The 55,798-nt window shown below is 71.2% G+C and carries 54 protein-coding genes and 1 pseudogene (1 of these 55 cut by a window edge); 20 read left to right on the forward strand and 35 right to left on the reverse strand.

Features of this window, described 5'->3' with window-relative positions; genetic code table 11:
* The 15 genes and pseudogenes from ACFSVL_RS14680 to ACFSVL_RS14750 form a co-directional block, all read right to left on the reverse strand.
* Window positions 1-210: transposase (locus ACFSVL_RS14680; RefSeq protein WP_378304681.1), on the reverse strand; the 210-nt coding region annotated here is incomplete at its 3' end.
* Between the two features lie 33 nt (window positions 211-243).
* Window positions 244-381, reverse strand: a pseudogene (locus ACFSVL_RS14685) (helix-turn-helix domain-containing protein); the annotation flags it as partial.
* A gap of 367 nt (window positions 382-748) precedes the next feature.
* Window positions 749-1,537 carry an enoyl-CoA hydratase/isomerase family protein gene (locus ACFSVL_RS14690; RefSeq protein ID WP_378304376.1) on the reverse strand — a complete coding sequence of 263 codons (789 nt, stop codon included), beginning with the start codon at window positions 1,535-1,537 and terminating at the stop codon, window positions 749-751.
* Window positions 1,534-2,706: a CaiB/BaiF CoA transferase family protein gene (locus tag ACFSVL_RS14695; protein ID WP_378304378.1), complete on the reverse strand. Its 1,173-nt coding sequence runs from the start codon at window positions 2,704-2,706 to the stop codon at window positions 1,534-1,536. Before ACFSVL_RS14695 ends, ACFSVL_RS14690 begins: the two co-directional genes overlap by 4 nt.
* Window positions 2,703-4,217, reverse strand: coding sequence for a class I adenylate-forming enzyme family protein (locus tag ACFSVL_RS14700; protein ID WP_378304380.1), 1,515 nt, complete (start codon window positions 4,215-4,217; stop codon window positions 2,703-2,705). The genes ACFSVL_RS14695 and ACFSVL_RS14700 overlap by 4 nt, the downstream gene beginning before the upstream one ends.
* The gene (locus ACFSVL_RS14705) at window positions 4,207-5,286 is read right to left on the reverse strand and encodes an extracellular solute-binding protein (protein ID WP_378304382.1); all 1,080 of its coding nucleotides are present in this window, start codon (window positions 5,284-5,286) and stop codon (window positions 4,207-4,209) included. The genes ACFSVL_RS14700 and ACFSVL_RS14705 overlap by 11 nt, the downstream gene beginning before the upstream one ends.
* Window positions 5,287-5,301: 15 nt before the next feature.
* Window positions 5,302-6,624 carry an MFS transporter gene (locus ACFSVL_RS14710; RefSeq protein WP_378304384.1) on the reverse strand — a complete coding sequence of 441 codons (1,323 nt, stop codon included), beginning with the start codon at window positions 6,622-6,624 and terminating at the stop codon, window positions 5,302-5,304.
* A gap of 117 nt (window positions 6,625-6,741) precedes the next feature.
* Window positions 6,742-7,776: a LacI family DNA-binding transcriptional regulator gene (locus tag ACFSVL_RS14715; RefSeq protein ID WP_378304386.1), complete on the reverse strand. Its 1,035-nt coding sequence runs from the start codon at window positions 7,774-7,776 to the stop codon at window positions 6,742-6,744.
* 82 nt (window positions 7,777-7,858) lie between these two features.
* Window positions 7,859-8,545, reverse strand: a complete 687-nt coding sequence (locus ACFSVL_RS14720; RefSeq protein ID WP_378304388.1) for a TetR/AcrR family transcriptional regulator — start codon at window positions 8,543-8,545, stop codon at window positions 7,859-7,861.
* A gap of 65 nt (window positions 8,546-8,610) precedes the next feature.
* Complete coding sequence (locus ACFSVL_RS14725) at window positions 8,611-9,474, reverse strand: VOC family protein (protein ID WP_378304390.1); 864 nt, start codon at window positions 9,472-9,474, stop codon at window positions 8,611-8,613.
* 3 nt (window positions 9,475-9,477) lie between these two features.
* A complete protein-coding gene (locus tag ACFSVL_RS14730) occupies window positions 9,478-9,891 on the reverse strand; it encodes an SgcJ/EcaC family oxidoreductase (RefSeq protein WP_378304392.1) in 414 nt (137 codons plus the stop codon).
* Window positions 9,888-10,457: an NADPH-dependent FMN reductase gene (locus ACFSVL_RS14735; protein WP_378304394.1), complete on the reverse strand. Its 570-nt coding sequence runs from the start codon at window positions 10,455-10,457 to the stop codon at window positions 9,888-9,890. Before ACFSVL_RS14735 ends, ACFSVL_RS14730 begins: the two co-directional genes overlap by 4 nt.
* 11 nt (window positions 10,458-10,468) lie before the next feature.
* Window positions 10,469-11,674, reverse strand: a complete 1,206-nt coding sequence (locus tag ACFSVL_RS14740; protein WP_378304396.1) for an amidohydrolase family protein — start codon at window positions 11,672-11,674, stop codon at window positions 10,469-10,471.
* A complete protein-coding gene (locus tag ACFSVL_RS14745; protein WP_378304398.1) occupies window positions 11,671-13,179 on the reverse strand; it encodes an MDR family MFS transporter in 1,509 nt (502 codons plus the stop codon). The genes ACFSVL_RS14740 and ACFSVL_RS14745 overlap by 4 nt, the downstream gene beginning before the upstream one ends.
* Window positions 13,180-13,453: 274 nt before the next feature.
* Window positions 13,454-13,996 (reverse strand): CGNR zinc finger domain-containing protein, encoded by a 543-nt coding sequence (locus tag ACFSVL_RS14750; protein ID WP_378304400.1) that lies wholly within the window; start codon window positions 13,994-13,996, stop codon window positions 13,454-13,456.
* A 72-nt stretch (window positions 13,997-14,068) separates the two neighbouring features.
* Here ACFSVL_RS14750 and ACFSVL_RS14755 point away from each other — a divergent pair, with 72 nt between their 5' ends.
* Window positions 14,069-14,749, forward strand: coding sequence for a haloacid dehalogenase type II (locus tag ACFSVL_RS14755; RefSeq protein WP_378304402.1), 681 nt, complete (start codon window positions 14,069-14,071; stop codon window positions 14,747-14,749).
* Window positions 14,750-14,778: 29 nt separating this feature from the next.
* Here ACFSVL_RS14755 and ACFSVL_RS14760 read toward each other — a convergent pair whose 3' ends face one another.
* Window positions 14,779-15,651, reverse strand: coding sequence for an alpha/beta fold hydrolase (locus tag ACFSVL_RS14760; protein ID WP_378304404.1), 873 nt, complete (start codon window positions 15,649-15,651; stop codon window positions 14,779-14,781).
* Window positions 15,638-16,285 carry a TetR/AcrR family transcriptional regulator gene (locus tag ACFSVL_RS14765; RefSeq protein WP_378304406.1) on the reverse strand — a complete coding sequence of 216 codons (648 nt, stop codon included), beginning with the start codon at window positions 16,283-16,285 and terminating at the stop codon, window positions 15,638-15,640. Before ACFSVL_RS14765 ends, ACFSVL_RS14760 begins: the two co-directional genes overlap by 14 nt.
* 98 nt (window positions 16,286-16,383) lie before the next feature.
* Here ACFSVL_RS14765 and ACFSVL_RS14770 point away from each other — a divergent pair, with 98 nt between their 5' ends.
* Together ACFSVL_RS14770 and ACFSVL_RS14775 are read left to right on the forward strand one after the other, a co-directional pair.
* Window positions 16,384-16,983: a hypothetical protein gene (locus ACFSVL_RS14770; RefSeq protein ID WP_378304408.1), complete on the forward strand. Its 600-nt coding sequence runs from the start codon at window positions 16,384-16,386 to the stop codon at window positions 16,981-16,983.
* A gap of 169 nt (window positions 16,984-17,152) precedes the next feature.
* Window positions 17,153-17,554 carry a hypothetical protein gene (locus tag ACFSVL_RS14775; protein ID WP_378304409.1) on the forward strand — a complete coding sequence of 134 codons (402 nt, stop codon included), beginning with the start codon at window positions 17,153-17,155 and terminating at the stop codon, window positions 17,552-17,554.
* A gap of 24 nt (window positions 17,555-17,578) precedes the next feature.
* Here the strand turns inward: ACFSVL_RS14775 and ACFSVL_RS14780 are convergent, their stop codons facing one another.
* Window positions 17,579-18,337, reverse strand: a complete 759-nt coding sequence (locus ACFSVL_RS14780) for an IclR family transcriptional regulator (protein ID WP_378304411.1) — start codon at window positions 18,335-18,337, stop codon at window positions 17,579-17,581.
* Window positions 18,338-18,404: 67 nt separating this feature from the next.
* Here ACFSVL_RS14780 and ACFSVL_RS14785 point away from each other — a divergent pair, with 67 nt between their 5' ends.
* From ACFSVL_RS14785 to ACFSVL_RS14800, 4 genes are read left to right on the forward strand one after another with little or no spacing between them, the layout of a single operon-like run.
* Complete coding sequence (locus ACFSVL_RS14785; RefSeq protein WP_378304413.1) at window positions 18,405-19,547, forward strand: cupin domain-containing protein; 1,143 nt, start codon at window positions 18,405-18,407, stop codon at window positions 19,545-19,547.
* On the forward strand, window positions 19,544-20,374 hold the full coding sequence (locus ACFSVL_RS14790) for a fumarylacetoacetate hydrolase family protein (RefSeq protein ID WP_378304415.1): 831 nt from the start codon (window positions 19,544-19,546) through the stop codon (window positions 20,372-20,374). Before ACFSVL_RS14785 ends, ACFSVL_RS14790 begins: the two co-directional genes overlap by 4 nt.
* The gene (locus ACFSVL_RS14795) at window positions 20,374-20,976 is read left to right on the forward strand and encodes a maleylpyruvate isomerase family mycothiol-dependent enzyme (protein WP_378304417.1); all 603 of its coding nucleotides are present in this window, start codon (window positions 20,374-20,376) and stop codon (window positions 20,974-20,976) included. The genes ACFSVL_RS14790 and ACFSVL_RS14795 overlap by 1 nt, the downstream gene beginning before the upstream one ends.
* A gap of 10 nt (window positions 20,977-20,986) precedes the next feature.
* Complete coding sequence (locus tag ACFSVL_RS14800; protein WP_378304418.1) at window positions 20,987-22,216, forward strand: FAD-dependent monooxygenase; 1,230 nt, start codon at window positions 20,987-20,989, stop codon at window positions 22,214-22,216.
* Between the two features lie 163 nt (window positions 22,217-22,379).
* On the opposite strand, the gene ACFSVL_RS14805 is transcribed toward ACFSVL_RS14800, so the two are convergent.
* On the reverse strand, window positions 22,380-23,165 hold the full coding sequence (locus ACFSVL_RS14805; protein ID WP_378304420.1) for an IclR family transcriptional regulator: 786 nt from the start codon (window positions 23,163-23,165) through the stop codon (window positions 22,380-22,382).
* A 183-nt stretch (window positions 23,166-23,348) separates the two neighbouring features.
* Between ACFSVL_RS14805 and ACFSVL_RS14810 the strand changes: the two genes are divergently transcribed.
* The 8 genes from ACFSVL_RS14810 to ACFSVL_RS14845 all read left to right on the forward strand — a co-directional run bounded on the left by ACFSVL_RS14810 (window position 23,349) and on the right by ACFSVL_RS14845 (window position 33,265).
* Window positions 23,349-24,830, forward strand: coding sequence for an aldehyde dehydrogenase family protein (locus ACFSVL_RS14810; protein WP_378304422.1), 1,482 nt, complete (start codon window positions 23,349-23,351; stop codon window positions 24,828-24,830).
* A 23-nt stretch (window positions 24,831-24,853) separates the two neighbouring features.
* Complete coding sequence (locus ACFSVL_RS14815; protein WP_378304424.1) at window positions 24,854-26,965, forward strand: hydantoinase/oxoprolinase family protein; 2,112 nt, start codon at window positions 24,854-24,856, stop codon at window positions 26,963-26,965.
* Complete coding sequence (locus ACFSVL_RS14820) at window positions 26,965-28,938, forward strand: hydantoinase B/oxoprolinase family protein (RefSeq protein ID WP_378304426.1); 1,974 nt, start codon at window positions 26,965-26,967, stop codon at window positions 28,936-28,938. The genes ACFSVL_RS14815 and ACFSVL_RS14820 overlap by 1 nt, the downstream gene beginning before the upstream one ends.
* Window positions 28,935-29,219, forward strand: a complete 285-nt coding sequence (locus ACFSVL_RS14825; RefSeq protein ID WP_378304428.1) for a hypothetical protein — start codon at window positions 28,935-28,937, stop codon at window positions 29,217-29,219. Before ACFSVL_RS14820 ends, ACFSVL_RS14825 begins: the two co-directional genes overlap by 4 nt.
* Window positions 29,216-29,977: an SDR family NAD(P)-dependent oxidoreductase gene (locus ACFSVL_RS14830; RefSeq protein ID WP_378304429.1), complete on the forward strand. Its 762-nt coding sequence runs from the start codon at window positions 29,216-29,218 to the stop codon at window positions 29,975-29,977. The genes ACFSVL_RS14825 and ACFSVL_RS14830 overlap by 4 nt, the downstream gene beginning before the upstream one ends.
* Window positions 29,974-30,657 carry a class II aldolase/adducin family protein gene (locus ACFSVL_RS14835; RefSeq protein ID WP_378304431.1) on the forward strand — a complete coding sequence of 228 codons (684 nt, stop codon included), beginning with the start codon at window positions 29,974-29,976 and terminating at the stop codon, window positions 30,655-30,657. Before ACFSVL_RS14830 ends, ACFSVL_RS14835 begins: the two co-directional genes overlap by 4 nt.
* 554 nt (window positions 30,658-31,211) lie before the next feature.
* Complete coding sequence (locus ACFSVL_RS14840) at window positions 31,212-31,892, forward strand: response regulator transcription factor (RefSeq protein WP_378304433.1); 681 nt, start codon at window positions 31,212-31,214, stop codon at window positions 31,890-31,892.
* Window positions 31,889-33,265, forward strand: a complete 1,377-nt coding sequence (locus ACFSVL_RS14845; RefSeq protein WP_378304435.1) for a sensor histidine kinase — start codon at window positions 31,889-31,891, stop codon at window positions 33,263-33,265. Before ACFSVL_RS14840 ends, ACFSVL_RS14845 begins: the two co-directional genes overlap by 4 nt.
* Before the next feature lies 1 nt (window position 33,266).
* On the opposite strand, the gene ACFSVL_RS14850 is transcribed toward ACFSVL_RS14845, so the two are convergent.
* The 4 genes from ACFSVL_RS14850 to ACFSVL_RS14865 all read right to left on the reverse strand — a co-directional run bounded on the left by ACFSVL_RS14850 (window position 33,267) and on the right by ACFSVL_RS14865 (window position 39,005).
* Window positions 33,267-34,949 (reverse strand): hypothetical protein, encoded by a 1,683-nt coding sequence (locus ACFSVL_RS14850; protein WP_378304437.1) that lies wholly within the window; start codon window positions 34,947-34,949, stop codon window positions 33,267-33,269.
* 29 nt (window positions 34,950-34,978) lie between these two features.
* The gene (locus ACFSVL_RS14855; RefSeq protein ID WP_378304439.1) at window positions 34,979-36,736 is read right to left on the reverse strand and encodes a chloride channel protein; all 1,758 of its coding nucleotides are present in this window, start codon (window positions 36,734-36,736) and stop codon (window positions 34,979-34,981) included.
* Between the two features lie 516 nt (window positions 36,737-37,252).
* A complete protein-coding gene (locus ACFSVL_RS14860; RefSeq protein WP_378304441.1) occupies window positions 37,253-38,542 on the reverse strand; it encodes an ArsB/NhaD family transporter in 1,290 nt (429 codons plus the stop codon).
* A gap of 16 nt (window positions 38,543-38,558) precedes the next feature.
* The gene (locus ACFSVL_RS14865; protein WP_378304443.1) at window positions 38,559-39,005 is read right to left on the reverse strand and encodes a CBS domain-containing protein; all 447 of its coding nucleotides are present in this window, start codon (window positions 39,003-39,005) and stop codon (window positions 38,559-38,561) included.
* A gap of 313 nt (window positions 39,006-39,318) precedes the next feature.
* Here ACFSVL_RS14865 and ACFSVL_RS14870 point away from each other — a divergent pair, with 313 nt between their 5' ends.
* Window positions 39,319-40,149, forward strand: coding sequence for an NAD(P)H nitroreductase (locus tag ACFSVL_RS14870; RefSeq protein WP_378304683.1), 831 nt, complete (start codon window positions 39,319-39,321; stop codon window positions 40,147-40,149).
* Between the two features lie 9 nt (window positions 40,150-40,158).
* Here ACFSVL_RS14870 and ACFSVL_RS14875 read toward each other — a convergent pair whose 3' ends face one another.
* The gene (locus ACFSVL_RS14875) at window positions 40,159-40,758 is read right to left on the reverse strand and encodes an Rv1733c family protein (protein WP_378304445.1); all 600 of its coding nucleotides are present in this window, start codon (window positions 40,756-40,758) and stop codon (window positions 40,159-40,161) included.
* A gap of 163 nt (window positions 40,759-40,921) precedes the next feature.
* Between ACFSVL_RS14875 and ACFSVL_RS14880 the strand changes: the two genes are divergently transcribed.
* A complete protein-coding gene (locus tag ACFSVL_RS14880; protein ID WP_378304447.1) occupies window positions 40,922-41,323 on the forward strand; it encodes a CBS domain-containing protein in 402 nt (133 codons plus the stop codon).
* 9 nt (window positions 41,324-41,332) lie between these two features.
* On the opposite strand, the gene ACFSVL_RS14885 is transcribed toward ACFSVL_RS14880, so the two are convergent.
* Complete coding sequence (locus tag ACFSVL_RS14885) at window positions 41,333-42,319, reverse strand: Acg family FMN-binding oxidoreductase (protein ID WP_378304449.1); 987 nt, start codon at window positions 42,317-42,319, stop codon at window positions 41,333-41,335.
* 115 nt (window positions 42,320-42,434) lie between these two features.
* On the reverse strand, window positions 42,435-43,424 hold the full coding sequence (locus tag ACFSVL_RS14890; RefSeq protein WP_378304451.1) for an Acg family FMN-binding oxidoreductase: 990 nt from the start codon (window positions 43,422-43,424) through the stop codon (window positions 42,435-42,437).
* Between the two features lie 193 nt (window positions 43,425-43,617).
* On the opposite strand from ACFSVL_RS14890, the gene ACFSVL_RS14895 reads away from it, so the two are divergent.
* On the forward strand, window positions 43,618-44,085 hold the full coding sequence (locus ACFSVL_RS14895) for a universal stress protein (RefSeq protein WP_378304453.1): 468 nt from the start codon (window positions 43,618-43,620) through the stop codon (window positions 44,083-44,085).
* An 81-nt stretch (window positions 44,086-44,166) separates the two neighbouring features.
* On the opposite strand, the gene ACFSVL_RS14900 is transcribed toward ACFSVL_RS14895, so the two are convergent.
* The 9 genes from ACFSVL_RS14900 to ACFSVL_RS14940 form a co-directional block, all read right to left on the reverse strand.
* Complete coding sequence (locus tag ACFSVL_RS14900; protein WP_378304455.1) at window positions 44,167-46,527, reverse strand: phosphoketolase family protein; 2,361 nt, start codon at window positions 46,525-46,527, stop codon at window positions 44,167-44,169.
* On the reverse strand, window positions 46,524-47,420 hold the full coding sequence (locus tag ACFSVL_RS14905; RefSeq protein WP_378304457.1) for a universal stress protein: 897 nt from the start codon (window positions 47,418-47,420) through the stop codon (window positions 46,524-46,526). The genes ACFSVL_RS14900 and ACFSVL_RS14905 overlap by 4 nt, the downstream gene beginning before the upstream one ends.
* Complete coding sequence (locus tag ACFSVL_RS14910; protein WP_378304459.1) at window positions 47,417-48,031, reverse strand: CBS domain-containing protein; 615 nt, start codon at window positions 48,029-48,031, stop codon at window positions 47,417-47,419. The genes ACFSVL_RS14905 and ACFSVL_RS14910 overlap by 4 nt, the downstream gene beginning before the upstream one ends.
* A 102-nt stretch (window positions 48,032-48,133) precedes the next feature.
* Window positions 48,134-49,018, reverse strand: coding sequence for a universal stress protein (locus ACFSVL_RS14915; RefSeq protein WP_378304461.1), 885 nt, complete (start codon window positions 49,016-49,018; stop codon window positions 48,134-48,136).
* On the reverse strand, window positions 49,015-50,028 hold the full coding sequence (locus ACFSVL_RS14920; RefSeq protein ID WP_378304463.1) for an Acg family FMN-binding oxidoreductase: 1,014 nt from the start codon (window positions 50,026-50,028) through the stop codon (window positions 49,015-49,017). Before ACFSVL_RS14920 ends, ACFSVL_RS14915 begins: the two co-directional genes overlap by 4 nt.
* A gap of 339 nt (window positions 50,029-50,367) precedes the next feature.
* Window positions 50,368-51,819, reverse strand: coding sequence for an amidase (locus ACFSVL_RS14925; RefSeq protein ID WP_378304465.1), 1,452 nt, complete (start codon window positions 51,817-51,819; stop codon window positions 50,368-50,370).
* Between the two features lie 85 nt (window positions 51,820-51,904).
* Window positions 51,905-52,531, reverse strand: coding sequence for a hypothetical protein (locus ACFSVL_RS14930; RefSeq protein WP_378304467.1), 627 nt, complete (start codon window positions 52,529-52,531; stop codon window positions 51,905-51,907).
* On the reverse strand, window positions 52,528-52,920 hold the full coding sequence (locus tag ACFSVL_RS14935) for a hypothetical protein (RefSeq protein ID WP_378304469.1): 393 nt from the start codon (window positions 52,918-52,920) through the stop codon (window positions 52,528-52,530). The genes ACFSVL_RS14930 and ACFSVL_RS14935 overlap by 4 nt, the downstream gene beginning before the upstream one ends.
* Entirely contained in the window at window positions 52,886-54,010 is a 1,125-nt protein-coding gene (locus tag ACFSVL_RS14940) for an acetate/propionate family kinase (RefSeq protein ID WP_378304471.1), read from the reverse strand. Before ACFSVL_RS14940 ends, ACFSVL_RS14935 begins: the two co-directional genes overlap by 35 nt.
* A 452-nt stretch (window positions 54,011-54,462) precedes the next feature.
* On the opposite strand from ACFSVL_RS14940, the gene ACFSVL_RS14945 reads away from it, so the two are divergent.
* Both ACFSVL_RS14945 and ACFSVL_RS14950 read left to right on the forward strand, forming a co-directional pair.
* Complete coding sequence (locus ACFSVL_RS14945) at window positions 54,463-55,065, forward strand: MarR family winged helix-turn-helix transcriptional regulator (RefSeq protein WP_378304473.1); 603 nt, start codon at window positions 54,463-54,465, stop codon at window positions 55,063-55,065.
* 208 nt (window positions 55,066-55,273) lie between these two features.
* Window positions 55,274-55,798 carry the 5' portion of a protoglobin domain-containing protein gene (locus tag ACFSVL_RS14950; RefSeq protein ID WP_378304475.1) on the forward strand. 63 nt of this gene lie beyond the right edge of the window, so 525 of the gene's 588 nt are visible here — the first part of the coding sequence; it begins with the start codon at window positions 55,274-55,276; its stop codon lies off the right edge, out of view.

Raw genomic sequence — 55,798 nt, forward strand, 5'->3', positions numbered from 1 at the left:
CGCTGCGGCCGGGGGGCGGCCTTTCCGTTTGGGCCGCAACGCTTCCTCGCCGTCGCGCCGGTACGCCCGCACCCAGTTCTCCACGAGCTTGGGCGAGGACAGCCCGTGCTCGCGCGCCAGCTCGACCGCGGTCGCCTCGCCCTCCGCATACCGGCGCACGACCTCCAGCTTGAACTCGAACGTGAACGACCGCCTGCCTGGCTTGTTCATCAGCGCTCCCGCGCTCCGCAGCCTCCAACGATCACGCAAGCGTCGCACCGCGCCCGCCGACACCCCCAACCGGGATGCCACAGCCTTTGCGCCATACCCGTCCTCGAACAACGCGACAGCGGACGCCCGCTGCCACTCAGACAACGAACTTCGTGGATGCAAACGAACCACTCCCCGGACAACTGGAACTGGATTCCCAGTCCAACTTCCGGGGCGCAGTTCAGAGGGAATCAGAGTCCCTCAGGGTGCCCCTCACGGACGACACGCCCAGTGCCCGCTGCCCGCTGCCCGCAACGGCCCCGGCGCAAACCGCCCCGGTCCGCCAGTGGCTTCGGCCTGGGCGGACACGCCTCAGCCACGCCCATAACGCCGCCTGAAGTCCCTGGCACGGGAATCAGAGTCCGTGAAGGTTCCCCTCACGGACAGCCAACTCGGCTCCTGCCACCCGCCGAGAGCCGCAGCGGCCCTGGCCAGCCTTTTTCGACATGGACGGTCAGCAGGTGCGCGACCGGCGGCGATGCCTGCCAGGACTTCAGAATCAGCCGAATTCGGGTGGGCGCTTCTGGATGAACGCGTCGATGCCCTCCTTCGCGTCCGGGGTGTCGAACAGCCTCCCCAGCGCTTCCTGGTCCTCGCCGAGAGCCGTCGCCAGGTCCTGCTCCGCCCCGTCGTCGATGCGCTGCTTCGCCGCGCGGGCGGCCTCGGCGGGCTGGCGGGCGAGCGTCGTCGCCAGGTCCAGCGCGGCGGCGGGCAGGTCGTCGGGGGCCAAGACCTTGGCGACGACTCCGCGCGCCAGCGCCTCCTCCGGGTACACCGTGCGGCCGGTCAGGACCAGCTCCTTCGTCCACCTTGGGCTGACCTGGCGGGCCAGGCGTTGCGGGCCGCCTCCGCCGGGGATGAGGCCGAGTTTGATCTCCGGCAGGCCGAATCGGGCGGTCTCCGCACAGAGGATCACGTCGCAGCACAAGGCGATCTCGAAGCCGCCGCCGAACGCGTAGCCGTTCACGGCCGCGACGGTCGGTTGCGGCAGGGCGCTCAGCGCGTCGAAGACCACCCGCGAGCGGCGCTGGTAGGCCTCGAACTCCGCCCGCGAGGAAGTGCCGTACTCGGCGATGTCGGCTCCGGCCACGAAGCCCCGGCCGGTGCCGGTGAGGATGACGGCGCGCACGTCCGCGGCGTCCCGTAGAGCGGTGATTTCCTTTCCCAGAGCGGCGATCAGCGAGCCGGAGAAGGCGCCTAGCTTGTCCTCTCGGTCGATCCGGAGGATCCGGACCGCGCCCTCGTCGCGCACGACCAGGTTGGGGTGGACGCGTCGTTCGTCAGTCATGGGCGGAACTCCTTCACGAGGCGGGCGATTTCCTCCTCGGTGAGCACCTCGCGCAGCACCTCGGTCGTGTGCTCGCCTGCCCGCGGCGGGGCCGAGCGAAGCTGCCAAGGCGTCTCGCTGAGGGTGACGGGGCAGCCGATCAGCGAGATCGGGGAGCCGTCGGGGCCGTCGGTCGTGACCAGGAGGTCCGAGTCCTGTTCCCGCAGTTCGGCGACGGCCTCCTCAGTGGTCCGCACGCGCGCCGCCCAGAGTCCGGCCGCGCCCAGCTTTTCGACCCACTGCGCGGCGGGCTCCTGGCGCACGATCGACTCCAGCCGTCGCTTGACCTCGTCCCGGTCCGCCCAGGCGTCGAGATCGGCGAGCGACGGGTCACCCACTGCCTCGCCGACGGCGTCCAACGGGGCCATCGCCACGGCGATCCAGCCGTCCTGCGCGGCGTAGACACCGAACGGAGCCGACAGCCATGCCTGGCCGATGCCTTCCTCGGACCGCTCGTAACTGCTGCTCTGGTTGAGGAAAGCGGAGATTTCCTGGCACTGCATGGCGATCGCGGTCGAGTAGAGGTCCACCTCGACGCGCTGCCCGATCCCGTGCCGTTCCCGCGCGACGAGCGCGGCGAGGATCCCGTTCGCCAGGGTGAGCGCGGTGGCGTGGTCGACGATCGCGGTCCCGGCGGGCGTCGGCGGGTCGCCACGCCGTCCGGTAGCCGCCGCGAGGCCCGACATCGCCTGGATCAGGAGGTCCTGCCCGGGGCGGCGCTCGCGGGCGAACGGCGTGTCCTGCCCCCAGCCCGAGCCGGAACAGTAGACAACGTCGGGCCGCACCGCGCGGATGTCGTCGTAGCCCAGTCCCAGCCGGTCCATGACGCCCGGGCGGAAGTTCTCCACCACGACGTCGCAGGTCGCCGCGAGGCGCAGCAGTGCGTCCAGCGACGCCGGGTCCTTGAGGTCCAGGGCGAGCGAGCGCTTGTTGCGGTTCATCGCGAGATACGCGGCCGACTCCCCCGCGACCAAGCCGCCCATCATCTCCAGCGAGCGTTCCCACTCGCCTTCGGGGCGCTCCACCTTGATGACGTCCGCCCCGAGGTCAGCGAGCATCTGCGTCCCGTACGGGCCGAGCATCATCTGCGTGAAGTCGAGGACGCGGATCCCTTCGAGCGCCTGGGTCATTCTTTCTCCTTCGTCGGCGGCTCAGGCGCGACGGACTCCCGCAGAGCCCGTCGGTCGACCTTGCCGTAGTGGTTGCGCGGCAAGCTGTTCCGCACGTGGACGTGTCTCGGCTTCTTGTACGAGGCGACGGCGCCCGCGCACGCGTCGCGCAGGACCGCTGTCAGGGTTTCCTTATCCCGCAACGGATCGGCGTTGACGACCACGAACGCGTGCACCGCCTCGCCCCACTCGCGATCCGGCACGCCCGCCACGGCGACCTCGGCGATCCCGGGGATCCGCTCGATGACCTGCTCCACTTCGCGGGGCTGGATGTTGTAGCCGCCGGAGACGATGACGTCCGAACTGCGCCCCGTCAGCCGCAGGTAGCCGTCGTCGTCAACAGCGGCCTGGTCGCCGGTGGTGAACCAGCCGTCGGAGAGCACCTGCGCGTCGAGATCCGGCCGGCGCCAGTAGCCCGGCATGACCATCGGGCCTCGCACCGTGAGGACGCCGTCGTTCACCCGATGCTCGACGCCGTCGACGAACCTGCCCGCCGACCCGAGGCGGCTCGCGGCGGCTTCGTCGTGGTCGGCCGGGCTCAGGACGGTAAGCGGCGCAAGGGCTTCGGCGAGCCCGTAGAACTGGGTGAGCACGCCTGGAAACCGGCGGGCCCCGCGGACCAGCACGTCGGTGCTCACCGCGGAGCCACCGTACGGGAGGCAGCGGAGGTGCCGACCGCTGGTGGGCCGGGCGGTCGCCGCGTCTACGAGGCGGGCCAGCAGGACCGGCACCAGCGGTACGACGGTGCCGTCGTGCTGGTCGACCAGATCCAGGACGGCGTCGGCGTCGAATCGCCGCTCGATCACCATCCGCGCGCCCTGGAGGAAGCAGTCGAGCGCGACCGACCCGGCGAAGTGGGCCGCCGGGGCCGCGAGAACCACCGTGTCCGCCTCCGTCACCGGCGGCAGGTGGGCGAGCGAATTCCGGGTCCGCGCCACCCACGCACCCTGCGTGACCACTGCCGCCTTCGGCGCGCCCGTGGTGCCTGAGCTGTACATCAGCATTGCCACGTCGTCGGGGTGCGGGCGCGCCAGCACTGTCGGCTCGGCACCAGACAGGTCGGGCGGACGGTCGGCGTCGAGGCTGACGACGACGGTGCGGGCGCCAGCGTCGCGCAGCGCGGCTCGCAGCTGGTCGGCCTGCCCGGGGTCGGCGCACACGACGGCTGCCTCCGCGTCGAGGCAGATCGCGGCGACCTCCAGGACGTGCAGCCGCGCTGAGACGGCGACCCGGACCAGGCCGAATCCGAGCAGCGCCTGATCAAGCAGCCAGGTCGTGACGCCGTTCTCCAGGTGCACGACGACGCGATCGCCTTGGGCGGCCCCGTGCTCGGCGAGCAGCGCGTGGAGGCCCTGGGCGAGCTTGGCCGTCTCGGCGAACGTGAGCCAGCGTCCCTCGTGCAGCAGCGCGGGAGCGGCGCCGTGCGCCTCGTAGCTTTGCTCCAGGATCTCCGGCAGCGTGTCAGCCGACATGCGCACCGGCCCACAAATCGTTGAGGCGCAGCACAATCCGCGCGTTGTCGGCTCCTCCGCGGACCAGGTCGTGCAACGCGGATGCGGCCACGCGCTGGAACGACGGCACCCGACGGCGGACGAACGACTGCTGCATGGTCGCGAGCGTCCCGCGGAAGAATCCCCCGGCGTGCGGGTCGCGCCAGGCGCGAGCAGCGGCGGGTTGGCCCCCTGCGGCCAGGTAAGGCCCGGCCTGGATCTCCGGGGACGTCGCGAAAACGACGAAGTCCGCCGCCTCGTGCGGGTGTGTCGAGCGAGCCGACACGGCGAGCCCGACTCCGCCGGTGAGCGACCCGGTGGCCGTCGCGACCGGTGCGTCCGAGAACGTGACCCGCCCGTCCAGCGCGTAGGTGCAGTAGCCGAAAACCAACGGCGTGTACTGCGCGGGACCGGCACCCGCGAGTTCGTCGAGCACCTGGATCGGGTTCGCGTCGAACGACCGCTCGGGCAGCAGTGCCAGCACCTCGCGCAGCAGCGCCAAGGCCTCGACCGCAGTGTCGGCGTCCAGCCCGCCATCAGTCCACCAGGGCGAGTGTCCTGAGTGGACGGCTTCGCACATCGACAGCAGAGTCCCCCACAGATGCGTGGGGTTCGCGGCGAGCAGAGTACGTCCGGGTCCGAGCACGGTCAGGTGCGCGACGACGTCCGGCCACGTGCGCGGGAGGTCGGTCCCGGTCCTCGCCGCGCTCACCATGCAGGCCGCGTCGACCGGCAGGGCCAGGAGCCGGCCCTCCCACACATAGCTGCGCAGGCTCGGCCCGACGTAGGCCGCGGCCCGGCTTTCCAGCACCTCCGGCGGGAACGGCACGAGAACACCGGCTCGCGCGGCGTCTCCCACGTGCGGATGGTCGATCGCCAGGATGTCGAACTCGTCCGCCAGCTCGTCGAGCGGAACGTCCTCGAACTGTTCGAGCGTTCGCGCGGTCCACTCGACGGACGTGCCCGTACGGGCTTCGTAGTCCGCGGACGTACGGACGATGGGGTCGATGGCGCGAGAGTGATCCCACGTCAGCCCCCGGAGGCGCGTCATGGCCTGGTTCTCCTGTCAGTCGTGATGGACGGGGCTGGACGAGCGCGCTGCCTGCGGCGACGGCCGGCGCGCTCGGTTGCGCTGGTGCACGCCGACGGCGACCAGGCCGGCGACCGCCACGACCTGCAGCACGACGAGGTAGTACGCGGGCGCGAGCAGCGACCCAGTGGACGACACGAGCGCCACCACGATGTACGGGGCCACGCCGCCGAACGCCGCGTTCGCCACCGCGTAGACGATGCTGAGGAACGAGGTCCGCACGCCGTCCGGGGCGAGTTCCGACAGCAGCGCGGGCGTCGGACCGGCCACCAGGCCGAGCGCCGCGGCGAACAACAGCACCGCGGCGCCGATCGAGACGGTCGTTCCCGCGATGAGCAGCTGGTATCCGGGCACCGCCAGCACGGCGAGCAGGACCGCGCCCGCCAGCATGACCTTCCAGCGGGCGAACCGGTCCGACAGCCAGCCGCCGAGGACGACGAACACCGCATACGCGCTGAGGCCGACGAGCGACGCGGTCAAGCCCTGGCTGATCGGGCGCTTCAGGACGCCCTCGAAGAACGTCGGCAGGAACTGGAGCGTGACGTAGCCGCCCGCCGTCCACGACACGATCGCCGCCGTGCCCGCGATGATCATCCGCCAGCTGGAGCGGAAGACCTCCTTGATCGGCGCTTCCTCCACCGTGCCGGTCGCCTGAAGCTCGGTGAAGGCGGGCGACTCGTCGATCCGGCGGCGGATGTACCAGCCCGCGAGGCCGAGCGGCAGCGAGAGCAGGAACGGGATGCGCCACCCGAAGCCGTGCAGGAACTCCTCGCTCATCACCGAGGTGAGCGCGGTGCCCAGACCAGCGGAAACCGCCAGTGCGGCCACGATGCTCGCCGGCTGCGCCGAGCCCATCAGCCCGCGGCGCCGGTGGTCGGCGGACTCGAACAGCAGCGAGGCGGCTCCCCCGAATTCGCCGCCCGCGGAGAAGCCCTGCACGAGACGGAGGATGGTGAGCGCGACCGGAGCCAGCGCCCCGACCTGCCCGTAAGTGGGCAGCACGCCGATCAACGCGGTGGCGATCGCCATCATGAGGATGACGACGGCCAGCACCCAGCGCCGCCCGTGCCGGTCCCCGAGGTGCCCGAACACCAGCGCCCCCACCGGCCGCAGGACGAAGGCGGCCGCGAAGATCGCCAGCGTCGCGAGCAAGCCCACGAACCCCGCGCTCTCCGGGAAGAAGACCTTCGCCAGAACGGCGGAGAAGTAGCCGTAGATCGCGAAGTCGTACCACTCGACGAAGTTTCCGGCGACGGCTGCCGCGACGATCCGCGGCCTGCTGCTGGGTGAGGTCGGCATGAGGCGTCTTCCTTGACGTGTCGGGAGTCCGGCGAGCTGGAGGCGCGGACAAGACGACGGTAACACGTGTTACCAACCCGGCCAAGAGACCGTCATGTGGTCAGCGGTGTGGCTCGGTCAACGAGCGGAAGGGCTGCCTGACGCGCGCGGTGCCGCCGTGGAGGCGCGGGCGATGAGCTGCGGCTCCGGCTCGGTCACCATGACCTGTTTGTCCACGGTCTGGCCGTCGAGCAGCTGCATCGCCGTCTCGACCGCGGCCGCGCCCATCTCGCGCAGCCCCATCCGGACGACGGTGAGCGCCGGCTCGAAGTACGCGGCGTAGGGCATGTCGTGGAAGCCGACGATCGACAGCTCCCCCGGCACGTCGATGCCGAGTTCCCGCGCCGCGACCAGCGCGCCCACCGCGGCCTGCACGCTGTGCACGACGATGCTCGACGGCAGCGTCCCGCGTTCGGCGAGCCGGTGCAGGGCGCGTCGTCCGGACTCGGGTTCGTGGCCGCCGTCCCCGACCCAGCGGTCGTCCAGTTCGAGGCCCAGCTCCCGCAGCCCGGCGACATGCCCGTCGACGCGGTCCGCGCCGCGCTGGGTCGACCCGTCCAGGTGCAGGAGACCGATCTCCCGGTGCCCCAGGTCCGCCAGATGCCGCACGGCGAGCAGGCCGGCCGTGTGCTCGTCCGCGCTGACGCTCTGGTAGTCGGCGGAGCGTTCGTTGACCAGGACCGTCGGGATGCGCGCGGCCGCGGCGTGCACGATCGCGGCGTCGGAATCGTCGCCCGCGGGCAGCAGCAGGAGGGCATCGATCGCGTCGCTCGCGACGAAGCGGCGGAAGGTCGCCGCGTCCCGGTGAAGTTCGGCGGCGTCGGCCAGCATGAGCACCGACCGGTACCGGTTGATGGCTTCCTGCGCGCCCTTGATGACCTCGCTGTAGACCGGGTTGCTCAGGTCGTGCACCGCCAGCCCGATCGCACCGGCGCGAGACTCGCGAAGCGCCTTCGCCGCGTGATGCGGGATGTACTCCAGCTCGGCCGCGGCCGCGAGCACACGCTCGCGGGTTTCGGACCGGACCCGCAGGGCCTTGTCGCCGTTGAGGATGCGCGAAACCACCGCGTGGGTGACACCTGCCCGGCGCGCTACATCCTTGATTGTCGGCACTCGTCGATCGTAGCCGCTCAGCGAGTTTCGCCCGGACCGGAACCGCGCTGGCCGGGCCCTCGCTCCACAGTGGACGCCGCGCTCACTCCGGCTCGGGGCTCGGGGTCGCCAGTGCTCCGTTGAGGATCACGTCGAACGACCATTTCGTCCGGCCGCTGGGCGTGCCCGCGACCAGCAGCCTTCCGATGCGCGCGATGTGCGGGTACTCCTCGGCCGGGGCGGCGTCGATTTCCGCGACCAGGTCCTCGTGCTGGCGGTCCGCGTCCGGCATCCTCGCCCGGGTGCCGTGTTCCGCCGCGGAGGCGGTGGCCTGCAGGAACAGCTGATCCACGGCCAGCGCCGCCCCGTATTCCGACAGTCCGCCTTCGACGAGGAGGCCCAGCGCGGCATCGACCGCCCGGAGGTAGCGCGGCCCGCTCATCCGCGTCACCAGCGCCACCCTGGCCAGGCTCGGCTGCTCGAACAGCACCGCCCGGTAGGAGTCCAGCAGCGCCCGGAGCCGTTCCCGCCAGTCGCCTTCCGTACTGCCGATCTCGACCTCGGAGAGGAAATCGTCGAGGACCGCGGCGTGCAGTTCCTCGATGTCGGCGACATAGACGTAGAGCGAGGCCGCCCCGGTGTCGAGTTCCTTCGCCAAACGCCGCATGGTGAGCCGGTCCAGGCCCTCGGACCGGGTGATCGCGACCGCGGCGGCCACGATTCCCTCCCGCGACAGCGCCGGTTTCGCGGGCCGCTCTCGCCTGCTCACCGGTGTTCGCCTCGCGCTCATGACCGCACTCCCCTTGCCTGCCAATCTTGATCCCCGACGTTACCGCAGGCCATCCCGCGGACCGGTCAGCCCGTGGCCGGGGCGAACCGCAGCGAATTCCCCGACGGGTCCTGAACAGTCAGTACTCCGCCGGTCAGCTCGGCCGGACGGCCCGCTGCCCGCGCCCGCTCGGCGAGCGCCTCGACATCCTGCGCCCCGGGCAGCGTGAGGTTGACCGCGAGCAGACGCGCGCTGTCGGCCGGCGCCGGTGCGCTGTCCCCGGTGCCGAACCGGTTGGTGAGCACGATCATGCTGCGCTGCTCCCCTGGGCCGACGCCGAGGAACCTGCGTCCCATCCGGGCGCCGACCTCGAAGCCGAGCAGATCGCAATAGAACGGCTCAGTGTCGGCCAGCTCGGCGTCGGTGACCTTCAGCTGGACATGCCCGAGGACGGTGTCGCGGGCCAGGCCGTCGAAGGGAGCTTCCGATCCGTCGGTCAGGGCGGACAGCTCCACCGGATCGGCGACCAGCGCGGGCAGGCCGTTCTCCCATCCCCACTCCGCACGCGGGCGCGGGGCGGTGACCTCCACGGTGTGCCCGTCCGGGTCGCTGACATAACACGATTCCGAGACCTGGTGGTCGATCAGCCGGGCGTCGGAATGCTGATCGAGGTAGTGCCGGGCGAAGCGGGCCAGGTCGGACCGCAGCGGCACCTGCGGAGCCACGTGGCTGAGACCGGGACTCGACTCCGGCGCGGGCCGCGCGCCCGGGATCTCGTGCAGCACCACGAGAGTCCGGCCGGACACGCCGACCCGCGCCTGACTCCCCGCCTCGCCGACGAGGTCGAGACCGAGAGACCCGGTGTAGTACTTCGCGCTGCGGCCGAGATCGCCGACCGTCAGCTCGACCGAGTCGAGAACGACTCCCGGGCTGATCCGGAACTTTGGCATTGTTCACTCCCCGCTCTGGTTGTAGTGGGCTTGGGAACGCTCGCTCATGAAGGTGTTCTGGAATGCCGCGCACTGCCATCGCCCGCCCGGCCGGCGCACGAGCGTGTAGGTCTGGAATTTGTCGAACGGCACCCGGTCCTGCTTGCCGACCCCGCCGATGGTGAGCACGGCGACGAGGTTGTCGGCGAGAAGGTGCGTCCGCAGCGTTCGCACGACCATGCGCGTGCCCTTCTGCCAGCGGGTGAACACCTCCTCGTGCCCGGCGATGATCGCCGCCCTGCCGAGCAGCACGTCGCCGGGGAAGATCACGTAGGTCGCGTCTTCGGTGAATTCCCCGCCGTACGCCACGGAATCGCCGGCGTTCCAGGCCTCGGCGGTCCGGGCGAGGAACGCGTCGACCGTGTCCGGCGCGCTCACCGAATCGCCGCCCGGTGCCGTTCGGCGCTCAGCGCGCGGCTCCACGACACCAACTGGTCCAAGGTCGCGTGCAGCATCTTTTCCTGCTGCGGGCCGGGTTTTCCGTCCGCGGCGAGGTCGGTGAACAGCCCGATCGACGTCGCCGCGGACACGGTCGCGACGCGCAGCGCGCCCAGCACCTGGCGGAGCTGCTCGACCGCCCGGACGCCGCCGTCTACGCCGTAGCTCACGAAAGCCGCGGCCTTGTCCGCCCATTCGCCGTAGAGCTGGTCAATTCCGTTCTTCAGCGCAGCCGGAATCCCGTGGTTGTATTCAGCGGTGACGAAAAGATAGCCGTCGTGCGAGGAAATCGCGTCCGCCCACGCCCGCACCGGCGGCGGCAGCGTGGACCGCCGCATCGGGGGCATCGGATCGTCGTAGAGCGGAAGGTCGTGGTCGGCGAGGTCGACCAGGGTGAATTCCGCGTCGGTGCGGGATTTCGCGATTTCCTGCGCCCACGCGGCGATCTCCGCGCCTTTGCGTCCGGTGCGGGTGCTCCCGAGCACGATCGCGATCCGGGGGTTCATCAGTTCTCCTATCAGGCCGTCTGGAGGGTTCCCCGGCGCCAGACGGCCGCGAGGGAAAGGCTGTCGGAGATCGTGCGGAACGGGTCTCCGTCGATCAGCACGAGGTCTGCCCGCATGCCGGGCGCGATGCGTCCGCGATCCGTCAGGCCGAAACAGCGTGCCGGAGTGGCGGTCGCCGCGGTGAACGCTTCCGCCGGGCTGAGACCAGCTTGGACCAGCAGCGAGAGTTCGTGGTGCACGCTCGCGCCGTGCGCGACGCCGCCGTGCGAGGGAACGGGAATCGACGCGTCCGTGCCAGCAAGCAGGTCGACCCCGGCGGCGTGCAGAGCGGCGACGTTGTCGAGGGCATGCTGGAACGTGCCGTCCGGGTAGGCGCCGAAACAGCCGCGCAACGTCTCCAGCCACTCGGGCGAAAGCTTGCTCGCGACGCGCGGATCGTCGGCGAGCACCGCACCGTTGCGGCCCATCAGCGAAGCGCTGATCACCAGGCACGGAGCGACGAACACGTCGGCTTCGGCCAGCGCGGAAACGATCTGCTCGTCCGCTCGCTGGTCGATGAACAGGTGGGCGAGGCCGTCTACACCGGCGTCCAGCGCCTGCCGGGTGGCCTCCAGCGTGACGGCGTGCGCGATGACCTTCATGCCGAGGCGGTGCGCTTCGGCGACGCCGGCCTTCACCGCGGCGAGATCGATCATCGGGAGACCGGGGTGACCCATCACGGTCCCCTCCTCGATCATGACCTTGATGTAGTCGGCGCCCTGCTCGACGAACGCGTTCACGTGCGCGACGGCCTCGTCCGGCGTGCTCACGTGCGGCATCTTCCAGCCGCCCTCGCCCGGCCCGTGGTCGCCGAGGTCGTCCATCAGCTCGCCCGGGTGCCCGCCGTCGGCCATCAACGCCAGAAGCGCGGAACGGACGTCGGCGATCGAGTCGTCCTCCTCGATCTCCTTGCGCTGCTGCATGGTCCAGTAGCCCTGCATCTCCAGTTCGGTGGTGACGCCGAAGCGGAGCGCGTCCCGCAGCCCGTCGAGCGACGTGTGCACGTGCGCGTCGATCAGGCCGGGCACGAGCGCCGCGCCCTTGGCGTCGAACGTCGCCTCCCCCGGCGCGGGGGTCTCGCCGACCGCGACGATGGACTGGTTCTCCAGCGTCACGGTGCGGGCGTCGAGGATTTTCTCCCCGTCGAAGACGCGGGCGTTGACGATGTGGTTCTTCATTGACTCTCCACAGTGGATGACGGAATCTTTTCGGAATCCGCGGAGTTGGTCCCGCGCAACGGGACTTCCTCCACGAACACGGCGGCCAGCAGCGCGGCGAGCGCGAAACAAGCGCCGGTCAGGAAAATCAGGTGGGTCGCGTCGGCCACGTCGTGCACATAGGCGGCACGAGCGGCACCGGACAGCTGCCCGGCGTCGTCCCCGGCCGTGACCGCCGAGGTGAACAGCGAGGCGAAGACGGCGATCCCCAGCGAACCGCCGAGATTGCGGAACAGATTGGTGGCCGCCGAAGCCGCCCCGATGTCGCGCAGCTGCACCGCGTTCTGCGCCATGGTGTTGGCCATCTGCAGGCTGAACCCGGTACCGGCGCCGACCAGTGCCATGTAGACCGCGGTGGCGGCCCGGGAGGTCGTGGTGTCCATAGTGGACAGCAGACCCATCCCGGCCGCGACGCACGCCGCCCCCGCGATCGGGAACACCTTGTAGCGGCCCGTCCGGGACATCACCTTGCCCGCGATGTTCGCCGCGACGAGCGACGCGGCCAGCAGCGGCAGGAGCAGGAACCCCGAGTTCGCCGCCGAGGCACCTTGCACCACCTGCTGATACAGCGGCAGGTAGAGAGTCGCCCCGAACATGGCGGCCCCGGTCACCGTCAGCAGCACGGCCGACAGCGGGAAGTTGCGGTGCCCGGTGTAGATGCGCGGCGGCATCAGCGGTTCGGCGGCCCGCCGTTCGACGAGGACGAACGCGCCCAGCAGCACGACGGCCAGCACCCCCAGCCCGACGATCTGCCAGGAACCCCAGGCGTAGGTGCCGCCCGCCCAGGTGGCCGCCATGACGAACGCCGAGATCGCACCGGTCAGCAGGCCGATGCCGAGCCAGTCGATCGAGACCCGGGCGGACCGGTGGACGGCGGGCACCTTCAGCAGCACCGCGCACCACACGATGCACACCAGGCCGACCGGAACGTTGAGATAGAACGCCCAGCGCCAGCCGAGATGGCTCGTCACCAGACCGCCCACGAGCGGTCCGCCGAGCTGGCCGAGCGCGGTGACCGCCGCGACCATGCCCTGGTAGCGACCGCGTTCCCGAGGCGGCACGAGCACACCGATCAACGCGAACGCCCCCGCGCCGAGACCGCCGGCACCAAGCCCCTGCACCACCCGGAAGGCGATGAGCGCGCCCATCGACGGCGCCATCCCGCACAACACCGACGCGACCAGGAAGAGGACGACCGACGCGAGGAAGATGTGCTTGCGGTTGAAGAGGTCGCCGAGCTTGCCCCACAACGGAGTCGAGCACGCGGTGGCGAGCGTGTAGCCGGTCACCACCCAGGCCATCTGCTCCAGCCCGCCGAGATCGCGCACGATCGTGGGCATCGCATTGCCGACGATCAGCGCGTCGAGCAACGAAAGCAGCAGCGCGAGCAGTACGCCGAGCAGCACCCACCGGACATTCCGCGGAACCGCGGTCATTCCGCCGCCGGATTCGCCGGGGACAGTCAAGCCGATCACCCCCTCCCGGGGAGAGCCGAGTGCGGACAGCTGCTGAACTGCAGCTCGAAATCAGCATAACGAACGTGTTCGTCACGAACAAGTTCGGGAGCGCGCGGCGCGGTCGATCGTGTCGTTCGGAGAACCGGCTGTCCGGGAAGACCTGCTGGTCACTGGCCTCTACCCCGCTGCTGCGGAGTCAGGAGAACTGCCCCGGAGGGCACGGCAGCGGGGCTTTACAGGCAGGCACAGCGGTGGCGATCAGGCTGAACGCACTCTCGACGCCTTACGTCCGGTCGCGGCGACGCGCGCGGTAGGCCGCGGCGTTGACCCGGTTCCCGCACTCGTCCATGCCGCACCAGGTGCGGCGGGCCCCTCGCGACCGGTCGACGTAGAGCCGGGAGCAGTCCGCCCGCCCGCACTCTTTGAGCACCACGTCGCCGTCCGCGAGCAGCGCGATCGCCCCCGCCGCGAGGTCGGCGAGCACCGCGAATACGTCACCGTGAAGCCGGGCACCCGAGTCGGTCAGCTCGAACCGCCGACCGGGGGCGGCGGCGACCTCGTTCACGACAGCCAGCCCGTTCCGGTCGAAGGCCCGGCCCGCGAGCCGGTCGGTGGCCAGCTGGTAGACCGCCTCTCGCAGTTCGACGGCCCTGGTGAACGCGCGGGTCCCGACGTCGCCCGGACCGTCGGACAGCAGCCCGGCCTCGTCGATCCATCGGCGCAGGTCGGCGGCGTCGGCTAGCTGGTCGCGCGGAGTGGTGCCGCGCCACTGCAGCGTCCCGGTGAGGTCCAGGGCGGCGTTGCCGCTGACGAAGACGAAGGTCACGTCACCATCTTGACCAGTGACGCCCGGCTCTGCAAAATCACTCCCTGAACCAGTGACGATCCCGGGAGAGCCATGCCCCTGCACGACATCGACACCCTCGTCTTCGACATCCTGGGCACCCTCGTGGACCACACCGCGGGCCTGCGCGCCGCACTGTCGAAGGCGGTCCCCGACCCCGGGCAGGTCGACCGCCTGGTCGCGCTCTGGGATCGCTGCGTCGCCACCGAGCACCAGCGGATCGTCGCCAACGAGCGCGCCTACGTTCCCGGCATGACGCTGGACCGCGAGGCCGCGCAGCAGGTCGCCGACGCCGCAGGCCTGACTGACCCGGCCGTCGTCGACTCACTCGCGCACGCCGCGAAACAGCGCCCTGCCTGGCCTGACTCCGCCGACGCGCTGGCCCGTCTCGGGACCGACTACGAGCTGATCGGCCTCTCCAACGCGGATGCGACCGCGCTGCTGCGGATGAACGCGTCCGCGGGACTGCGCTGGCACACCGCGCTTTCCACCCAGGCCGTCCGCACCTACAAGCCGGACCCGGCCGTCTACCAGCTCGCGATCGACTGCGCGGGACGGCGGCCGGACCGGCTGCTGATGGTCGCCGCGCACGCCTGGGACCTGCGCGGCGCGCAAGCGGCCGGCCTGCGCACCGCCTACCTCGAACGCCCCGGCGGCGACCCTCCCACCGTCCAGGATCGGTTCGACCTGCGGCTGGACACGCTCGCCGAGCTGGCCGGCGCCCTTCGCCGCTGACTCCCGGCGGCTCGCTGCTTCGACTGCCGTCAGCCGACGCCGCGCAACGCGTCGATCACCGTCTCCGGATGCGCTGCGGCGAAGTAATGCCCCGCATCCGGCAGCACGTCCAGCCTCGCCTCCGGCAACTGCGTCACGCCCCATCGAGCGACGCCGATCGGGACATTGCCGTCGGCCGTTCCGTGCAGCAAGCGGACTGGTTGCCGGACGCGGGCGAGATCCATCGGCCTGTAGTACCGGCGGAGGTCGTCGACCGCGGCCCGGGCACCCTGCTGGGCAGCGGCCTCGGCGTCGATCGCGGTCAGGGCGCTGATCGCGGGGTCGGCCATCACCGCCCGGTCGGCGGCGGGCCACGCGGACAGGCTGCCGGCGCGGGTGTTCTTGAAGACGCCGCGTCCCTCGAGCATCGCCGCCGCGAGGCGCGGGGCGTACCGGGACACCCGGTAGAGAAGCGACACGACGGGGATGCGTCCGGCGAGCGCCTGCGGTGGCGGGGCGGGCAGCATCCCGCAGGCGAGGACGACGCGTCCCACCCGCTCCGGGCTGTCGAGGGCGAGGCCGAGCGCGTAGCCCGCGCCGCCGGAGAAACCCAGGACAGTCACCGTGTCCAGCCCAAGCTCGTCGAGCAGCGCGACGGCGTCGCCGGTCCAAGCGCGGAAGCCCCGTTCCGGCGCGGGCGACGTCTCGCCGTAGCCCGGACGGTCCGGCACGATCAGGCGGACGCCGCGCGCCTCCGCCGCCTTCCGCAGCGGCAGGAGCTGATACCGGGATCCGGGCGAGCCGTGCGCGACGAGCACCGGCACGCCGTCCGCCGCGCCCAGTTCGCACCAGGCGATCCGGCGGTCGCCCGCCGGGAGAGTCCGGGTGGGCGGCAGGTCGATCGCTTCGTCACCGGCCTGCATCGGCATCCTCCTTCATCGCGGCCGCCAGACCGTCCAGCAGCACGCGCAGGCCGAAGTCGAAGCGGCGGTCGTAGTCGTGGAACTCGGCGAACACCGACGCTTCCCGCCGTTCCGGGGCGATGACGAGAAGCTCCAGCTCCCCTCGCCCAAGACGGATCGCAACGTGCCCGGTCACGAAGTCGTGGACGGCGGCGTATCCGTACGCGGCGTGTTCGTCGCTCAGTCCCCCCTCGCGCAGCGACGCCACCATCCGGTGCGCCATCGCGTCCGCGCCGGGAGCGTCGAGTGAGGCCATCCGATGTGCCTCAAGGACAAGGGGATGTCGCATCAGCAGCTCCCGAAGAGCGTGCGCGAACGCGGTTGCCTTCGCCCGCCATCCGCCGTCCGGCAAGACGAATTCACGCACTGCGTCCGCGACAGTGCGAGCGACCACCTGGTGCCGCAGCGCGTCGATGCCGCCGCTGGCCCGGTGCACTGCCATCGCCGACGTTCCCATCTCCGCGGCGACAGCGCGGAACGTGACCGCTTCGAGCCCGTCGTCGTCGGCGATCCGAGCGGCCACGGCGATCATTTCGGCACGGTCGACGCTGGAGGGACGGCCGGGTCTCGCCGCGCGGCCGGGGTTCGCTGCCATTCCCGCATAGTATCGTTACGCGTAACGGAATGGGTGCGGAGCCGTCCGAACGGCTCGCGGAGAATGCCGCCAGGCAGGGTCTACTCACCGTGCTCTGAATGGAGGCAAGGATGCTCGACCCGCACTGGGTGTTCGCGGGAGCGGCGCTCGGCCTGGTCGGCAGCGTCCGCTATGCGTTCGCGATCACGCGCGGGCGGGTTCGGCCCAATCTCGTCACCTGGTCTTTGTGGGCAGCCGCGCCGCTGATCGGCTTTTTCGCTCAGCTGGACTCCGACGTCGGTCTTCCCGCCGTGATGACCCTCGCCGCGGGGGCGGGACCGTCGATCGTGGTCCTGACGAGCGTCATCACCAGGCGCCACTACACCCGCCGCGGGATCTTCGATGTCGCCTGTGCGGTGATCGCCGCGCTCGCACTGGCGATCTGGCTCGGGCTCGGCGCGGCCCCGCTCGCCGTGCTTTTCGCTGTCGCCGCCGATGCCGTCGCCGCGTTGCCGACGGTCGTCAAGGCGTGGCGCCACCCCGAGTCCGAGAACGTCTTGTTCTACGCCCTCGTCGGAGCCGGCGCGACGATCACGCTCATGACGATCTCCTCGTGGGAACCGCAGGCCTGGGCCTTCGTGCTCTATCAGATCAGCATCTGCGCGCTGCTCATCGGCATCATCGCGACGCGCCGCCGCGCACCCGCTCCGCACAGCTAGCGGCGATGCCTGACTCAGATGGCTGACGGAGACGATGGTCGCTGTCCCGGGAATTCCGTGCCGCCGGCTGGTTCCCGCCCGCTTGACGATCAAGGTTTCGCCCGCCCGGCGGCGGGTAACCGCACGTCAGAAGGCAGCGGCCACGCCCGGTTGCCCGGGAGGGACTCGAATGACGAGCTTGATCACTGACGACTCCGACGGCCCCGGCCTGGACGGTGCGCCGCCGCGAAGCCGAACCGGTTTTCCCCGGCCCCGTCCGGCACCGCCGAGTGTGTCGTCGACGCTGCATCGGCTGTCCTCGATGGCGTTGCTGCGGACGTGGGAACAACGCTCGACTCCCGCGCTGATGCACGACGCGATCCTGCGCGGTGTGAGCGCACACCACGCCGCCGAGGCAGCTCGGCTGACCGTCGCCGAAGCGCACTTGCGCTGGGGAGCGTGGGCGTCTCGACGGTTGACGCCGCAGCAGGTCGGGACGGCGGCAGACCTGTCGGTACAGCAGTTTCTCAGCGTGCACGCGGCGTTCGCGGCGGCTCTTGCGCGCGAAGAGCGGCCCTGCCCCGGCGGCTGATACAGGCTGCCGTTTGCCCGCCCGTCAGCCGCGCAGGTCGGACTCCAGCGCCGCCGCCGTCGCGCGCAACGCCGCCACCAGGTTCGGCAGCTGGTCCTTCCGGTACCGCACGCTCGGCATCGACACCGACAACCCGGCCACCACCGTGCCGTCCGGCCCGTGCACCGGGACTCCGACGGCGGCCACTCCCCGTTCCGAACGGCCCTGGTTGAGCGCGAAACCGCTGCGCCGCACGCGCGCCAGATCAGCCCGCAGCTCCGCCGGATCCGGTCGTTCGCCGGGTTTGTCCACCGCGTAAAGCTCCTCGACCTGTTCCGGCGGCAGTTCGGCGAGCAGCAGCAGACCGGCCGTCGTCTGGTGGACCGGGAAGACCATCCCTTCGCGGGAACCGACCCGCAGTGCCTGGGAGCACTCGACGCTCGCGATGAAGCGGGCCGTGTCGCCGGTGCGGACGGTCAGGTTCACCGACTCGTCCAGCAGGTCCACCAGCCGGCGCAGGTGCGGGAGCGCGGCCGCGCGCAGCTTCGACGCCGCGGACTGCGAGTGCGCCGCCAGCTCCAGCACCGGGCCCACCCGGTAGGCCCGGTTGGCGTCCTGGACGGCGAAATCCCGGTACACGAGCATCGCCAGCAGCCGGTGCGCGGTCGAGGGCGCGACGCCGATCCGCTCGGCCACCTCGGAGACCGTCAACGGGCCTTCGAGCTGCAGCATCGCCGCGATCCGCAGGGCGTTGTCGACGCTGGCCACGGCGTACGGCGGCGGGGCTTTGAACCGTTTCTCCATCGGGGCGCACCTTTCCGCACAGCAGAAACCCGTTTTCCGCAGACCGGGATCAGCTCACCATAACCCCATGACCAGCACTCCAGCGCGGACTCCCGTTCGGCTCGCCGCGGTCGACGCACCGGACCAGCCGGCGGTCACGCCCGCTCTCGAAAACCTGTACCGCGGCTTCGAAAAGGAGCTGCTCGTTCCTCTGTGGACGGAGATCGGCGACCTGATGCCCGGGCAGCCGCGCTCGCAGGCGGTGCCGCACCGGTGGCGGTGGGCGAACCTGCTCCGGCTCGCCGAGCAGGCGGGCGAGATCGTGCCGGTCGGGCGCGGCGGGGAACGGCGGGCGATCGCGCTCGCGAACCCCGGGCTCGGCGGCCGTCCGTTCGCCACCCCGACGCTGTGGGCCGCGATCCAGTACCTCATGCCCGGCGAGGACGCGCCCGAGCACCGGCACACGCAGAACGCGTTCCGGTTCGTCGTCGAGGGCTCCGGCGTGTGGACGGTCGTCGGCGGCGACGCGGTTCCGATGCGGCGCGGCGACTTCCTGCCGCAAGCGGGCTGGAACTGGCACGCGCACCACAACGCCACCCGCGAGCCGATGGCCTGGATCGACGGCCTCGACATCCCGTTCCAGTACGGCATCGACGCGCAGTTCTTCGAGTTCGGCCGCGAGGAGATCAGCACGGCCGAGCGGACCACGCCGGAACGGTCTCGTTCCGAACGGCTGTGGGCGCATCCGGGGCTGCGGCCGCTGTCGGTCGGCACGGTCGCGCCGGGGTCGCCGTTGCTGGCGTACAAGTGGGAGCACACCGACGCCGCCTTGCGCGATCAGCTGCAACTGGAGAAAGAGGGCTACGGCGGAACGGTCGGGCCCGGACACGCGGCCGTCCGGTTTTCCAATCCGCACAACGGTTCCGACGTCCTGCCGACCATCCGCGCCGAGTTCCACCGGGTCGCCCGGGGCGCCGAGACCGCGCCGGTGCGCGAGACCGGATCGTCGGTCTGCCAGGTCTTCGACGGCTCCGGCACGGTGACCGTCGGCGGCACCTCGTGGACGGTTTCGCGCGGGGACCTGTTCGTCGTCCCGTCGTGGCAGCCGTTTTCCGTGAAGTCGGAGGCCGGTGCCACGGATTCCGACTCCGGTGCCCTTGACCTGTTCCGTTTCTCGGACGCGCCCGTGTTCGAGGCGCTCCATCTCAACCGTCAGGAGACCCTCCGATGAAGCTCGCCACCCTCCGCGTCGAAGGCGGCACGCGCGCCGTCCGTCTCGACGGAGACACGCTCGTCGACCTCGGCTACCCCGATCTCGGCGCGTTGTTCGCCCAGGACGACTGGGCAGCGCACGCCGCACAGGCGACCGGCGAGACCTGGCCCGCCGACGGCGCAGACCTCGCCCCGGTCGTGCCGAATCCGTCCAAAGTGGTCTGTGTCGGGCACAACTACACCAACCACATCAAGGAAATGGGCCGCGAACTCCCCGCGTACCCGACGCTGTTCCCGAAGTTCGCGGACACCCTGACCGGCCCGGCCGACCCGATCGTCAAGCCGCCCGAGACCGACGCGCTCGACTGGGAGGTCGAGCTGGTCGTCGTGGTCGGCAAGACCGTCCGGCGGGCCGGCGAGGACGAGGCCGGCGCGGCGATCGCCGGGTTCACCGTCATGAACGACATTTCCGTCCGGGACTGGCAGTTCCGCACCATCGAGTGGACGCAGGGCAAGATCTGGCAGTCCTCGACGCCGGTCGGCCCGTACGTCGTCACGCCGGACGAGGTCGGCGGCGTCCGGCCCGCGCTCGAGGTGAAGACCATTGTGGACGGTCGCGTCATGCAGCGCGACCACACCGGAACGCTGCTGTTCGACCCGGTGGCCCTGGTGCGCTACATCTCCACGATCGTGCAGCTCAACCCGGGCGACCTGATCGCCACCGGCACCCCGGCCGGCGTCGGCCACGCCCGCGACCCGAAGGTCTACCTCACCGGCGGCGAAACCGTCGTCACCGAGATCGCCGGGCTCGGCGCGTGCGTGAACCAGATCGTCAAGGACTCCTGATGGCCTCCGGTGAAGCGCGCCAGTGGGTCTCGTTCGGGACCGAGCTTTTCCTCGCGCACGCGACAGATCTGTCCGGACCGAGCGCACTGCCCGGCTGGACGCGCAAGCATCTCGCGGCGCACGTCGCCGCCAACGCGGACGCCCTCGGCAACCTCGTGCACTGGGCCCGGACCGGCGAGCGGACGCCGATGTACGCCTCGCCGGACCAGCGCAACGCCGATATCGAAGCGGGTGCCCAGCTGTCCGAAGCACGGTTGACGTCCTGGCTGCAAGGCTCGGCGCGCTCCTTGGCCTCCGGGATGGCGTCGTTGACCCCGGAACAGTGGCGGGCCGAGGTGGTCACCGCTCAGGGCCGGACGGTTCCCGCGACCGAGATCCCATGGCTGCGGGCCCGCGAGGTGTGCGTGCACGCGACCGACCTCGGCACTGGGCTGACGTTCGCCGACCTGCCGGAGGCGTTCCTGTCCGCGCTCGCCGCCGAAATCCGGGTCAAGCGCGGTCTCGACACGGTGCCGGACGGTCCGCTGCCCGACGTCGCGGCGTACCTCGCCGGACGCCCGCATTCGCTGGCCGGGGTCCCCGACCTCGGCCCCTGGCTGTGAGGAGAGCCCGATGGACACCCCTGACGTGCTCGTCGCCGGCGGCGGAATCGGCGGGCTGAGCACCGCGTTCGCGCTGGCCCGGCTCGGCCTGCGGGTCCGGGTCCTGGAGCAGGCGAAGGAGTTCGGCGAGGTCGGGGCCGGCATCCAGCTCGCCCCCAACTGCACCCGGATCCTCGACGCCTACGGCCTGCTGGACACCGCGAAGGCGCGCGGCGTCGTCCCGGACCGGATGGTGATGCGCGACGCCGTCGACGGACGTGACCTGACCGCGCTCGACCTGCGCGACCTCGAACGGCGCTACGGCTTCCCGTACCTGGTCATCCACCGCAGCGACCTGCACCGGCTGTTCCTCGACGCCTGCCGCGACGCGGGCGTGGAACTGCTGACCGAGCAACGGATCGTGTCGTACACGCAGGACCCCGCGACCGCCGTGACCGACGACGGCACCGTGCACACCGCGCCGGTCGTGCTCGCCGCCGACGGTCTGCACTCCGCGGCACGCAAGCTCTTCGCGGACGACCAGCCGGTTTCCTCGGCGTACGTGGCCTATCGCGGCACCGTGCCGATCTCGGAGGTCGGGCGGCCAGTGGATCTGTCCGAGGTCGTGGTGTACGTCGGCCCGCGCTGCCACTTTGTCCACTATGGACTCCGCGGCGGGGATTTGCTCAACCAGGTAGCCGTTTTCGAGTCGCCGAAGGCGGTGGCAGGGCTCGTCGACTGGGGCACGCCGGACGAGCTGGACACCGCCTTCGCGGCCACCTGCGACGAGGTGCGCGCCGGGATCCCGCGGATGTGGCGCGACAAGTGGTGGCGCATGTACGACCGCGACCCGATCTCCACCTGGGTCGGCGGCCGGCTCGCCCTGCTCGGCGACGCCGCGCACCCGCCGCTGCAGTACCTCGCCCAGGGCGCGATCATGGCCATCGAGGACGGCTGGGTCCTGTCGGAGCACGTGAAGCGGCTGGGCACGGAGGATTGGGACGGTGTGCTGGCCGCGTACGAGGCAGTCCGGACGGAGCACTGCCGCCGGGTCGTGCTGACCGCGCGTGCATGGGGGAATCTGTGGCATCTGGACGGAGTCGAGCGGTCGCAGCGCAATGTCCTGCTGCGGGAGCGTGCGATCGACGACTACGCGTTCACTGACTGGCTGTATGGCCCGACTGCGTTGTTCCCGGAAGACGAGCCGCCGATGTTCGAGCCGGTGCCGCTGAATGGGGTCGTGAGTGCTAATCCCGGTTAGAACCGGGATTGCCACTCACGAGGCACCAGCAGGCCGCGCGGCTTCCCAGCGTTGCGCCACCGCCACCGCCGTCGCAGCAGGCCCCGAGCGCGTAGGCCTAGCGAGAGTCCGCGTCGCCGCTGGTCTCGTGAGTGGCAATCCCGGTTAGAACCGGGATTGCCACTCACGACAGCTTCTCCGCCAGCCTTCGGCAGCCCTCCACCAGCGCGACCGCGTGCTCGTCCCGCTGGGCTTTAGTCATCCGGCCGGTCGGGGCCGCGACGCTCAGCCCGCCCAGCAGCGGGCCGTCCGGGCGGGCGACCGCACAGCCGATCGAGCTGACGCCGTCCTCGCTTTCTCCCGCGTTGAGCGCGTAACCGCGCCGCCGGATGCGTTCGATTTCCGCCAGCAGCGCGCTGCGGCTCGTCATCGTCTTGGTGGTGACCTGGCCGAGCGCGTCGTTCGGGTAGCGCTGCGCGATCTGGTCGTCCGCCAGTTGCGCGAGCATCGCCTTGCCGAGGCTCGTCGCGTGCGCGGGCAGGGTGCGGCCGACGCGGCCGGCCACCCGCAGCGCCCGGTCGCTCTCGATCACGTCCAGGAACCGCACCTGATTTCCTTCCAGCGTACCGAGATGCACGGTTTCGCCGGTCGTCTCGGACAGCCACTGCAGCACCGGCCGGGCGACCGCGCGCAGGTCCATCTGGTTCACCACCGACAGCCCGATCTCGACCAGCGCCGGCCCGGCCCGGTAGACGCGGCTGGCCGGGTCCTGGTCGACGAACCCGTGGTGCACCAGCATCGCCATCAGCCGGTGCGCGGTCGACTGGCCCACGCCGAGCGCGTCCCGCGCGTCCGACAGCCGGAGTTCCCTGGTGGCGCTGAACATCCGCAGCAGCCGCAGCGCGCGGTCCACGGATTCGATCGGGTACTGCGGAGCGGGACGCGCCGGGCCAGCCTCGGATGTCTGCATAGCAGACAGAGTATCTGGACCAGGGCATCTATGGGTGGCTCCGGCGAAAATAGCTGACCTTATTTCTTGAGAACAGAATTGGAGTCCGCAGGCTGGACTTTCGGCAAGGACCCGGGGTTAGCATGGGTCGACGGCACGCGGGGCTCCAGGTCCCCGCGGGACTCAGGAAGCGCAGGAGCGACGATGCTCGAAGCACATTCCGGCCCGGAGATTCCGACCCGGGTCGCCGAACTTCTCGACCGCGAGTGGCGCCTGCTCATCGACGGCAAGCTCGTCCCGGCCCGGTCCGGCGCCACCTTCGCCCGGGTGTCCCCCTACACCGGCACCGAGATCGCCGAGGTCCCCGACGCAGGACCCGACGACGTGGACGAAGCGGTGCGCGCCGCGGCCGCCGCACGGGAGGCCTGGCGGGACACCCTTCCCGTGGAGCGGGCGAAGCTGGTCGCCGAACTGGCCGACGCCATCGAACGCCACGGCGAGGAACTGGCCCTGCTCGACACGGTCGACGCGGGTTCGCCGATCTCGAACTCGCGCGTCGACGTCGGCGTCACTGTGGCGCAGCTGCGGATGTTCGCCGGACAGGCACTGGAGCTGAAGGGCACGACGGTGCCCGCCAGCAACGCGCTGCACGTGACGACGCGCGAACCGGTCGGCGTGGTGGCGCGGATCGTGCCCTACAACCATCCGCTGATGTTCGCGGGCAAGATCGCCGCGCCGCTGGTCGCGGGCAACCCGACGATCCTCAAGCCGCCGGAGGCCGCGCCGCTGTCCGCGCTGCGGCTGGCCGAGCTGGCCAGCGACATCTTCCCGCCCGGCGTGCTCTCGGTGCTCGTCGGCGACGGACCGGCGGTGCCGGATACGCTGGTGCGCCACCGGGAAGTGCGGCGGATCGGGTTCATCGGCTCCGAGCCCACCGGGCGCGCCATCCAGCGCGCGGCGGCGGAAAGCGGCGTCAAGGACGTCAGTCTCGAACTCGGCGGCAAGAACGCCATGGTGGTGTTCCCGGACGCGGACCTCGAAGCCGCGGCCGCCGGAGCGGTGTTCGGCATGAACTTCACCTGGTCCGGCCAGTCCTGCGGGTCGAACTCGCGGCTGCTCGTGCACCGGGACGTCCACGATGCGCTCGTCGCCCGCGTGGTCGAGCTGATCGAGGCGCGCCGGATCGGCGATCCGTTCGACGAGCGCACCGAACAGGGCACGATGATCAACCGGGCGCAGTACGAGAAGTCGTTGTCCTACATCGACATCGCCGTCTCCGAAGGGGCGCGGGTCGCGACCGGCGGCGGCCGTCCGGCCGGCGTTGATCAGGGCCTGTTCGTGGCCCCGACGGTCTTCACCGGCGTGCGCCCGGACATGCGGATCGCCCGCGAGGAAGTGTTCGGGCCGCTGCTGTCGGTCATCCCGTTCGGCGACGAGACCGAGGCGGTCCGCATCGCCAACAGCGTCGACTACGGGCTGACCGCGAGCGTCTGGACCGCCGACGTCACCCGCGCGCACCGCGTCGCCCGCGCGTTCGAGGCCGGGTTCGTCTGGATCAACGGCTCGTCCCGGCACTTCCCCAACGTGCCCTTCGGCGGCGTCAAGGGATCCGGCGTCGGACGCGAGGAAAGCCTCGAAGAACTGCTCAGCTACACCGAAACCAAGACCATCAACGTCATGTTCTGACCATCGAAGGCAAAGGGGCCCTCATGGCGTACGTCATCGGCATCGACACCGGCGGAACGTTCACCGACGCCTTCGTCGCCGACCAGCACAACCGGCTCGCCGCGGCCAAAACCCCGTCCACTCCCCCGGATTTCGCGACCGGCTTCCTCACCGCGATCGACGACCTCGCCGCCGAACTCGCCGTCCCGGTCCGCGAACTGCTCGCGAACACCGACTATCTCGTGCACGGCACCACCTCGACGCTGAACGCGCTGGTCACCGGAGACGTCGCGCAGGTCGGCTTCCTCACCACCCGCGGGCACGCGGACTCAATCAGCATCATGAACCTCGAAGGCCGCTACGCCGGTCTCGGCAGCGACGACATCCAGCACATGGCCCGCACCGCGAAGCCCGCGTCTCTGGTGCCCCGGCACCGGATCCGCGAGATCGACGAGCGCGTGGACTACCAGGGCCGCGTCGTCGTCCCGCTCGACGAGGACGGCGTCCGGGCCGCGGTGCGCGACCTGCTCGCCGACGGGGCCGAGGCGATCGCGGTCTCGCTGCTGTGGTCGTTCCGCAATCCCGCGCACGAGCAGCGGATCCGCGAGATCGTCCAGGAGGAAGCTCCCGAGGTGTACGTGGCGCTCTCCAGCGAGGTGAGCCCGCGGATCCGGGAGTACCCGCGCAACGTCACGACGATCATGAACACCCAGGTCGGCCCGCGCCTCGGCAGCTACCTGCGGCCGCTCGAGGACGAGCTGCGCGCTCGCGGGCTCACCGGCGCGCTGCTGGTGATGCAGGGTTCCGGCGGCTGCGTCACCGCCGCCGACGCCCCGGCGCACGCGATCACCACCATCGGTTCGGTGCTCACCGGCGGCGTCGTCGGCTGCACCCGGATGGCCGCTTCGCTGGGCCACGACAAGGTGATCTCGACCGACATGGGCGGCACTACGTTCCTGGTCGGGCTCGTCGTGGACGGCAAACCGGTGACGACCACGAGCACGATCCTCAACCAGTACACGATCAGCACGCCGATGGTCGACGTACACACGATCGGCGCGGGCGGCGGCGCGATCGCGTGGGTCGACCCGGGCGGCAACCTCCGCGTCGGGCCGCGCAGCGCGGGCGCCCGCCCCGGACCGGCCTGCTACGGCGAGGGCGGCTGGGAGCCGACGGTCACCGACGCCGACCTCGTCCTCGGCATCATCAACCCGGACAACTTCCTCGGCGGGCGCAAGAAACTCGACGTCCAGCTGTCCCGGGACGCCATCGACAAGGTCGTGGCCACCCCGCTCGGGATGTCCGTCGAGGACGCCGCCGCGGCGATCTACGCGATCCAGAACGCCCAGACCGCCGACCTCGTCCGCAAGGTCGTGGTCAACTCCGGCCAGGACCCGCGCGACTTCACCCTCTACGCGTTCGGCGGCGCGGGCCCGATGCACTGCGCGAGCTACTCGGCCGACCTTGGCGTCAAGGAGGTCGTGGTCCCGCTCGGTTCCACCGCAGCGGTGTTCTCCGCCTACGGGCTGGCGGCCTCCGACATCGTGCTGACGGCCGAACAGTCGCAGCCGGCGGCGATGCCGGTCGCGGCGGAGACCGCGAACGAGGTCTTCACCGGCCTGGAACGCGAACTGGAACGCCGGTTGTCCGAGCAGGGCTTGACCTTCTCCGCGATCAGCTACGAACGCGAAGCCGACATCCGCTACACGATGCAGCTCGCCGAAGTGGCGACCCCGGTGCCCGGCGGCGAGCTGACCGCCGAGTCGGTCGAGCAGCTCGGCCGCGACTTCGAAGCGGGCTACGAAGCCTTGTACGGCAAGGGGTCCGGCTTCCCCGACGCCGGACTGCAGCTGATCACCTACCGCGTCCGCGCCACCGGGATCCTGCAGATCCAGCCGGAGCTGCCCGAGCACCGCGCCCTGCCCGGCGAGCCGGTCAAGAACGGCGAGCGAGAGGTCCTGCTCGACGTGCGCGCCGGACGGCAACCCGCCGCGATCTACGACTACCGCGCGCTCGGCACCGGCCACGAGATCGCCGGTCCGGCGGTCGTCGAAGCGCCCACCACGACCGTCGCGCTGCCGCCCGGCACCCGGGCGACCGTGGACCGGCTGGGCAACCTCGTGATCCGTTTCCCCGAGCGGAAGGAACACTCCTGATGGCCGTCATCCCCGTCGCCGGCTCCGAACGATTCGTCCAGTCCGGCGCTCCCCTCGACCCGGAAGCCCGTTTCGGCGACCTGAACCTGCACCGCGTCAGCTCCACCGACGTCGACGCGCTCACCTACGAGGTCGTCCGGCACCGGCTGGTCGCGATCACCGACGACATGGGCGACGCGATCAAGCGGATGTCCGGCTCGGTCGTCGTGACCGACTGCAACGACTTCGGCGCGGGCATCATGGACGAGACCGGCGAGACCGTCCAGGTCGGGCTCTACAACATGCAGCTCGGGTCCGCTTTGGACATGGCCGTGCGCTGGACGCTGGAGCACCGCGCGGAGAACCCGGGAATCGCGCCCGGCGACCAGTTCCTGCTCAACGACCCGTGGATCGGCGGCGGCCTGCACCAGAACGACGTCACCGTTCTCGCGCCGCTGTTCTACGACGGGCAGCTGTTCTGCTGGACCGGCGCGGTCGCGCACCAAGTGGACCTCGGTGGCGTGTCGCCGGGCAGTTGGTCGGTCGAGGGGCACGACGTGTTCTGGGAGGCGCTGCCGATCCCGCCGGTCAAGATCGTCGAAGGCGGCCGGCTGCGCTCCGACATGGAGGACATGTACCTGCGGCGCTCCCGCGTGCCCCGGCTGGTCGGGCTGGACCTGCGCGCGAAGATCGGCGCGAACAACGTCGCGCAGGACCGGCTGACCGCGCTCATCGACAAGTACGGCCCGGACACGGTCAAGGCCGTGATGAAGAAGATGATGGGCGACGCCGAATCCCAGCTGCGCGCGAAACTGCGCTCGCTGCCGGACGGGACCTGGTCGGCCGTGGCGCACCAGGACGGCGCGCGGGCGGGCGACCGCGACATCCACAAGATCGTCGTCGCGATGTCCAAACAGGACGACACCCTGACCTTCGACTTCACCGGCACCGACCCGCAGGTCGACGGGATCATCAACTGCACGCTCGCCGGGCTGCGCGGCGGGATCCTGCCGATCCTGCTGACCATGCTGTGCCCGGACATCTCCTGGTCGCCCGGCGGGATCTACCGGTGCGTCGAGATCGTCAGCGAGCCCGGGACGATCAACAACTGCACCTTTCCGGCCGGCATCGGGAAAGCGTCGGTCAACTCGGCCTGGTCCACGCAGAACGCGGTGTCCGAAACCGTCGCGCAGCTGCTGAGCACGCACGCCGAACTGAGCCGGTCGGCGATGAGTGTCTGCTGTGGGACCTGGGACCTGACTCTGCTGGCCGGAGTCGACCAGCGCGGCGGCGGTTTCGCCACGATGCTGTGCGACGCGATGTCCGGCGGGCTCGGCGCGAAGGTCGACGGGGACGGCGTCGACACCGGCGGCGAGAACTGCATCCCGATGGGCCGCATCGCCGACATCGAGATCAACGAGTTCAGCTTCCCGATGCTCTACCTGTGGCGGCGCGAGGAGGTCGACTCCGGCGGACCGGGCCGGTGGCGCGGCGGCGTCGGCGCGTCGAGCTGCTTCATCCCCTACGACTCCCCCACCCGCAGCGTGCACCTCGTCGTCTCCGCCAACGGCAAGGCGGTGCCGCAGGCTCCCGGCATTTCCGGCGGCTATCCCGCCGCCACGCAATGGGACGTCCTCGTCCGCGACACCACCGTGCGCGACCAGCTCGCGAACGGCCGGATCCCGCAGACGATCGACGACCTCAGCGGCAGCGCGGACACCCTTCCGCCGCATCTGGAAACCGATCTCGCCGAAGCGGACGTCTACTTCACCCATTGGCAGGGCGGCGGCGGGATCGGCGACCCGCTGCACCGCGAGCCCGAACGCGTCGCCGCGGATGTTCGTGCCGGCAAGGTGTCCGCGCTCGCCGCCCTCGGCGTTTACGGCGTCGTGCTGGCCGACGGTCAACCCGATCTCGCGGCCACTGCGGCACAACGCGATCGGCTGCGGTACGAGCGCGCCGGGCTCACGCCCCCGGAAGGAGCGCACCAGTGAACCTCGACCTCAACCTCCGCGTGGACGATTCGACCGGGGCCGTCGTCTGCCGGCACTGCGCGACGCGGATCGGCGACACCACCGCCCAACCGATGGCGCACGCACGACGCCACGAACGTCCCTCCACCGACGCCGGGCCCGGCGTCCACGCCGATCCCGCCGCGTTCGTCGACCGGAAAGTCCTGCTGCGCCAGGCGTTCTGCCCCGGTTGCCTGACGCTGCTGTCCACCGAGATCGTCCCGGACGGCGAACCCTCCTACCGAAGCTGGAGCCTCGCATGACCCTCAACGGACTCGACGGAAAGGTCATCGTCGTCACCGGCGCGGCGCAAGGCATCGGCGCGGCCTACGCCCGCCGTCTGGTCTCCGACGGCGCGACCGTGGTGCTCGCTGACCTCAACCGAGACGGCGTCGAAGCCACCGCCGCGTCGTTCGACGGTCCCGGCAAAGCCAGCGCGTACGCACTCGACGTCTCCAGCCGCGCCAGCTGCGCGGAGTTCGCCGCGCAGCTCACCGAGGCGCACGGACGCGTCGACGGCCTGATCAACAACGCCGCGATCTTCTCCACGATCAAGATGAAACCGTTCTGGGAGATCACCGACGAGGAATGGGACCGGCTGATGGCGGTCAACCTCCGCGGCCCGTGGCTGCTGGTGTCGGAGCTTCTACCGCTGCTGCAAGCTTCGCCGTCGGCCAGCGTCGTCAACATCGGCTCCGATGCGGTGCAGCTCGGCCGTCCCGGCTACCTGCACTACGTGGCCAGCAAGGGCGGCGTGCACGGCATGACGTTCTCGATGGCGCGCGAACTCGGCGAATTCGGCATCCGGGTCAACACGCTTTCGCCGGGCCCGGTCTACACCGAAGTCGCGCGGGAAACCGTGACCCCGGAACAACGTGAGGCAATGCTGCGCGCCCAATCGCTGCACCGCCCCGCCGGAGCCGACGACATGACCGGGCTGGCCGCGTTCCTGCTCAGCGACGACGCGGGCTACCTGACCGGGCAGACCCTCAGCGTCAACGGCGGGCTGGTGCACCGATGAGCACGCAAAAGGAACTCGTCGCGCTGTCCTCCCGAATCCTGGCCGCCGCCGGACAAGGCGACCTGATCTGGGGCCACGTCTCGTGCCGCGACGAAGACGGTCGCGGCGTGTGGATCAAGTCCGCGGAATGGGGCATGGAGGAGGTCACCCCGGAGCGCGTGCAGCTCGTCAACGCGGACGGCGAGGTCGTGTCCGGAACCGGCCCGCGGCACAGCGAATACCCGATCCACACCGAGGTGATCGCCGCGCGGCCGGACGTCAACGCGGTGGTGCACACGCACGCCCCGCACGCCGTCGCCCTAGCCGCGACCGGACAGGAACTGCGGCCGGTGAGCCACGCCGCCAACCTGTTCGTGCCGCCCGAGGTGCCGCGCTACACCGAAACCGCGGACCTGATCCTGACGCCCGCGCTGGGCAAGTCCCTGGCAGCGGAACTCGGCGATGCCCGGGCGGTGTTCCTGGTGAACCACGGGATCGTCGCGGTCGGCGATTCGGTGGAGAGCGCGACAGTCGCCGCGGTGGTGCTGGAGCGGGCTTGCGAACAGCAGCTGCTGACGCAGTCCTTTGGCGGGTGGCCGAGCTGGTCGCCGCCGGAGGAGTCGCAGGCCAAGCGGGAGCATATCTATCATCCGCGGGCGGTGCGGGCGGTGTGGGATTACTTGGTGCGGCAGCTGCCTTGAGCGGGTGGTGCTGACCGTCCATAAAGGACATCAGTGCCGACGAAATGCCCGGTTAGTGCCCAGATAACCGTATTCACAGGTCCGTGAAGGACTCCATGGGGGAACCAGATTCCCTCAAGGAGTCCTTCACGGACCTGATTCCCATACCAGAGACTCAAGGCGGTGCCGCGGGTCTCGTTGAAGCTCGCCTGCCCAGGTCGGCGGGGCTGGGTTGGGTCGTCCGTGAGGGCCACCTTCACGGACTCTGAGTCCCCCAGGGTTCCCCTCACGGACCTCCGGATATGGTCACACGGGTGCCAATCGGGCATTTCGGCAGTTCTGGCGTCCTTTGTGGATGGTCGAGCAGGCGTGGGACCGCGCAGCTTGAATCCCTGGCACGGGAATCAGATTCCCTCGCGCTCGCACCGCCCGGCAGGCGCACCTCAACCGCGCCGCCAGCGCACCACCGAAATCCCGCCGGATCTCGCTGCCCGCGCCGGAATCCGCACCCGGCCCGCTCTTGCCGCGATAGGCAACAATTTCTAGGGCAAGGTTCTGCGGCGGAGGGCGGCCCGATGACGGTGCGAGTCTTGCTGGTCGAGGACGACGCCCTGATCAGCGCGGCGCTTTCCCTCGCGCTCGCCGATCAGGGCTGTGCCGTGACGCAGGCCGCGTCCGGCGAAGAAGCGCTGGAGAAACTCGACACCGCGCGCGTCGACGTGGTCCTGCTCGACCTGATGCTGCCCGGGATGGACGGGCTCGCCGTCTGCCAGGAGCTGCGCGTGCGCGGCGACCTGCCGGTCATCATCATCACCGCCCGCGCCGACAGCCAGGACGTCATCGCGGGCCTGGAGGCCGGCGCCGACGACTACGTCACCAAGCCGCTGGTCGCCGGCGAACTCGCGGCCCGCATCCGGGCGCTGCTGCGGCGGGCCGCGCCGGTCCGGCGGTGCTGTCTTCAGGTCGGCGATCTGCTGCTGAGCACCCACGACGAAACCGTGTCCCGCGACGGTGCGCCGATCCGGCTCACCCGCACCGAATTCCGGCTGCTGGCCGAGCTGGCCGCCGCCGAGGGCGAGGTGGTCACGCGGGAGCAGTTGCTGCAGCGGATCTGGGGACGCGACTACTTCGGCGGCACGCGGCTGCTCGACGTCCACATCAGACGGTTGCGGCGCAAGGTCGAACCGGATCCCGACTGTCCGCGCCTCGTGCTGACCGTCCGGGGAATCGGCTACCGCGCCGAGCCCCGGCCGTGAACCGCGGGTCTTCGCCCCGGCTTTCCTTGCGCTGGCGGGTTTCCGCGGCGTTCGGGCTCGGGCTGGTGGTGGTCGTCAGCGCACTGTGCGCGGCGACCTGGCATCTGGCCACCGGGTACCTGCTCAGCCAGCGCCAGCTGAGCGCCGACCGCCATTCCCGGGTCAACGCGCGGCTCGTTGACAACGCCGTCCGCGACCAACCCGACGGTCTCGGCGAACTGCTGCCCGCGCTCGCCGCCGGGCCGCATTCGACCATCCTCGTGTCCCTTCCCGGCGGCTGGCGCACCGCCGGACGCCCGGTCGCCCCCGAGGACCTGCCGCCCGGCCTGCTCACCCGGGTCCACGCGGGCGCGCCCGCGCACGAGCGCTTCCTCGCCGACGGGATCCCGGTTCTCGCGGTCGCGCAACCGCTCGCCATCCCGAACGGCTTCTACGTCGAACTGCATCCGCTGCTCGGGCTCGAACGGACCTTCCAGAACCTGCGGATGATCCTGTTCTCCGGCACGGTGGTGTGCGGCCTGTTCGGGGTCGTGCTCGGCGCGTGGGCGGCCCAGCGCGCGCTCCGGCCGCTCGCCGCGTTCACCGAGACCGCCGCCCGGATCGCCCGCGGCGACCTCAGCGCCCGGCTGCCCGAACAGTCCGGCCCGGACCTCGCCCCGCTCGCCGCGACCTTCAACTCGACCGCCGCCGCGCTGGAGCAGCGCGTCCGCCGCGACGCCCGGTTCGCCGCCGACGTCAGCCACGAACTCCGCTCGCCGCTCACCACGATGACCTCGGTGGCCGAAGTGCTCGACCGCCGCCGCGACGCCATGCCCCCGCCCGCGCAAAAGGCGCTGCAGCTCCTGCTGGCCGAACTGCACCGGTTCCGCGGCATGGTGCTCGACCTGCTGGAGATCTCGGCGGTCGACCAGGCGGACAACGGCGAGGAACGCGAACTGGTCGACCTCGGCGCGCTCGTGCGCGGCGGCGTCGCGAGCAGCCCGGCCCCGCGTCCCGCGCTGGACCTCGCTACTGAACCGCTGCTGGTGGCCGCCGACCGCCGACGCCTCGACCGGGTCTTGGCGAACCTTCTCGACAACGCGGCGCGCTACGGCGGCGGCGCGGTACGGGTGGCCGCCTACGCGCGGGACAGCGTCGTCCGGCTAGAGGTCGATGACGCTGGCGACGGGGTCCCAGAGGAACTCCGGGAGCGCATTTTCGAGCGGTTCTCCCGCGGAGTGCACGCCGGACGGCGGGATCCGGACGCGGGAACCGGGCTCGGACTGGCGATCGTCGCCGAACACGTGCACCGCCACGACGGCCGGGTCTGGGCGGAGGACCGGCCGGGCGGCGGGGCGCGGTTCGTCGTCGAACTCCCCCGGGCGCGCGGCTGACTCAGTCCCGTTTCAGCGCGTTGGTGAGCCCGGCGACCACCGCGGTGGTGAGCACCCAGCCCGCGCCGGTGAAGACCCACGACCAGACCTGCGCGGGGCCTTGCGGGTACCACGCCTTCTTCTGGCCGAGGTCGACGATCGGAATGAGCACGTCGAGCGAGTAGGCGATCGGCTGGAACGCGGGCCCGGAGGGGGCCGCCGCCCGCATGTCCGACCGGTAGGCGCCGCCGAACAGCGACGTCCCGAACGAGACCAGCAGCACCAGCCACAGACCGGCCAGCCAGGTGCGGTAGCCGTAGCCGACTGTCAAGTACAGCAACCAGTTCCAGAGCTTGCCCAGCGGGTTCAGGACCCGCCTGCGGCGCCACTGCTTGGCCACCTGCACCCGGCGCGCGGCTTCCACGCGCCCGCGCCGCCGGTAAGCAGCGGCCAGCTGGTCGTAGCCGGCCGGAGAGTAGCCGAATCCGTCGCTGCGCAGCCACGACAGACGCTGCCGCACGCTCGCGCCCTCGTTGCGCAGGATCTGGTACTCGAACCCGGCGAGCCCCGGCTCGGACGGCCAGCGGCCCGGCTCGTCGAACAGTTCGTTGACCCGGGTGCGCACCACGTCGACCTGGCCGCGAAACGGTTCCGCGGGCAGCAGTTCGAGAATGTCCGCCTGCGCGGAGCTGAGTTCGAATGCCGCCCCGCCCGCGGGCACCGTGCTCGTCCCGACGAACCGGAGCTTGTGCCCGATCCTCCCGTCCACCAGGCGAATTTCGCCGTCGGCCGTGAAGTCCCTGCGGAACTCCAGGTCGCCCTCGACGTGGATGCCGTCGCCGACGAACGCGGGATACTGCCGGGTCGTCACCGATCCGTCGAACACCACCCGGCCGCCGACCCGCGCCTCGATCAGGCGGATCGGGCCGTCGGACGAGAATCCGTTCCGGAAGGAAATGTCGTGCGCCACGGAAATCTGGTCCGCCGAGAGCGCGAAAGCGTCCGGGTTGGACAGTCGCGCGTCGTCGAGGACCAGGTTCCCGCCGACCCGCGCCCCGCTGAGGAACACCGCCCCGGCGGCGGAAAACCTTTCGGCGAGCAGGGAGGTCCCCACCTGGAGGTTGTCCGCGGTCAGGGCGGTGCCGCCGGGGTTGCGCACGCTCGCGCCGGAGAAGTCGAAATGCCCGCCGATCGCCGTGTCGGTGAAGGCCAATTCGCCCTCGGCGGTCAGGTCGCGGGCAGCCAGGTTGCCGCCGACCTCGATGCCCATGGCCAGCAGGGAGGTCTTCTCGAGATGGCGGAGCCGTGCGCGGGTCAGGTACAGATCCCGGCCGATGTGCGCGCCGTTGAGATTCATCCCGCGGGCGACCTCGATCTCGGCGAGGTCGAGAAACCCGGTGGTCCGGACGTTGTCCGCCCTGAGGTAGCCGACCTGGCTCCCGCGCAGGCCGATCGACTTCGCCTCTGTTTCGGTGAGGCGGACCGCGCCGGTGAAGACACACTGCTCCAGCGCCAGCGGGCAGTCGATCGTCATCGCACCGAGGTCCAGCTCGCCGACGATCCGGGCGCCCCGGAGCCGGACCGCGCGCGGCGGCCGGTCGGCGGCGAGCAGTTCGACGAGAACGGCAGCGTCGAGCGGTTCGCTGCCGGTCAGGTCGAGTTCACGGCCAGTGCGCGCCGCGTCGGCGAGTTGCTCCATCGTCACGCGCTGAGGATTTCACGACCGTCGCTCTCTCACCTCCCAATCCCCGCAGGTTCCAGCGCGGTGAGCACCGATTGATGCGTGATCCACCCGGTCAGCTCATCGCCCCCGGTCAGCACCGGAAGACCGGTCCCCGGAGCCTGCGCGAGTGCGTCAAGCGCGTCGGCAAGCGTCGAATCGCTCGTCACCAACGGAGGCAGCTCGGCGAGGTCCCCGACCCGGCCCGCGTGGTCGTCAGCCACCGCCTCGGCGACCGCGCGGGCGGTGGCGCAGCCCTGGTACCGGCCATCCTCGTCGACAACCGGCAGGATTCCGTGGCCCGACAACGCCAGCGCGTGCGCGGCCAGCTCCAGCGGCAAGTCTTCGCGCAGCGGCTCCGGCAGCGACTCGGTGACGGCCGAGACTTTGGTGCCAGCCAGCCGTCGCGCGGAGGGATGCTGGTCCAGGTCGATGCCGCGGCGACGGAGCTTGAGCGTGTAGATCGTGTCCCGGCTCAGCGCGCGGCTCACGGCGGTCGCGATCACGATGGCGGTCAGCATCGGCAGGATCACCGTGTACTGCCCGGTCAGCTCGAACAGCACGATCACCGCCGTGATCGGGGCCCGCGCCGCGCCCGCGAACGCCGCGCCCATGCCGATCAGCCCGTACACGCCCGGCGACGCGGTCACCGACGGCAGCCACGCGTGCACCCCGATCCCGAACGCCGTCCCCGCCATCGCGCCGATGAACAGCGACGGCGCGAACACCCCGCCCGAGCCGCCGATCCCGATCGTCAGGCTGGTCGCCACGATCTTCCCGAGCAGCAGCACCAGCAGGAACCCGAAGACGTAGTGCCCCTCGACCGCGTTCTGCAGCACCGGATAGCCCACCCCGTACATCTGCGGCAGCGCAAGCAGCAGCCCGCCGAGGAAGAGCCCGCCGACGGCCGGGCGCAGCCACTCCGGGCCCCGCCACAGGCGGTCGCACAGGTCCTCGATCCAGTACAGCGCCCGGGTGAACAGCACCCCGCACGCGCCGACGACCAGGCCCAGCGCCACAAACAGCAGGTACTCCACCGGACTCCGCAGCGTGAACGGCGGCAGGTCCAGGAACGGCGCGTTGCCCAGCACCGCGCGCCCGACCACGCTCGCCGTCACGCTCGCGAGCACCACCGCCCCGAACGATTCGGCGGCGAAATCGCGCAGGATCAGCTCCATCGCGAAGAACGGACCGGCCAGCGGCGCGTTGAACGTCGCCGCGATCCCGCCCGCCGCGCCGCACGCCACCAGCACCCGCAGCCGTGATTCGGGCAGCCGCGCCGTCCGGCCGAGCGCCGAGCCGAGCGCGGACCCGATCTGCACGATCGGCCCCTCCCGGCCCACCGAACCGCCAGAGCCGATCGTCAACGCCGACGCCAGCGCCTTCACCACGCTCACCTGCACCGGAATCCGCCCGCCCCGCTCCGCGACGGCGTACATCACCTCCGGCACCCCGTGCCCCCGCGCCTCCGGGGCGAACCGGTGCACCAGCGGCCCGTACACCAGGCCCGCGACCACCGGGGCCAGCAGCAGGAACCACGGCCCCAGCGCCGGGAACCACGGATGCGCCGCACGGCCGGCCGCCGAGTAGTCCTCGTGCCCGGAGAACACGTGCGTGAACGACGTGATCAGCCACCGGAACACCACCGCGCCCAAACCCGCGCCCGCACCGATCAGCACCGCCAGCACGACCAGCCCGGTCCGGCTCTCCCGCACCCACCGGCCGACCGGCTGCCGCGCGGGCACGACGAGACCGCTTATCCCCGAAGACATCGGTGCAGTATGCAACAGTTGTCCATGGACAGTGTTGCGGTCTCGCTCACACCTTGGCGGGCCCCGCTCCCGCAGAGGCCCGATGCCAGGACTTAGGCTGCGTCGCCGCGGACTGTTGACCGTCCATAAAGGACTTCAACGCCACCGGAATGCCCGATTGATGCCCGCCTGGCTGCGCATGCGACGCACCCAATGTGGCATCGGGTGCGTCGCATGCACCCCATGCCACATTGGGGCGCTAGTCCTCCCCGGCGTTGCCGCAGAAGTCCCTGAAGGGCCCTCGCGGGCCTGGATTCCCATGCCAGGGACTTAAGCCGAGCGGCCTCAGCCTGCCGACTGTCCACACGGGACGCCAAGCTAGGAAAGATGCCCGATTGATTCCCATCTGACCATTTACGTGAGTCTGTGAAGGGAACCTTCAGGGAATCTGATTCCCTCAAGGAGCCCCTCACAGACCGCACACCGCTCCCCGCCCGACAGGCCCGCCGTCCAGCAGGCAGCCCCTCGGAGCGCGGATCAGAACACGAAGTAGCGCAACCACAGGTACGGCGCGGCGACCGCCACCGTGATCACTGTGACGACCGCTCCCTTCTTCGTGAATTCCCAGAACGAGATCGGCGTGCCCGATCGCGCGGCGATGCCCAGCACGACGACGTTGGCGCTGGCCCCGACCGCGGTCATGTTGCCGCCGAAGTCCGCGCCCAGCGCCAGCGACCACCACAGCGCCTCGGAGTGCGCGGGATCGGGGATGTCGTTGGTCAGCGCGAGCACGAGCGGGCTCATCGTGGCCACGTACGGGATGTTGTCGATCACGCCGGACAGCAGCGCGGACACGCCCAGGATCAGGAACACCGCCAGCAGCGCGTTCCCGCCGGTGGCGCCGGCGGCCAGCTTCGCCAGCCAGTCGATCACGCCGGTCTTGACCAGCGCCCCGATCATGATGAACAGGCCGGCGAAGAACAGCAGCGTTTCCCATTCGACGCCGTCGAGGTACTGCTTCGGCTGCGTGCCCGAAACCAGCACGAGCAGGCCGGCGCCGAGCAGTGCGACCACTGACGGGTCCAGGTGGACCACCGAGTGCAGCACGAAGCCGGCGAACACCAGCAGCAGCACGATCCCGGATTTGATCAGCAGCTTCGGCTGCCGGATCGCCTCGCGCTCCTTGAGTGCCATCACGTCCGCGACCCGCTGCGGATCGACGGTGAACGAGCCGCGGAACAGCCACGGCAGCACCAGCGCCAGCACGACGAGTTCGATCGCGACGATCGGCGTCAGGTTGACCAGGAAGTCGTTGAACGACAACCCCGCGCGGCTGCCGATGATGATGTTCGGCGGATCGCCGATGAGGGTCGCGGTGCCGCCGATGTTGGACGCGAGGACCTCGGCGATCAGGAACGGCGCGGGGCTGATGTCGAGCCGGTCGCACACCAGCAGCGTCACCGGCGCGATCAGCAGCACCGTGGTCACGTTGTCCAGGAACGCCGAGGCGACCGCCGTGATCAGCGCCAGCAGCAGCATGATCCGCAGCGGCGATCCCTTGGCGCGCTTGGCCGCCCAGATCGCGACGAACTCGAACACGCCGGTGCGGCGCAGGATCCCGACGATGATCATCATGCCGAGCAGCAGGAACAGCACGTTCCAGTCGACGCCGGTGTCCTCGGAGAAGAACGCGTCCGCCGAACCGCTCACCCCGGTCGCGAGCACCACGCCCGCCCCGGCCAGGGCGGCGGTCATCTTCGGGATCTTCTCGGTCGCGATGAAAACGTAGGCCACCACGAACACGACGACCGCGATGACCGTGCTCACCGGTGGGCCGCCCGGGTCAGCGAGGCGCCAAAGCCAGCTCCAGCAGCCGCGACGCGGACACCACGCCGAGCAGGGTCCGGTCCCGCATGACCGCTACGAGCGGACAGCGCAGCCGGGCCATCGTCGCGGCGACCTCCACGATCGTGTCGTCGGCGTCCACCCTCGGCAGTTCGCGCGGTTCGGCGGGCAGCAGCTCGCGCACCGTCCGGCCGGCCAGTTTGTCCGCGACCCGGTCGGCCGTCGATTCGCTGAGCACCCCGGCGAGCGACGGGTCGTCGCGCACGTAGGGCGGCACCAGGAACTGCACGACGTCCGAGGCGGGCAGCACCGAATGCGGGCACCCGGACTCTTCCGTCACCACCAGCCCGGGCAGCCTGCGCTCGGCCAGCAGCCGGGCGGCCGCCAGCGCGTCCGAGTCCAGGCCGACGACCGGGAACTCCTCGGCCAGCTCCGCTGCGCGCATGCCCCCAGGCTACGGCGCGCCGGAGCGTTCCGCCGGACCTCGGGATTTCTTTCCGCACACCTGACAGCGGCGCCGGCGGCAGAACGGTCATCGGGGGCTCCTCGGGGTCGGTCGTCCGGCTCGTCGCCCGGCTGGGCACGAGCGGGCCGACCAGACTTCCCGGCACTCCAGGCGTAAAGATGCCGCAAAGATCGCGCCGGGGCAAACCGGCGCGGCGGCCAAAGTCCCGCGGTCCGGGGAATTCCGGCCCTGCCCAGGACATCGAGCTGCTGCCAGGGTGGCCGGAGCATCGGACGAGACGAAGAAGGTCGCCATGGAACGCGGACTCCCCGCCGCCTCCACCGTCACCACCGCCGTTGGGATGGCCGTCCGCGCCCCGTCGGCGCACAACGCCCAGCCCTGGCGCTTCGCGGTCGGCTACCGGTCCCTGCACCTCTATGCCGACGCGTCGCGGCCCCCGGCCGGGACCGTTCCGGACGAGCGGGATCTGGTGCTCAGCTGCGGGGCCGCGCTGCACCACCTCCGCATCGCCTTCGCCGCGCTCGGCTGGCGCGCCGAGACGCACCGGCTGCCCGACCCGGCCGATCCCGACCACCTCGCGGCCGTCGAACTCCACCGGCACGAACCGACCCTCGACGAGGTCGCGCTCGCTGCCGCGATCCCCCTCCGCCGCACGGATCGGCGGCGGCACAGCTCCTGGCGCGTGCCCCGCAGGCATCTCGCGGGGATCGCCGAAGCTGTCGCGGAGGAAGGCGTTGTCGTGTGTGTCGCCGAGGAGGCCGAGCGGTGCTGCTTGGCCACCGCGATCGAGGAAGCCCTCGGAGAGGACGACGAAACGGTGCTGCTCGTGCTGAGCACCGCGTCCGACGACCGCCTGTCCCGGCTGCGCGCTGGAGAGGCTACGAGCGCCGCACTGCTCACCGCGACCCGCTTCGGCCTCGCCAGCTGCCCGCTGACCGAACCGCTCGAACTGCCCGGCGTCCGCCGCACCGTCGAGGGGAAGGTGACCTCCGGCGCGTTCCCGCAGCTGGTCCTGCGCATCGGCTGGGCTCCGGCCAACGCGGACCCGCTGCCGGCGACCCCTCGGTACTCCGTGGACGACGTCCTGCAACCGCTGGAGGCGCGGGTGTACCAGCGATCCTGAAACCCTCGGTCACGGGTGCGTGCGCTTTTCCTGTTCGACGTCCCATTCGCGCTGCCACTCGGCCATCCGGTGCCGGTTCAGCGCGAACACCGTGGTGCCGTATCCCAGCGCCAGCAGCAAGCACACCGACGCCCACAACCCCAGCGCCAGGCACACCGCGTCGACCAGCACGGCCGCGGCGCTCAGCGGCGGCGGCACCGGGTTCCCGGCCCGGTCGACCCAGATCGAGAGCTGCTCGCCGCGCCGCGCGCCCTCGTCGGCCGCCACCTTCCCGACTCGGCGCGACCCGTCCGGTGCCGGCCAGGCCGCGTCCGTCGGTGCGGAGTTCGCGACGACGCCGCTGCGCCCGCTCACCGTGGTCGCCGGGCCGTCGGCCAGCAGCACTGCCGTCACCAGACTGCGCTGCGCCACCTGTTCCGCCGAGACCGGCTTCTGCGTCCCGTACAGCTCCGAGCCCGCCGCGGCCGCGAACGGGACCGCAGCCAGCGCCACCAGAACCACCCCGAGAAGAAGACCGGCCTGCGCCCGATCGGAAAGCCGCGCCACCGAACCACGGCCGGGAACGAGCACGCGCCACCAGCGTGCGACGCGGTCAGCAGGCATATTCATCTCTCGCGCCTTCCGCCGTTCCGGACCGGTTCACCCACCAGAATCGCCGGGGAACGGCGCTGTCCACAGAGGAGTTGGGCCGGGCGGCGGGGACCAAAGACCCTTGGCGCGCCGAGGTTCCGAGAGTGATCGTCGAAGCAGGCCGGGACGAACGGAGACATCCATGCACGTGCGCGACATCATGACCACCCCGGTGATCGCGGTGACGCCTTCGGCCTCGCTGGCGGAGGCGGCCCAGCTGATGACCCGGCACGGGTTCACCGCCCTGCCGGTCGTCGACGGGCGGGGACGGCTGCTGGGCCTGCTGAACGAGGAGGACGTGGTCCGCGCGGGAACTCCCGGCGAGGCGGGCCCGGACGCCGGCGTCCTGCTCGGCGGGCACCGCACCGCCGCGAGCGTCATGCGCACCCCGGGGCTCGCCGCGGCGGCGGGACTGGAGGTGAGCGACCTGGCCGACCGGATGGCCGAGGCCGGGGTCCGTTCGCTGCCGGTGCTCGACGACGGAATCCTCGTCGGCATGGTCACGTTCCAGGACGTGCTCCGGGCCCGTCCCGGAACGTCCTGACCGGACCGGTCACCACGCCGGGACCTTCGGCGCGCTGCGCACCGTCGTGACTTCCGGGGCCGGGCGCCGGGCGGTCATCCGCGTGGGCAGCCCGTACCCGATGCGCAGCAACGTGTGCACCTGCCCCAGGTCGCGGAAGGCGGCCAGCAGCCGCGCCCGGGTGGAGCGGGCCTCGAACGGCTGGGACAGGAACGACGTCGCCAGTCCTTCGGCGGTCGCGGTCAGCAGGACGCGTTCCATGATCATCCCGCCGCGCACGTCGGCCGCCGCGCCCTGGTCGCGGGTCAGCACCGCGGCCAGCACCGGATCCTGCTCGAACTGCCGCGGCGGGATCGACCGGTTCTCGTGCGAAGAGCGCAGCGACACCACGCCGGGGACGTCGGCGGGCGGCCCGAACCCGGTCGTGGGCACGCCGTCCGGGCAGTCCGCGGAACGGCCCGTCCACTGCGCCGCTTCCGCCCGGAAATCCGGGTCGGTGGCCAGTTCCGTCTCCGCGCGGCGGACCAGCGCGGACACCTGCGCGTACCGGCCCGAGGCGTCCAGGAATTCCAGCTGTCCGCCTTCGCCGAGCGCGGCCGAGCGCAGACTCGCCCGCGCGGACGCCGGCACCTCCCGCTCCGACAGCGGACGCCGGTTGGTGTGGCGCCGGTAGATCGCCTCGGTGAGCCGTCGGTCCAGAGTGGACGGACGGGTGTTGCCCTCGATCGAGACCACCGCCAGCAGGTCGTGCTCGGCCGCGTCCGGGAGGATCCGCACCCGGCTGCGCACCCCGTTGACCCGCAACGCGAGCGTCAGGTTGCCGATCGCCGCGCCGCAGGACAGCCGGGCCTCGCGCCCGGCCGGGTCGGCGACCGCCAGCACCCGGTCCCGGTCCAGCCACACGTCGATCCGGGGGCCGTCGACGACGAACCGCCACGGTTGCGTGTTCTGCGGGGACGGCGCGCGCACGGCGGCCGCGAGCGCTTGGTCGACGACAAGGGGCAGGAATCCGTTCATCGCAGTCTCCGGGGGTGGGGGCTCCGGCTGTGGGGGCGCTGCACCGAGCGTCGCTCGCCGAGGCCCGCGGAGGTAGCGGAACCCGTCCCGAATCCGAGGGACCAACGGCCCCGGTTCATTCCGGACGGCCGGGAAGGTCGTGGGCGAGCAGTTCGCCCAGCGGCAGCCGGGGCGAGGGCGGGGCCGCCGAAACCGGGTGCCCGCACCGGAAGATCGCCTGCGGCAGCCCGGGAAGCCCGAGCCGCTCGGCGAGGTGCTCCCGGAATCCGGTCAGGTGCAGCGGCTGGGTGAGCACGGAACCGGCGAGGCCGCGCGCGGTCGCCTCCAGCCACATCCGCTGGAGCGCGACGCCAGCGTCGAGGTGCGCCCGTCTCGTGTCGTCGTCGGTGCAGAACACCACCAGGGTTTCCGCCGCGAGCCGTTCGGCCAGCCGGACGTCGTCGGGAACCGGAGTCGTCCGCCGGACGAGACCCGCGGCGGGCAACGGTTCGTCGCCGAAGGACGCTTCCGGGACCCCGTCCACGGCACCCAGCGCATAGCGGCCGAAGGTGTGCGCGGTCCAGGTTTCCAGCTCGCGCTGGTAGGCCGCGTCGGAGCGGAACACCCGGGTCGCGAAGCCGAGCATCTCCGCGAGGACGCCGACCGAGGCCGGCGCGAAGGCGTGCACCGACGGCTCTTCGACGGTGTCGAGCAGCTGGGCGACGTCGTCCACGGGTTCCGACGCGAACTCCCGGCGATAGCTCCGGCGGCGGCCGATCGCGCGGTAGCGCACCAGGTCCGCGCGGGCCGGCGCAGCGCCCGGTCTGGTGTGGACAGTCGCGGCCACGTCGCCGTGCGAGGGGAAAGACGTGGTGATGTCGCGGCGGAGCGCTTGTGCGGCGAGCTGCAGGTTCGCGAGCGCGGCTCCGCACGAGAGCAGCCGGTCCCGGCCCTCCGGATCGTGCCGGGGCAGCACGATCTCGGTGCGCTCGACGAGGTCGACATCGGAGCCGCGGACGCACAGCCGCCAGGGCTGGCTGTTGTGCACCGACGGGGCCCGGCTGACCGCGCGGGCGAGGGTGGCGGTTTCCGCGGGGGCTAGATCGGCGGGTGCCGAGTTGTCCATGTGGTCGCTCCTGAGGCCGGGGTCCGTCGCCCCGGTCCCTTCCATGCTGGTGGCCGGCCGGTGCGCGAAGCTGGGGCCGAAAGTCATCGCGCGCGCCGCAGACGTCCCTGTGCGCAGCGAGGACCTACGGCCCTGTCCACGGGCCCGGACCCTGCCGCACTATCGGCCGGAACCCGAAGAAAGAGGCACGAAAATGAACTTCTCCGACCGTCTCATCGTCGTCGGCGTCGACGGCTCGCCACCTGGCGACGCGGCCCTGCGCTGGGTGCTCGGCGTCGCCGCGCAACCCGGCGACCGCGTGCTGGCCGTGGTGGTGCGCCCCGCGGACACGCTGCTTCCCGGGACGTCGTTCGCGTTCCAGCCGCACGGCCGCCGTCCGGACCCGTGCTGCCTGCCGCACGAGCGCATCGCGAGAATCCGGCGGGAATTCCCGGACGCCCCGGACGTTTCGATCTCCACCCCGCACGGCGACCCGGCAACCGAACTCGTTGCCGCGTCCGCCGACGCGGACCTGCTGGTGGTCGGCGCGAACGGGGCCGGGCTGACCCGGCAGCTGATGCTGGGCAGCGTCTCGCGGGAATGCGTGCGGTACTCGCGCTGCCCGGTCGTCGCGGTCACGCCGGAAGCGGCGGAGCGGCTGGCTGCCGCCGCGGCCGGGTGACCCCACTGGATTCTCTCCCGGTCAAGAAGAACGCCCACCCGCGGGCACCCGACCCCGTTTCGCGTGCCCGCCGGACGGCCGTCACCGGCCCGGCCACCGCCACTCCCGCACCTCCGGCAGGTCCTCGCCGTACCGGGTGATCCAGTGGCGGTGCCGTTCCTGGGCCCTGGTCATCCGCTGGCGCAGCGGGCCGGTGGCGGAAAGCAGCCCGGGCACCCGGTCCAGCACGTCGATCACCAGCTGGAACCGGTCCATCCGGTTGCGCACCAGCATGTCGAACGGCGTGGTCGTGGTGCCGTGCTCGGTGTAGCCGCGCACGTGCAGCCCGGCGTGGTTCGCGCGGCGGTAGGCCAGCCGGTGGATCAGCCACGGGTAGCCGTGATAGGCGAAGAGCACCGGACGGTCCGGGGTGAACAGCGCGTCGAACTCCCGGTCGCTCAGCCCGTGCGGATGCTCCGCTTCCGGCTGGAGCCGCATCAGGTCCACCACGTTCACCACCCGGACCGCGAGCGAGGGCAGTTCCGTGCGCAAGATCGCCGCTGCGGCAAGGACTTCCAGCGTCGGTGCGTCGCCGGCGCAGGCGAGCACGACGTCCGGCTCCCGGTCCGCGTGCGTGCTCGCCCATTCCCAGATGCCCAGTCCCCGTGCGCAGTGCAGCGCGGCTTCTTCCGCGTCCAGCCAGTCCGGCGTCTCGTTCTTGCCCGCGACCACCACGTTCACCAGGTCCCGGCTGCGCAGGCAGTGCGCGGCGACCTCCAGGAGCGTGTTGGCGTCCGGCGGGAAGTACACCCGCACGACCTCCGGGGCCTTGTTCGCCACGTGGTCGACGAAACCCGGGTCCTGGTGGGAAAAACCGTTGTGGTCTTGGCGCCAGACGTGCGAGGTGAGCAGGTAGTTCAGCGACGCCACCGGCCGCCGCCAGGGGATCTCGCGGTGCACGCGCAGCCATTTGATGTGCTGGTTCACCATCGAGTCCACGATGTGCGCGAACGCCTCGTAGCAGGAGAACAGCCCGTGCCTGCCGCTCAGCAGGTAGCCCTCCAGCCAGCCCTGGCAGAGGTGTTCGGAGAGCACCTCCATGACGCGGCCGTCCGGGGCGAGACGGTCGTCCGGCGGACCGGACGGCAGCTCCCACGTCTTCGCGGTCACGTCGTACACCGCGTCGAGCCGGTTCGAAGCGGTTTCGTCCGGGCCGAACAGCCGGAAGTTCGCCCGGCCGGCGTTGCGGCGGAACACTTCGCGGAGGTACTGGCCCAGCACGCGGGTCGGTTCCGAGGTGCTCTCCCCCGCCGCCTGGACCCCCGTCGCGTGGTCGGCGACCGGCGGCAGCGACAGCGGGCGCAGCAGCACGCCGCCGTTCGCGTGCGGGTTCGCGCCCATCCTCCGCGAGCCGCTGGGGATCAGGGCAGTGACCGCCGCGGTCGGGCGGCCGGCGGCGTCGAACAGCTCCTCCGGCCGGTAGGAGCGCAGCCAGTCCTCCAGCTGCCGCAGGTGCGCCGGGTCCTCGCGCACCCGGGTCAGCGGCACCTGATGCGCGCGCCACGTGCCTTCGACCTGCTGACCGTCCACTGTGGCCGGTCCGGTCCATCCCTTCGGCGACCGGAGCACGATCATCGGCCACGGCCCCGTGCCGTCGCGGCGGATCCGGGCCAGGTCGGCGACCACCCCGTCCAGCGCGGCGGCCATCGCCTGGTGCATCGCCACCGGCTCGTCGCCCTCGGCATACACCGGAGCCCAGCCCGCTCCGCGCAGCAGCGAGTCCAATTCGGACGGCGGAATCCGGGACAGCACGGTCGGATTGGCGATCTTGTAGCCGTTCAGGTGCAGGATCGGCAGCACCGCCCCGTCGCGGCGCGGGTCGAGGAACCGGCTGGCCTGCCAGCTCGTCGCGAGCGGGCCGGTCTCCGCCTCGCCGTCGCCGACGACGCACGCGACGAGCAGGCCCGGGTTGTCGAACGCGGCGCCGAACGCGTGCGCGAGCGAGTACCCCAGTTCGCCGCCCTCGTGGATCGACCCCGGCACGTGCGGGGACACGTGGCTCGGCACGCCGCCGGGAAAGGAGAACTGCCGGAACAGCCGGTCCATCCCCTCGGAGTCCCGCGACACCTCGGGCCACGCCTCCGCGTAGCTGCCCTCCAGCCAGGTGCTCGCCAGCAGCGCCGGGCCGCCGTGGCCCGGTCCGGTCACGAACATCGCGTCGAGGCCGTGCGCCAGGATCGCGCGGTTGAGGTGGGCGTACACGAAGTTCAGGCCGGGCGAGGTGCCCCAGTGCCCGAGGAGCCGGGGCTTGATCTGCGCCGGCTCCAGCGGTTCGCGCAGCAGCGGATCGCCCATCAGGTAGATCTGGCCCGCGGCGAGGTAGTTCGCGGCGCGCCACTGGGCGTCGACCTGGGCCAGTTCCTCGGCGCTGAGCGCCGCGACGGGAGCCTCGGTCGCGGTCACCGCTTCGGCTCCCGCACCACGAGCACCGGGCACGCGGAGTGGTGGACCATCGCCTGGCTCGTCGAGCCGAGCAGCATCCCGGCGAACCCGCCGCGCCCCCGGCTCCCGACGACCAGCAACTGGGCCCGGTCGGACTCGGCGAGCAGCACGTGCCGGGGCCGGTCGCGGACCAGCTTCCGCCGCACCTCGACGTCCGGGTACTTCTCCTGCCAGCCCGCGAGCCGCTGCGCCAGGAGCCGTTCCTCGGTCGGCTGCAGGGTTTCCCACTGCGGCATGAGCCGCGCCGTGCCTTCGGCCGAGTCGTAGACCACGTCGGCCCAGGCGTGCACCGCGACCAGCGGAGCCTTCCGGAAACTGGCCTCCTCGAACGCCGCCGCGATCGCCGCCTCGCTGTTCGGGCTGCCGTCGACCCCGACCACGACCGGTCCGTCCTGCGGAACCGGCCCGTCGCCGTGCCGCCCGCGGACCACCGCGACCGGGCAGCCCGCGTGGCTCACCACCGCCGCGGTCGTCGCGCCCACCAGCATCCCGGTGAAGCCGCCGATCCCGGTCCGGCCGAGCACGACCATCCGGGCCTTCTTCGAACGGTCGATCAGCAGCGCCTGCGCGGAGTCGGTCAGCACCTCGGTACGGACCTCGAGCGAACTGTCCACCGAAAGCGCCAGCTCCCGCGCCTCGCCCGCGATCCGTTCGCCGTCCTGTTGCATGCCCTCGAACAGCACCGCGCCGCCCGCTAGGCCGCCGCCGTAGGCGAGGCCGGTGATCTGCAGGCAGTGCACCAGCTCCAGGTCGAAATCACGGCCCGCGGCGAGCTGCGCGGCCCAGCGGACCGCGTCCGAGGCTCCCTCCGAACCGTCGACCCCGACGAGCACTGTGCGGTTCCGGTCAGTCATCTCCCCACCTCCTGTTCCGCGGACACGGTGTCCGCTCCCACCACGCCGGGCACGGCGAGCGCCAGCAGTGTCGCGACGTGGCGATCGGTGACGTCGTCGAAAAGGTCGACAATCCGCACGATCCCGTCGTGCACCTCGACCTGCCAGCGGCCCGCGCCGCCGTAAATCTCCAGCCGGTGCCGCACGTCCGCGGCGATCGCGTGGTCCTCCCTGGCCAGCACCCGCACCACGTCGCCGCGCGTCACGATGCCGACCACCCGGCTGCCGTCCACGATCGGCATCGCCCGGATCCGCCCGTCCACCAGCGCCTGGCACAGGTCGGCGACGTCGGTGCCGGACGACATCGCGGTCGCCGGCGAGGTCATCACCGCGCCCACCGTCGTCTCGGCCGCGTGCGGGTGGTGCGGATGCCGGTATTCCGCCCGCGCGTCCGCCGGGATCCGGCCGCGGATCAGGTCGGCCTCGGTGACGATGCCGATCAGCCGGTCGTCGTCGTCCACCACCGGCAGCGCGGTGAAACCGTGCTCGGACAGCATCTCGGCCGCTTCCTTCGCCGGTGTCCACGGATGCACCGTCTCCACCGGCGCGGACATCAGATCGCGTGCGCGCATCGGGTCCATCCTTTCCTTGTGCTGCCACGAAAATAGGCATTGGAACGGTCCGGGCGCTCCGGTCCGGAGTCCTCGGCGGGAAGGACCAACGTCCTCAGCGCACTATCCGGAGTGTCCACTGTGTACAGTCAGCACGCCCGCGTGCACAACAAGCACCGGGCATTCGGCGTGGTGCAGCAATGCGTGACTGGTCGAGCCGAGCACCATGCCGGTGAACCCGCCCCGCCCGCGGCTGCCCAGCACCACCAGCGAGGCCCGCGCGCTCCACTCGATCAACCGGTCGCGCGGCCGGTCCTGCTCGACGATCTGCTCCACGCGCACGTCTGGGTACAACGCGCCGTATCCGGCGAGTCGCTGTGCCAGCAGCCGGTGCTCGGCTTCCCTTGCCTCAAAAGGAAAATCCCGGTCGCCGAACAGCCGCAACCGGTCGGCGTCGAGCCACGCGTGCAACGCGACCAAGGGCACGCCGTGCACCGCGGCCTCCTCGAACGCACAAGCGATCGCCGCGTCGCTGAGCGGGCTTCCGTCGACGCCGACGACGACCGGACCGTCAGCGCGGACCGTGCCCCGGACGACCGCCACCGGACAGTGCGCGTGCGCGGCGAGGTCGATGTCCGGCGAGCCCGCGAGCAGCCCGGACAGCGTCCCAGTCGGTTCGCCCAGCACGAGCAGCCGCGCTTTCGCCGAGGCTTCCCGCAGCGCGACCTCCGGTCCGGCCGGGCTCGTCTCGACGGTGATCCGGACCCGGGGCTCGGCGTCCGCGAGGTCCTCCCGGACGGCTTGCAGCACGGCCTCCGCTGCGGTTTCCTTTGCCTCCAGCCAGTCCGCGGGCGGGTACCGTCCGCCGAAGCCGCTGTCGGCGAACCCGAACGCCGCGAACACGGTCAACGGCACGTGCCGCAGGACCGCCTCGTGCGCGGCCCACCGGGCGGCCGCGGCGGCCTGCTCGCTCCCGTCGACCCCGACCAGCACCGGACTCGTGTTCATCGCCGTTCCCGCCACTTCTCGCCGAGCACCTCGGCGACGCCGCGGCGCAGGCTCGCCGGTGCCACCCGGGTCGAGCGCCCCAGCCGCAGCAGCGCCTGCGGGAAGCCGGCGAGCCGGTAGTCCTCGCACAGCGCCGAACGCACCTCGGGCACGCGCAACGGCTGCGTCAGCACCGCGCCCGCCAGGCCGAGGGTCACCCCTTCGAGCCAACCGCGCTCCAGTGCGTAACCAGCGTGGATGTGGTCGATCCGCGCGTCGCCGACCGTCGTGAACAGCAGCAGGGTTTCCGCTTCGAGCCGTTCCCGCAGCACCCGCAGGTCCGGAAGCACCGTCGCCCTTCTCACCAGCCCGGCCCACGGCACTTCGCCGGGCGGCAGCGCGGAAAACCGCATTCCCGCGCCGTTCCGGTGTGCGGCTTCGTCCCGGATCGTCCAGAGCGCGAGTTCGCTTTGGTAGGCCTCGTCGTTCCGGAGGGCGCGCGCGGCGTGCTCGAAGAACTTCGCCAGCCGCTCCATCCCGTCCAGCCGGGTCGCCTCCGCTCCGGTGGTCACCGCGGCCTGCACGACCCGCGCGGTCTGCTCGGCAGTGACCGGCAGCCCGGTGAACGCGCCGCGGTGACTGCGCCGCACCATGATCGCCCCGTACCGCTGCAGTTCCTGGTCGGTGGGCGGCAGCAGTTCCGCGGTGTCGACCCGCGCGACAACCGCGGGGTCCGCCGGGTCTGGCAGCACCGCGATCTCCGCGCTCCGGCCGAGGACCCGGACCGCCAGCTCAAGGTTCGCCAGCGCGGTCCCGCAGGACATCGCCAGATCACGCCGGTACGGATCGTGCCGCGGCAGCGCGACGTCCGCGCGCTCCCGCAGCAGCACGGCTCCGTCGGCCAGTTCGATTCGCCACGGCTGGGTGTTGTGCACCGACGGGGCGCGCAGGACTGAGCGGCCCAGCACCTCCGCTTCGGCGAGCGTCCACTCGCCGGGCCGGCGGCCGACCGCAGTGGCTGTTTTCCGCATCGCGGGCACTCCTGTCGTCTCGGACCTCCCGAGCCAACCGCGACCCGCCCGCTTCGCGCTCCGGCCGCAAGCCACCGACCGCAGGGACCAACGTCACCGCGGGCGGAAGGGACCTTCGGCTCCAGCTCCCCGAGCACCACACTCAGCCGGAGTTCCGAAACGGACTCACCGCAAGCCGCCTACGGCGCACGCTCGCTCGCGGCCCTGCGGATCGCCGCCGGAGCCTGGCTAGTCGTCCGTGAGGGGAACCCTCAGGGACTCAGAGTCCCTCAGGGTTCCCCTCACAGAACTGAAGAAACGGTCCTTCTGGCATCGGACGTCGGCGGGACCGGAGCGGCCTTACTTCGGCGCCTGAAAACCGCCGAGCTTCTCTTCGAGCAGTTCGGCCAGCCGCAGCGGCGTACGGTCCTCGAACATCGGGCCGACGACCTGCACCCCCACCGGCAGCCCCTCGGGAGACAGCCCGGTCGGCATGGCGGTGGCGGGCAGGCCCGGCATAGTGGCCACGCCCGCCCAGACGAGCTGGTCGAAGAACGGGTATTCGACGCCGTCGATGTCGATCCGGCATTCCAGCAGTTCGGGATTGTGGTCGTGCGGGAACGCCGGGGTCGGGGTCACCGGGCACACGACGGCGTCGAACTCGTCGAAGAACTGCCGCCACCCGTGCCGGTGCAGCTCGCGGCGGTGGTGCACCGCCATCCAGTCGCGGTGGCTGAGCACCATGCCGCGCAGCCTCGACGCGTCAAGGCTCTGGTCGTCCGGGCTCAGTCCGGCGGCGCGGACCTGCAGCTGCTCAAGCGCCTCGACCGGGAAACGCGCGACCGAACCCGAGAACAGCAGCTGCGTGTAGAGCGTCGCGGCTTCGGCCAGGTCGGGCAGCAGCGCGCTGTGCCGTTCGACGCGGGCGCCGCTGTCGGCCAGCGCGTCCGCCACCCGCTGGACGCCCGCCCGTACCGCGGAGCCGGTCGGGAGGAACGGGTGCTCGTCGAGTATCAGGACCCGGAAGTCGCCGAGCCGTTCGTGGCGCGCGGGCGGCAGGGCCAGCTGGTGCGCCACGCCGTACGTCAGCGGGTCCGGACCGGCCATGACGTCGAGCAGCAGCGAGAGGTCGCGGGCGGTGCGCGCCATCGGGCCGACGACGGCGAGGTCGAGGTCGACCGGCAGCGCCGGGGTGTCCGGCGCGACCATGCCGCGGTTCGCCACCAGCCCGAGCGACGGCTTGTGCCCGTAGACGCCGCAGAAATGCGCGGGCGTGCGCAGCGAACCGCCGATGTCCGAGCCGATGGACAACGCACCGAACCCGGACGCCAACGCCGCCGACGAACCGCCGGAGGACCCGCCCGGCGTGCGGTCGAGGTCCCACGGGTTGTTGGTGGTGCCGTAGACCGGGTTCGAACTCTGCAGGCCCTGCAGTCCTATGGGGACATTGGTCTTGCCGAGGAGCACCGCGCCCGCGTCCTTGAGCCGCGACACCTGCACCGCGTCCTCGTCCGGCATGAAGTCCTTGTGCTGCGGCATTCCCCAGGTCGTGCGCAGCCCGGTCACGTTGTAGCACTCCTTGACCGTCACCGGGACGCCCAGCAACGGCCGGTCCTCGCCGCGGGCCCGCGCCGCGTCGGCCGCACGCGCCGCGGCCCGCGCCCGGTCGAAGTCCGGCACGCAGATCGCGTTGATCGCCTTGTCTTCCCGCTCGATGGCGGAGATCGCCTCGTCGGTCAGCTCCGCTGACGTCACTTCCCCCGCACGCAAAGCAGCAATGAGTTCTTCGGCCGACTGAAAATTCCGCTCCATGAATCTGACCGTAACCGCACCATTACTGAGCCATAAAACATTAATTCGCACAACCGGATCGGAGCGCGGTCCAGCATGGCGCCGGTCACTTCTCGAACACCAGAAGCACCGCCTCCGGCACCCGCCCCCGCACGCCGGGCCGCACCTCGGTGGCAAGTCCCCGGACCGCGGCCGCGACCCGCAGCGAATGGACCGCCGCGCCGACCAGAACCCGGTCCACACAACTCGTTCCTTCGGCGACGACCGCCAGACCTCGGCTTCCCTCGTGCCGCGACGCGCGGGTGCGCGGCCAGTGGTTCTCCTCCGCCAGCGCAGCAAGCACTCCGGGATCCGTGACCGGCACCGCCCGCCCGCGCGGGGGCCCGGAGACCGCGCGCAGGGCGAGAAACCGGTTCCAGTCGCCGGGGGTCGCCGGGTCGTCCGCGCCGGGCGTCACCGCCGCGACCACGTCCGGTCGGCCGGGATCGCGCGGGAACGACAGTTCCGGGCGGATTCCCAGCCCGCGCAGCACAATCCAGGCCGTCGACAGCGCCGTGCCGCATCCGGCGAGCACGTGCCGTCCGCCCGGATCGTGCCGGAGCCGCCCGACGCGGGCGATCGCCAGCTCGCCGGGACGGGTCTCGATCACGAACCGGCGCACATCCAGCCGCGCCAGCGCGTCCACGAGCACCGCTCGCGCGGACCGGTCCCAGGCGAACGCGAGGTCGGTCATCGCGCCGCTCCAGCGGACACCGCCGACGCCGCTCGGCAGGTCGTCAGCAAGCTCTCGACCTCGCTGACCGTGACCCGGTCCGCGAGCCCCGCGGGCGCGGCCACCGGCAGCCCCGGCGCCGGCGGGACGAGCGCCACCGGGACCTGCGCCCGCAGCGCGCACACGACCCCGAACTCGCGCGCGGTGATCTCGTCCCCGGCGGCGCGTACGTCCACGGCGAGCACCGGCGGGTCGGCCCGGTCGTCGAGCGGGCACGACGCCCCCGGCGCGATGGCGAGGCAGACCCCTTCCCGCGAATGACACCGGCTGACCCGGCATCCGTTGTCCCGCAAGGGCTTGCTGAGCGCGTCGCAGTCACCGAACTTCGCTTCGGTCAGCAGCACGTGCACGGTGCACCTCATTTCCCAGATCCGCGAGCACGGCCTCGGCGCCGCGGGCGAGTTCAAGGTCTTCCCTGGCGCGGATCACCAGCACCGGCGCGGCCGAGCCGTCCGCGCTGATCGCCCGGTCCGCGCCGGACCGCATCAGCGGGCCCACCCGCAGCCCGAGCACCCCGAGACCGCGCGCGACCTCCGCGACGGTTTCCGGCTGGTACTCCGCGACCCCGCCGGTGAACACCAGCGCGTCCAGCCGGTCGAGACTGACCGCCGCCGCCCCGATCTCCCGGCGGAGCCGGTGGACGTAGACCGCGACCGCCAGCGCGGCGTCGGCGCTCCCGCCCGCTGCGGCCGTCCGCACCTCGCCGAGATCGCCGCTGGTCCCGCTCATCCCGGCGAGGCCGGACCGCAGGCACAGCGCGTCGGCCAGCTCGTCCGGCCCCATCTGCGCGGTCTTCATGACGTGCAGCAGCAGTCCCGGGTCGATCGAACCGGACCGGGTCGCCATCGCGGGCCCTTCCAGCGGCGTGAACCCCATCGAGGTGTCCACGCTCCGCCCGCCGCGCACCGCCGTCACCGACACCCCGGCACCGACGTGCGCGCAGACCAGCTGCAGTTTCTCCGCCGGCCGCCGCAGCAGTTCCGCGGTGCGGTGCACCGCGTACTGAACCGACAATCCGTGAAACCCGTAGCGGCGCAACCGGTTCTGCCGCGTCCACTCGCGCGGCAGCGGATAGTGCGCGGCCGGGTCGGGCAGGCCGGCGTGGAACGCGGTGTCGAAACAGGCCACCACCGGCACCTCGGGCAGCAGCGTCCGGACCTGCTTGGCGACCTCCAGCGACAGCGGCTGGTGGATCGGGGCCAGCGGGACGAGCCGGTCGAGGTGCGCCAGCAGCCGGTCGGTGACCAGCACCGGCGCCTTCTGCGTCCCGCCGTGCACGAACCGCACGGCCACCGCGTCCGGCACCGGCCAGCGCTCCACCGCGTCGAGGACCGCGCCGGAGAGCCCGCTCTGCCAAGCGGCCCAGCCGACCGCGGCCCCGTCGTGCACGACCGCGGCCTTCAAACTGGACGAACCAGGGTTGAGGGTCAGGATTCGCACTGGGTTCTCCTCGCGCTCGGCACTCCGCTCCTCCCGCGCTCGAAGCTAATCCGGCACGCCCCGGGGACACTGCGGGCGGACGTCCGCGCTGCCGGAGTCTTTAGTCCCGAACGCGGCCCAGCCGGATCCCGGCCCCCCAGGAACGATCAGCCGCGGCCCGCCTCGATGAATTTCCGCGCCGTGGACGCCGGGTAGGTGAAGGCACTGCAGGGCTGGGGGCGCAACCTGCTGGGTGTGCTCCGGAGTGCCGTCACACGGCGAACGGCAGGACGACCGAACCGTCCCCGCGCTCGCGGGCTCTGCCTTCCAAGGCGGTCCGCAGGTGGGATGGGATTTCGTCGACGAGCGCCCAGGAGCGGGCTTCGCGTACTCGTTCCGTCGTCAGCCGCGGTCCGCCGGTGTCCGTGGTCTACTCTGGAACGGTAAGGAGTCCTAACTTCAAGGCGGAGCGCATGACCGGATCGCACGGCGAGGCCGATCTGGATCGACGGCTGGCCGACGCCGTCGAACGGCTCGGGCACGGCCTGCGGTCGCTCTCTCAGCGCAGCGCCCGCAGCCACGGCCTGTCGCCGTTGCAGCAGCAAGCCGTGCTGGCGCTGTCCCGGCAGCCCGAGGCGCGGTGCGAGGTGAACGCACTCGCCGCGGAGTTCGATGTCACCACGCCGACGATGTCCGACGCGGTCGGCGCGCTGGAACGCAAGAACCTGCTCACCCGGTCCCCGCGACCGGACGGCCGCCGCCGACGGCTCGTCTTGACCGAACGAGGCGAGGAGGTCGCCCGCGAACTCGCGGCGTGGGACGAGCAGCTGGTGTCCTCGTTCGCAAAGCTGCCGGCGGGCGACCGCGCGACGACCCTGCACACCCTCCTCCAGGTCATCTCGGACCTGCAACGCCACGGGGCGGTGAATGCCGCCCGGATGTGCACCACCTGCCGCTTCTTCAGGCCCGACCAGCACGCTGACCCGTCGGCGCCGCACCATTGCGACCTGCTGCGGACGCCCTTGCCGCTGGCCGATTTGCGCACCGACTGCCCGGAGCATCAGCCTGCGGCGTAGCGCTTAGAACGCACCGCCCGTCTCGCCTGTTCGACGTCGGCGAGCGGACAGCCCTTCTTGGGCGGGATTCTCGATCCCTTGCCTGGCCCGGAAATGGACCTCCGCTTCCCCCTCGTTCTCGAATAGGTAGGACTCCTAGCGATAGTGTGGCATGCTGTCGAGGCAGGCACAAGGAAGGCCTTGGCCCCCAGGGAAGGCAGCGCATGAGATGAACGCTCCCGCCATACCCGGCTACACCCACGACGATCCCGCGCTCCCGGCGTCCCCGGTCACCGCGGAAGACCTCGAACAACTGAAAGCGACAGTCCTCTTCGGACCGGACGACGAGGCCGCGCTGCGCACAGCCGGCGAGGTCCTCAATGGACAGATCGAGCAGGTCCTCGACGTCTGGTACGGCTTCGTGGGCTCGCATCCGCATCTGCTCGCCTATTTCTCCACGCCGTCCGGCGAGCCGATCGCCGGCTACCTCGACCGCGTGCGGGCGCGGTTCGGGCAGTGGATCGTCGACACCTGCACCCGCCCTTACGACGACCGATGGCTGGCGTATCAACAGGAAATCGCCTTGCGGCACACGTCGGAAAAGAAGAACAAGACCGACCACGCCGGCTCGGTGCCGCACATCCCGTTGCGTTACCTGGTCGCGTTCGTCTACCCGATCAGCGCGACGATCCGCCCGTTCCTCGCCGCGGGCGGGCACAGCGAAGAGCAGGTCGAGGCGATGTTCCAGGCCTGG

The organism is Amycolatopsis silviterrae (genome assembly GCF_042684085.1).
In the GTDB taxonomy this organism is placed as follows: domain Bacteria; phylum Actinomycetota; class Actinomycetes; order Mycobacteriales; family Pseudonocardiaceae; genus Amycolatopsis; species Amycolatopsis silviterrae.

Coding starts and splice junctions, on each gene's coding strand:
- ACFSVL_RS14690 (WP_378304376.1), bottom strand. CDS start 1,537: ATGACTGACGAACGACGCGTCCACCCCAACCTGGTCGTGCGCGACGAG.
- ACFSVL_RS14695 (WP_378304378.1), bottom strand. CDS start 2,706: ATGACCCAGGCGCTCGAAGGGATCCGCGTCCTCGACTTCACGCAGATG.
- ACFSVL_RS14700 (WP_378304380.1), bottom strand. CDS start 4,217: ATGTCGGCTGACACGCTGCCGGAGATCCTGGAGCAAAGCTACGAGGCG.
- ACFSVL_RS14705 (WP_378304382.1), bottom strand. CDS start 5,286: ATGACGCGCCTCCGGGGGCTGACGTGGGATCACTCTCGCGCCATCGAC.
- ACFSVL_RS14710 (WP_378304384.1), bottom strand. CDS start 6,624: ATGCCGACCTCACCCAGCAGCAGGCCGCGGATCGTCGCGGCAGCCGTC.
- ACFSVL_RS14720 (WP_378304388.1), bottom strand. CDS start 8,545: ATGAGCGCGAGGCGAACACCGGTGAGCAGGCGAGAGCGGCCCGCGAAA.
- ACFSVL_RS14725 (WP_378304390.1), bottom strand. CDS start 9,474: ATGCCAAAGTTCCGGATCAGCCCGGGAGTCGTTCTCGACTCGGTCGAG.
- ACFSVL_RS14735 (WP_378304394.1), bottom strand. CDS start 10,457: ATGAACCCCCGGATCGCGATCGTGCTCGGGAGCACCCGCACCGGACGC.
- ACFSVL_RS14740 (WP_378304396.1), bottom strand. CDS start 11,674: ATGAAGAACCACATCGTCAACGCCCGCGTCTTCGACGGGGAGAAAATC.
- ACFSVL_RS14755 (WP_378304402.1), top strand. CDS start 14,069: ATGCCCCTGCACGACATCGACACCCTCGTCTTCGACATCCTGGGCACC.
- ACFSVL_RS14760 (WP_378304404.1), bottom strand. CDS start 15,651: ATGCAGGCCGGTGACGAAGCGATCGACCTGCCGCCCACCCGGACTCTC.
- ACFSVL_RS14765 (WP_378304406.1), bottom strand. CDS start 16,285: ATGGCAGCGAACCCCGGCCGCGCGGCGAGACCCGGCCGTCCCTCCAGC.
- ACFSVL_RS14770 (WP_378304408.1), top strand. CDS start 16,384: ATGGAGGCAAGGATGCTCGACCCGCACTGGGTGTTCGCGGGAGCGGCG.
- ACFSVL_RS14775 (WP_378304409.1), top strand. CDS start 17,153: ATGACGAGCTTGATCACTGACGACTCCGACGGCCCCGGCCTGGACGGT.
- ACFSVL_RS14780 (WP_378304411.1), bottom strand. CDS start 18,337: ATGGAGAAACGGTTCAAAGCCCCGCCGCCGTACGCCGTGGCCAGCGTC.
- ACFSVL_RS14785 (WP_378304413.1), top strand. CDS start 18,405: ATGACCAGCACTCCAGCGCGGACTCCCGTTCGGCTCGCCGCGGTCGAC.
- ACFSVL_RS14790 (WP_378304415.1), top strand. CDS start 19,544: ATGAAGCTCGCCACCCTCCGCGTCGAAGGCGGCACGCGCGCCGTCCGT.
- ACFSVL_RS14795 (WP_378304417.1), top strand. CDS start 20,374: ATGGCCTCCGGTGAAGCGCGCCAGTGGGTCTCGTTCGGGACCGAGCTT.
- ACFSVL_RS14800 (WP_378304418.1), top strand. CDS start 20,987: ATGGACACCCCTGACGTGCTCGTCGCCGGCGGCGGAATCGGCGGGCTG.
- ACFSVL_RS14805 (WP_378304420.1), bottom strand. CDS start 23,165: ATGCAGACATCCGAGGCTGGCCCGGCGCGTCCCGCTCCGCAGTACCCG.
- ACFSVL_RS14810 (WP_378304422.1), top strand. CDS start 23,349: ATGCTCGAAGCACATTCCGGCCCGGAGATTCCGACCCGGGTCGCCGAA.
- ACFSVL_RS14815 (WP_378304424.1), top strand. CDS start 24,854: ATGGCGTACGTCATCGGCATCGACACCGGCGGAACGTTCACCGACGCC.
- ACFSVL_RS14820 (WP_378304426.1), top strand. CDS start 26,965: ATGGCCGTCATCCCCGTCGCCGGCTCCGAACGATTCGTCCAGTCCGGC.
- ACFSVL_RS14830 (WP_378304429.1), top strand. CDS start 29,216: ATGACCCTCAACGGACTCGACGGAAAGGTCATCGTCGTCACCGGCGCG.
- ACFSVL_RS14835 (WP_378304431.1), top strand. CDS start 29,974: ATGAGCACGCAAAAGGAACTCGTCGCGCTGTCCTCCCGAATCCTGGCC.
- ACFSVL_RS14840 (WP_378304433.1), top strand. CDS start 31,212: ATGACGGTGCGAGTCTTGCTGGTCGAGGACGACGCCCTGATCAGCGCG.
- ACFSVL_RS14855 (WP_378304439.1), bottom strand. CDS start 36,736: ATGTCTTCGGGGATAAGCGGTCTCGTCGTGCCCGCGCGGCAGCCGGTC.
- ACFSVL_RS14865 (WP_378304443.1), bottom strand. CDS start 39,005: ATGCGCGCAGCGGAGCTGGCCGAGGAGTTCCCGGTCGTCGGCCTGGAC.
- ACFSVL_RS14870 (WP_378304683.1), top strand. CDS start 39,319: ATGGAACGCGGACTCCCCGCCGCCTCCACCGTCACCACCGCCGTTGGG.
- ACFSVL_RS14875 (WP_378304445.1), bottom strand. CDS start 40,758: ATGAATATGCCTGCTGACCGCGTCGCACGCTGGTGGCGCGTGCTCGTT.
- ACFSVL_RS14880 (WP_378304447.1), top strand. CDS start 40,922: ATGCACGTGCGCGACATCATGACCACCCCGGTGATCGCGGTGACGCCT.
- ACFSVL_RS14885 (WP_378304449.1), bottom strand. CDS start 42,319: ATGAACGGATTCCTGCCCCTTGTCGTCGACCAAGCGCTCGCGGCCGCC.
- ACFSVL_RS14890 (WP_378304451.1), bottom strand. CDS start 43,424: ATGGACAACTCGGCACCCGCCGATCTAGCCCCCGCGGAAACCGCCACC.
- ACFSVL_RS14895 (WP_378304453.1), top strand. CDS start 43,618: ATGAACTTCTCCGACCGTCTCATCGTCGTCGGCGTCGACGGCTCGCCA.
- ACFSVL_RS14905 (WP_378304457.1), bottom strand. CDS start 47,420: ATGACTGACCGGAACCGCACAGTGCTCGTCGGGGTCGACGGTTCGGAG.
- ACFSVL_RS14910 (WP_378304459.1), bottom strand. CDS start 48,031: ATGCGCGCACGCGATCTGATGTCCGCGCCGGTGGAGACGGTGCATCCG.
- ACFSVL_RS14915 (WP_378304461.1), bottom strand. CDS start 49,018: ATGAACACGAGTCCGGTGCTGGTCGGGGTCGACGGGAGCGAGCAGGCC.
- ACFSVL_RS14920 (WP_378304463.1), bottom strand. CDS start 50,028: ATGCGGAAAACAGCCACTGCGGTCGGCCGCCGGCCCGGCGAGTGGACG.
- ACFSVL_RS14925 (WP_378304465.1), bottom strand. CDS start 51,819: ATGGAGCGGAATTTTCAGTCGGCCGAAGAACTCATTGCTGCTTTGCGT.
- ACFSVL_RS14930 (WP_378304467.1), bottom strand. CDS start 52,531: ATGACCGACCTCGCGTTCGCCTGGGACCGGTCCGCGCGAGCGGTGCTC.
- ACFSVL_RS14945 (WP_378304473.1), top strand. CDS start 54,463: ATGACCGGATCGCACGGCGAGGCCGATCTGGATCGACGGCTGGCCGAC.